At 73.7% G+C, this 57671-nt stretch carries 46 protein-coding genes, 1 tRNA gene and 1 pseudogene (1 of these 48 running past the window's edge); 16 read left to right on the top strand and 32 right to left on the bottom strand.

Features of this window, described 5'->3' with window-relative positions; translation table 11 throughout:
- The 3 genes in view from ACFV1L_RS06755 to ACFV1L_RS06745 are tightly spaced (at most 3 nt apart) and all read left to right on the top strand, a layout consistent with a single transcriptional unit that may run on beyond the window.
- Window positions 1–732: the 3' portion of a helix-turn-helix domain-containing protein gene (locus ACFV1L_RS06755; protein WP_380363737.1), read on the top strand. Its footprint begins 543 nt before the window's first position; 732 of the gene's 1275 nt are visible here — the last part of the coding sequence; its start codon lies off the left edge, out of view; its stop codon occupies window positions 730–732.
- On the top strand, window positions 729–1280 hold the full coding sequence (locus ACFV1L_RS06750) for a flavoprotein (protein WP_380363538.1): 552 nt from the start codon (window positions 729–731) through the stop codon (window positions 1278–1280). The genes ACFV1L_RS06755 and ACFV1L_RS06750 overlap by 4 nt, the downstream gene beginning before the upstream one ends.
- Before the next feature lie 3 nt (window positions 1281–1283).
- Complete coding sequence (locus ACFV1L_RS06745; protein WP_380363537.1) at window positions 1284–1694, top strand: NUDIX hydrolase; 411 nt, start codon at window positions 1284–1286, stop codon at window positions 1692–1694.
- A 70-nt stretch (window positions 1695–1764) separates the two neighbouring features.
- Here ACFV1L_RS06745 and ACFV1L_RS06740 read toward each other — a convergent pair whose 3' ends face one another.
- The 5 genes from ACFV1L_RS06740 to ACFV1L_RS06720 all read right to left on the bottom strand — a co-directional run bounded on the left by ACFV1L_RS06740 (window position 1765) and on the right by ACFV1L_RS06720 (window position 7635).
- A complete protein-coding gene (locus tag ACFV1L_RS06740; protein ID WP_380363536.1) occupies window positions 1765–3489 on the bottom strand; it encodes a relaxase/mobilization nuclease domain-containing protein in 1725 nt (574 codons plus the stop codon).
- An 8-nt stretch (window positions 3490–3497) separates the two neighbouring features.
- Window positions 3498–4232, bottom strand: coding sequence for a MobC family plasmid mobilization relaxosome protein (locus ACFV1L_RS06735; RefSeq protein WP_380363534.1), 735 nt, complete (start codon window positions 4230–4232; stop codon window positions 3498–3500).
- Between the two features lie 227 nt (window positions 4233–4459).
- Window positions 4460–5275 carry a DUF2637 domain-containing protein gene (locus ACFV1L_RS06730; protein WP_380363532.1) on the bottom strand — a complete coding sequence of 272 codons (816 nt, stop codon included), beginning with the start codon at window positions 5273–5275 and terminating at the stop codon, window positions 4460–4462.
- Window positions 5276–5751: 476 nt separating this feature from the next.
- Window positions 5752–7104, bottom strand: a complete 1353-nt coding sequence (locus ACFV1L_RS06725; protein WP_380363530.1) for a DUF3631 domain-containing protein — start codon at window positions 7102–7104, stop codon at window positions 5752–5754.
- Between the two features lie 303 nt (window positions 7105–7407).
- Window positions 7408–7635 carry a hypothetical protein gene (locus ACFV1L_RS06720; RefSeq protein WP_380363736.1) on the bottom strand — a complete coding sequence of 76 codons (228 nt, stop codon included), beginning with the start codon at window positions 7633–7635 and terminating at the stop codon, window positions 7408–7410.
- 125 nt (window positions 7636–7760) lie between these two features.
- Here ACFV1L_RS06720 and ACFV1L_RS06715 point away from each other — a divergent pair, with 125 nt between their 5' ends.
- Entirely contained in the window at window positions 7761–8429 is a 669-nt protein-coding gene (locus ACFV1L_RS06715; RefSeq protein ID WP_380363528.1) for a helix-turn-helix domain-containing protein, read from the top strand.
- The gene (locus ACFV1L_RS06710) at window positions 8426–10021 is read left to right on the top strand and encodes a tyrosine-type recombinase/integrase (protein ID WP_380363526.1); all 1596 of its coding nucleotides are present in this window, start codon (window positions 8426–8428) and stop codon (window positions 10019–10021) included. Before ACFV1L_RS06715 ends, ACFV1L_RS06710 begins: the two co-directional genes overlap by 4 nt.
- 130 nt (window positions 10022–10151) lie before the next feature.
- Here ACFV1L_RS06710 and ACFV1L_RS06705 read toward each other — a convergent pair.
- The 12 genes from ACFV1L_RS06705 to bldG all read right to left on the bottom strand — a co-directional run bounded on the left by ACFV1L_RS06705 (window position 10152) and on the right by bldG (window position 26310).
- Window positions 10152–10225, bottom strand: a tRNA-Thr gene (locus tag ACFV1L_RS06705).
- A gap of 108 nt (window positions 10226–10333) precedes the next feature.
- Window positions 10334–10981, bottom strand: a complete 648-nt coding sequence (gene leuE / locus ACFV1L_RS06700) for a leucine efflux protein LeuE (RefSeq protein WP_380363524.1) — start codon at window positions 10979–10981, stop codon at window positions 10334–10336.
- 127 nt (window positions 10982–11108) lie between these two features.
- On the bottom strand, window positions 11109–12707 hold the full coding sequence (locus ACFV1L_RS06695; RefSeq protein WP_380363522.1) for an alpha/beta hydrolase: 1599 nt from the start codon (window positions 12705–12707) through the stop codon (window positions 11109–11111).
- A 208-nt stretch (window positions 12708–12915) separates the two neighbouring features.
- A complete protein-coding gene (locus ACFV1L_RS06690) occupies window positions 12916–13986 on the bottom strand; it encodes a hypothetical protein (protein ID WP_380363520.1) in 1071 nt (356 codons plus the stop codon).
- A gap of 182 nt (window positions 13987–14168) precedes the next feature.
- Window positions 14169–15374, bottom strand: a complete 1206-nt coding sequence (locus ACFV1L_RS06685) for a DNA polymerase III subunit delta' (protein ID WP_380363518.1) — start codon at window positions 15372–15374, stop codon at window positions 14169–14171.
- A 161-nt stretch (window positions 15375–15535) separates the two neighbouring features.
- Window positions 15536–18718 (bottom strand): dTMP kinase, encoded by a 3183-nt coding sequence (gene tmk, locus ACFV1L_RS06680; RefSeq protein ID WP_380363516.1) that lies wholly within the window; start codon window positions 18716–18718, stop codon window positions 15536–15538.
- Window positions 18719–18796: 78 nt separating this feature from the next.
- The gene (gene topA, locus ACFV1L_RS06675; protein WP_380363514.1) at window positions 18797–21673 is read right to left on the bottom strand and encodes a type I DNA topoisomerase; all 2877 of its coding nucleotides are present in this window, start codon (window positions 21671–21673) and stop codon (window positions 18797–18799) included.
- A gap of 459 nt (window positions 21674–22132) precedes the next feature.
- Window positions 22133–22621, bottom strand: coding sequence for a DUF3592 domain-containing protein (locus ACFV1L_RS06670; protein WP_380363512.1), 489 nt, complete (start codon window positions 22619–22621; stop codon window positions 22133–22135).
- 268 nt (window positions 22622–22889) lie between these two features.
- Window positions 22890–24416, bottom strand: a complete 1527-nt coding sequence (locus ACFV1L_RS06665; RefSeq protein WP_380363510.1) for a methyltransferase — start codon at window positions 24414–24416, stop codon at window positions 22890–22892.
- Between the two features lie 66 nt (window positions 24417–24482).
- Complete coding sequence (locus ACFV1L_RS06660) at window positions 24483–25166, bottom strand: small secreted protein (RefSeq protein WP_380363508.1); 684 nt, start codon at window positions 25164–25166, stop codon at window positions 24483–24485.
- 236 nt (window positions 25167–25402) lie between these two features.
- Window positions 25403–25813 (bottom strand): ATP-binding protein, encoded by a 411-nt coding sequence (locus ACFV1L_RS06655; RefSeq protein ID WP_380363506.1) that lies wholly within the window; start codon window positions 25811–25813, stop codon window positions 25403–25405.
- Window positions 25814–25968: 155 nt separating this feature from the next.
- Complete coding sequence (bldG, locus tag ACFV1L_RS06650) at window positions 25969–26310, bottom strand: anti-sigma factor antagonist BldG (protein ID WP_014136695.1); 342 nt, start codon at window positions 26308–26310, stop codon at window positions 25969–25971.
- Window positions 26311–26532: 222 nt separating this feature from the next.
- Here bldG and ACFV1L_RS06645 point away from each other — a divergent pair, with 222 nt between their 5' ends.
- Window positions 26533–28899: a DEAD/DEAH box helicase gene (locus ACFV1L_RS06645; RefSeq protein WP_380363504.1), complete on the top strand. Its 2367-nt coding sequence runs from the start codon at window positions 26533–26535 to the stop codon at window positions 28897–28899.
- A gap of 60 nt (window positions 28900–28959) precedes the next feature.
- Here ACFV1L_RS06645 and ACFV1L_RS06640 read toward each other — a convergent pair.
- The 7 genes and pseudogenes from ACFV1L_RS06640 to ssd all read right to left on the bottom strand — a co-directional run.
- Window positions 28960–29334: pseudogene (locus ACFV1L_RS06640) on the bottom strand (Rv3654c family TadE-like protein); the annotation flags it as partial.
- Window positions 29335–29382: 48 nt separating this feature from the next.
- Window positions 29383–29721 carry a TadE family type IV pilus minor pilin gene (locus ACFV1L_RS06635; protein ID WP_380363502.1) on the bottom strand — a complete coding sequence of 113 codons (339 nt, stop codon included), beginning with the start codon at window positions 29719–29721 and terminating at the stop codon, window positions 29383–29385.
- Between the two features lie 37 nt (window positions 29722–29758).
- A complete protein-coding gene (locus tag ACFV1L_RS06630) occupies window positions 29759–30010 on the bottom strand; it encodes a DUF4244 domain-containing protein (protein WP_380363500.1) in 252 nt (83 codons plus the stop codon).
- Window positions 30011–30156: 146 nt separating this feature from the next.
- Window positions 30157–30954, bottom strand: a complete 798-nt coding sequence (locus ACFV1L_RS06625) for a type II secretion system F family protein (RefSeq protein ID WP_380363498.1) — start codon at window positions 30952–30954, stop codon at window positions 30157–30159.
- A 137-nt stretch (window positions 30955–31091) separates the two neighbouring features.
- Window positions 31092–32210: a type II secretion system F family protein gene (locus ACFV1L_RS06620; protein WP_380363497.1), complete on the bottom strand. Its 1119-nt coding sequence runs from the start codon at window positions 32208–32210 to the stop codon at window positions 31092–31094.
- Between the two features lie 118 nt (window positions 32211–32328).
- The gene (locus tag ACFV1L_RS06615) at window positions 32329–33861 is read right to left on the bottom strand and encodes a TadA family conjugal transfer-associated ATPase (RefSeq protein ID WP_380363495.1); all 1533 of its coding nucleotides are present in this window, start codon (window positions 33859–33861) and stop codon (window positions 32329–32331) included.
- A 9-nt stretch (window positions 33862–33870) separates the two neighbouring features.
- Complete coding sequence (gene ssd / locus ACFV1L_RS06610; RefSeq protein WP_380363493.1) at window positions 33871–34971, bottom strand: septum site-determining protein Ssd; 1101 nt, start codon at window positions 34969–34971, stop codon at window positions 33871–33873.
- Window positions 34972–35609: 638 nt separating this feature from the next.
- On the opposite strand from ssd, the gene ACFV1L_RS06605 reads away from it, so the two are divergent.
- Complete coding sequence (locus ACFV1L_RS06605; protein ID WP_380363734.1) at window positions 35610–36449, top strand: HAD family hydrolase; 840 nt, start codon at window positions 35610–35612, stop codon at window positions 36447–36449.
- 466 nt (window positions 36450–36915) lie between these two features.
- Here the strand turns inward: ACFV1L_RS06605 and ACFV1L_RS06600 are convergent, their stop codons facing one another.
- Window positions 36916–37797: an oxidoreductase gene (locus ACFV1L_RS06600; protein ID WP_380363491.1), complete on the bottom strand. Its 882-nt coding sequence runs from the start codon at window positions 37795–37797 to the stop codon at window positions 36916–36918.
- Window positions 37798–38039: 242 nt separating this feature from the next.
- On the opposite strand from ACFV1L_RS06600, the gene ACFV1L_RS06595 reads away from it, so the two are divergent.
- Both ACFV1L_RS06595 and ACFV1L_RS06590 read left to right on the top strand, forming a co-directional pair.
- Entirely contained in the window at window positions 38040–39026 is a 987-nt protein-coding gene (locus tag ACFV1L_RS06595; protein WP_380363489.1) for an ATP-binding protein, read from the top strand.
- Between the two features lie 341 nt (window positions 39027–39367).
- Complete coding sequence (locus tag ACFV1L_RS06590) at window positions 39368–41728, top strand: SulP family inorganic anion transporter (protein ID WP_380363487.1); 2361 nt, start codon at window positions 39368–39370, stop codon at window positions 41726–41728.
- Between the two features lie 75 nt (window positions 41729–41803).
- Here ACFV1L_RS06590 and ACFV1L_RS06585 read toward each other — a convergent pair whose 3' ends face one another.
- Window positions 41804–42325: a hypothetical protein gene (locus tag ACFV1L_RS06585; RefSeq protein ID WP_380363485.1), complete on the bottom strand. Its 522-nt coding sequence runs from the start codon at window positions 42323–42325 to the stop codon at window positions 41804–41806.
- Window positions 42326–42635: 310 nt separating this feature from the next.
- Between ACFV1L_RS06585 and acs the strand changes: the two genes are divergently transcribed.
- From acs to ACFV1L_RS06565, 4 genes are all read left to right on the top strand, one after another.
- Window positions 42636–44588 (top strand): acetate--CoA ligase, encoded by a 1953-nt coding sequence (acs, locus tag ACFV1L_RS06580; RefSeq protein WP_380363484.1) that lies wholly within the window; start codon window positions 42636–42638, stop codon window positions 44586–44588.
- A gap of 227 nt (window positions 44589–44815) precedes the next feature.
- A complete protein-coding gene (nhaA, locus tag ACFV1L_RS06575; RefSeq protein ID WP_380363482.1) occupies window positions 44816–46105 on the top strand; it encodes a Na+/H+ antiporter NhaA in 1290 nt (429 codons plus the stop codon).
- Between the two features lie 126 nt (window positions 46106–46231).
- Complete coding sequence (locus ACFV1L_RS06570) at window positions 46232–46705, top strand: phage holin family protein (RefSeq protein WP_035863976.1); 474 nt, start codon at window positions 46232–46234, stop codon at window positions 46703–46705.
- 99 nt (window positions 46706–46804) lie between these two features.
- The gene (locus tag ACFV1L_RS06565) at window positions 46805–47752 is read left to right on the top strand and encodes an alpha/beta fold hydrolase (RefSeq protein WP_380363732.1); all 948 of its coding nucleotides are present in this window, start codon (window positions 46805–46807) and stop codon (window positions 47750–47752) included.
- 390 nt (window positions 47753–48142) lie between these two features.
- Here the strand turns inward: ACFV1L_RS06565 and ACFV1L_RS06560 are convergent, their stop codons facing one another.
- Window positions 48143–48844, bottom strand: coding sequence for a metal-dependent hydrolase (locus ACFV1L_RS06560; RefSeq protein ID WP_380363481.1), 702 nt, complete (start codon window positions 48842–48844; stop codon window positions 48143–48145).
- A gap of 123 nt (window positions 48845–48967) precedes the next feature.
- A complete protein-coding gene (locus tag ACFV1L_RS06555; RefSeq protein ID WP_380363480.1) occupies window positions 48968–50152 on the bottom strand; it encodes a MarP family serine protease in 1185 nt (394 codons plus the stop codon).
- 144 nt (window positions 50153–50296) lie between these two features.
- Here ACFV1L_RS06555 and ACFV1L_RS06550 point away from each other — a divergent pair, with 144 nt between their 5' ends.
- A complete protein-coding gene (locus tag ACFV1L_RS06550) occupies window positions 50297–51103 on the top strand; it encodes a DUF4389 domain-containing protein (RefSeq protein WP_380363479.1) in 807 nt (268 codons plus the stop codon).
- A gap of 4 nt (window positions 51104–51107) precedes the next feature.
- On the opposite strand, the gene ACFV1L_RS06545 is transcribed toward ACFV1L_RS06550, so the two are convergent.
- From ACFV1L_RS06545 to ACFV1L_RS06530, 4 genes are all read right to left on the bottom strand, one after another.
- Window positions 51108–51803 (bottom strand): NUDIX hydrolase, encoded by a 696-nt coding sequence (locus ACFV1L_RS06545; protein WP_380363477.1) that lies wholly within the window; start codon window positions 51801–51803, stop codon window positions 51108–51110.
- Window positions 51800–52675, bottom strand: coding sequence for an endonuclease III (gene nth / locus ACFV1L_RS06540; RefSeq protein ID WP_380363476.1), 876 nt, complete (start codon window positions 52673–52675; stop codon window positions 51800–51802). The genes ACFV1L_RS06545 and nth overlap by 4 nt, the downstream gene beginning before the upstream one ends.
- A 115-nt stretch (window positions 52676–52790) precedes the next feature.
- Window positions 52791–54218, bottom strand: a complete 1428-nt coding sequence (locus tag ACFV1L_RS06535) for an MFS transporter (RefSeq protein ID WP_380363474.1) — start codon at window positions 54216–54218, stop codon at window positions 52791–52793.
- A gap of 94 nt (window positions 54219–54312) precedes the next feature.
- Complete coding sequence (locus ACFV1L_RS06530; RefSeq protein WP_380363473.1) at window positions 54313–55257, bottom strand: hypothetical protein; 945 nt, start codon at window positions 55255–55257, stop codon at window positions 54313–54315.
- A 351-nt stretch (window positions 55258–55608) separates the two neighbouring features.
- On the opposite strand from ACFV1L_RS06530, the gene ACFV1L_RS06525 reads away from it, so the two are divergent.
- Window positions 55609–55881 carry a heavy-metal-associated domain-containing protein gene (locus tag ACFV1L_RS06525; RefSeq protein WP_380363471.1) on the top strand — a complete coding sequence of 91 codons (273 nt, stop codon included), beginning with the start codon at window positions 55609–55611 and terminating at the stop codon, window positions 55879–55881.
- 54 nt (window positions 55882–55935) lie between these two features.
- The coding region (locus ACFV1L_RS06520; protein ID WP_380363469.1) for a heavy metal translocating P-type ATPase at window positions 55936–57671 on the top strand (1736 nt) is incomplete at its 3' end.

Raw genomic sequence — 57671 nt, 5'->3', positions numbered from 1 at the left:
CTCGCGACGGCGTACCAGACTGCGGTCAGCCTGCTGCTCAAGCTCGGGGACCACGGCAACGCCTGGCTGGCGGTCGGCCGTGCCATGGCCGAGGCCGAACGGAGCGCCGACCCCGTCGTAATGGCCTCCAGCGTCCGCGTCCAGGCGCACGTCCTCGCGCGCGACCGGCACACCGGGCCCGCCGTCACCCTCATCCGGCACACCGCCGACCAGCTCTCCGGCAGCTACGACCGGCGCCCACCCGAGTACCTCGCTGCACTGGGGCTCATGCTCCTTCGCGGGGTGACGGCCGCAAGCGCCGGCGGCGACCGCGCCACAACCGCCGAGTTCCTCGCCGAGGCCCAGGAGGTCGCGCGCTACGTCGACCTCGACAGCCCCGAAGCCTGGGCGAACTTCAGTCCGACCAACGTCGCGCTCCACTCGGTGAGCGCCTCGGTCGTCCTGGGCGACGCCGGAGCGGCGCTGGAAGCCGCCCAGCCGCTGATGCGCAGGCGCATCCCGGTCCCCGAGCGCCGGGCGGCACTGTGGGTGGAGGCTGCACGGGCCTACAGCCAGCAGGGCAGACTGGCCGAGGGATACAAAGCGCTCAGGATCGCGGAGAGCTGTGCCTCGGAGGACATCCGCCGACGGCCCAGCGTGCTCGAGCTGGCCGGTGACATGGCCGCTCGCGACCGGCGCGGCGCCGTCCCGGAGCTTCGCCGTTTCTGCCAGGAGTTGGGAGTCCAGGTTTGACCGAGCACCGCGAGCCGTTCCTCTACGTCGTCGTCTGCGCTTCGGGCATCGCCGACGGAGTGGGCGAACTGATCACCGCAGCCCATGCCGAGGGCTGGGGAGTCGGCGTGATCGCGACCCCGAACGGACTCGGATTCATAGACCAGGAGGCCATCGAAGCCCAGACTGGCTACCCGATCCGCTCAGCCTGGCGCACGCCGAGCATCCCCCAGCCGCTGCCCCCGGCCGACGCCATCGCGGTCACCCCGGCCACCTTCAACACCATCAACAAGTGGGCCGCCGGCATCTCCGACACCCTCGCCCTCGGCATCCTCTGCGAGGCGTACGGCCTCGGCATCCCCGTCGCCGTCCAGCCCTACGTCAACTCCGCCCAGGCCGCGCACCCCGCGTACGGGGAGAGCCTGGCCCGGCTCCGGTCGATGGGCGTCCTGATCGGCGACTACGTCCCCCACAAGCCCAAGGCCGGCGGGGGCCGCGACAAGTACAACTGGACTCACGTCCTCGACCTGCTCCGCCCCGTGGCAGCCTCAGCGACGGAGAGGGAGTAGCCGATGCTCCCGGCTTCAGACGGCCGGGCAGGTATCGCTGCCGCGATCGTGATCCGAGAGGGTCGGGTGCTGATGGTCCGGCGCCGGGTCAGCGAGGGCCAGCTCTCGTGGCAGTTCCCGGCAGGCAAGATCGAGCCCGGCGAGTCTCCCGAGGAAGCGGCTGTCCGCGAGACCGCGGAGGAGACGGGGCTGAACGTGGCCGCCATCAAGATCCTCGGCGAACGCGTCCACCCAGCGACTGGCCGGTGGATGTCGTACACGGTCTGCGAGATCGTCAGCGGCACCGCTGCTGTCGGTGACCCACGAGAGCTGGACGCACTGGCGTGGGTGGCGCTTGCAGAGATCCCTGAATACGTGCCGTACGGGATCTTCGAGCCAGTGCAGGCATACCTGGATACCGCGCTCAAGGACTGAGTGAACACGCTGCGGGCGACCACCAACTGGTGGCCACCCGCAGCGGCAGCCGAATTTCGGTCGCTTGTAGTCAACGGTGTCGGGGCTGGGTGCCGGGACGCTGCGGAGCAGTCCTGGTGGGTGGCGAGTTGGTGATGTGGTGGCGGACAGTCGGGGCGGCGGACGAGCGCAGGAGTGCCGCCTCGACGGTGCGATTGGGTGCGGGGTTGTAGCTGGTGTGCTGAATGCGGGCGATGAGGACCTTGGCAGGCGAGCGGGCGCTGCCGAGTTCGCGGCGGGCGGCGGCCTCGGTGAGGAGCTGGTGCGGTATGTAGCCGCCGGCCTCGGCGTCGGCGAGCACGGTGGCGAGGGCGGGCCAGTTGGGGTCGTCGAGGATCCGCGTCGCGTGGTCGGGAATGGCGGCGCGGACGTCGCTGGCGAGGGTGTTGCGGGTCTGCTCCTTGGGCTGGCGTTGGGCGAGGAAGGCAAGCTGGTCGGCGGCGGCCTGGTCATAGGCGGCCTGGAGGTGCTGGACGGTTCGGCGCGCGGCTTCGGCCTGCTGGGCGTGGCCCTTGGCGGTGTGCCAGCGCTGGGAGAGGATCGCGCCCCAGACGAGGGCAGCGACGAGGACGGCGAGGGTGCTGCCGTCCTTGCCACTGCCGGCGTGCACGAGGTCGCGGGCCGCCTGTCGCAGACCGGCTGCCGCCGTGTGGTCGGCGCGGATCTGGGAGCGCTGGGCGCGGGCGAAGGTCTTTGCTGCAGCTCGGAGTTCGGCGCGCAGGTCCTGGGGCGCGGTCTGGGCGGTGGCCTCGATCAGTTCTCCGAGGGCGGTGATGTGCGCCTGCGCACGCGCGTCACCGCTGTCGCCGGTGGTGTCGTGGTCGGTGGTGAAGGTGTCGAGGGCGTTGGTGGCGTGCTGCCAGCGGGTAGCGGGCTTGTTGCGGCGGGCGGTGGGGTGCTCCTCCGGCTTGCCGGCCGCGAGGAGCGCCTGGAGCTTGGGAAGGGACAGGTCGGGGGCGATCTTCCCGCCGGGGATGTAGTTCGGCTGCCCGTTGGCCTTCAGGTCGCCAGGGCGTGCGACGGAGTAGCCCTGAAGGTCGCCGGACGGGAAGCGGCGGATCTTGACCTCGACGCCATCGGCCTGGAGGTAGGCGAGAAGTTCCTCGGCGTTGCTCGCGTGGGGGATGGCGGCGCGGATGCGGTCCTGGAGCCACTCGCGGCTGGTCTGGTCCCAGCCGAGGCGCTTGGCCTTGTGCATCTCGGCCTGGGTGGGTCGGCGTTCGGCGGTCCGGTCGCCGGTGCCGAGCTGGCGCAGGCCGTAGTCCTTCTCGACCTCGCGGCACTCGGCGCCGACGCGCTGGCCGCTGTTGTGGAGCTTGGGGCGGCGGCCGTCCTCGCGGACGGTGGTGGCGAGGATGTGGATGTGGTCGTCCGCGTGGCGCACAGCGATCCACCGACACGCCAGGTCGTCGTCCTTGGGAGCGATGCCGGCGGCCCGGACGATGCGCTCGGCGATCTCGGACCACTCGGCGTCGGAAAGGTAGCGGTCCTCGGGTGCGGCGCGCACGGGGCAGTGCCAGACGTGATCGGTGAGCTTCGTGCCGGGCTCGCTGTTGCGCAGGCGGACGGGCTCGTCGAGGTAGCGGGCGAGCTGGGTGAGGGTGGCGTTCTCGTCGCGGCCGGGGTCGGGCATGGCGAGCATGGCGAAACCGGCGACGATGTGCGGGTCGCGGTGCTCGTCGTGGCGGCCGGGTCCGTAGAGGTAGGCGAGCAGGCCGCGGGTGTTGGAGCCGGGGTTCTTGATGGGTGCGATCACGGCGGTGTTCAGCCTTCCTGGCTGGCGGGCTGGCGAAGGGCCTCGGCGATCTCAGCGAGCAGGCCGTGCAGCTCGTCGAGGGTGCGGCGGATGTCGACCGGGGGCTCGTATCCGCCGTTGAGGGCTCGGGCGATCTGATTGACGTTGCTTGCGATACCGCTGATCTGGCGCAGGACGCGGGTGCGGAACTCGTGGATGAGTCGGCGTTCTTCCGCCAGGGGCAGGTCGATGAAGAACCGGCCGGCTATGAAGGCCAGGACGACGTCGGCGGCGAACCCGGACAGGCCGCGGTAGCCGTTGGCGGTGGCAGCAGCACGCAGCCGAGGCTCTTCCTCGGGTTCGAACCGCAGAGGGCCGACGCGCTCTTCGCGCTTGGCGCCGGTGTAGCGGCGGTTCTTCGGCGCGGCATCATCGGCGGTGCTGTGGTCGGAGGACTCGTTGTCGGTCTCGGTCGGGCGCACGTCGGCGAGGATCTGTTGCTGGACGGCAAGGAGCTTGTCCGGGACGAGGCCGCCCTCGGCCCCGACCTCCTGGCCCGGCGCGCCCTCGCGCTGGGCCGTCTCCGCCACCCCTGGGGCGGAGATCCCGCGAGTCCGGCCACGAGTCGGACACGCGGTACTACTGGCTCCGCCAGGAGCTCGGTTGCCGAACGCCCACTGCCAAAGACTCTTCACGGTATGGGACTTCTTCCTCTCCTTCGCGCTCTCGCTGGCGGCGCCGCGGGGGTACTGGGTGTCGGTCACGGGCTGATCTCCTGTCGCGGGGTCGTCGAGGTGCTGTGGTGCGAGCGGGATGCGAACGCGGCGCACGGACCGGATCGGGCGGCGACCGGTTCGGCGGAAGGGTGATCCGGTGCTTTGGCGGATCTCGCTGACCACGAGGTGGACATCCGCCAGACCACTTGGCGGTGAAGGGGCCGCCCGCCAGGCGCCGTACGGGTCGTTGGCGGGCGGCCACCCATGGAGGGGTGTCAGGCCGGCACCGGGTGCTCACGCGCCTGCTCGAGCTCGCGGGCGGCGTGGTCGGGCTGAGGGTCGGCCTGCTCATCCCGCAGGAGCGTCATCAGCTCCGTCCGCCGCTTGCTGCTGATCGGAATGCCGGCGTCGCTGAGGGCCTTCTCGACCACTGCAACGCTAACACCGTGCTCGGCGACGACCGGCCGCATCATCTCCACGAGCTGGTCCATGGTCTTCGCCGGTGGGCGTCCGGTGCGCTTGCGAGGCGCGACCGGTTCTTCGTCGGAGGCCGGGACGTCGTCCCTGCGCTCAGCCACCGGCGCGGGGCTGGACGGGCCGTCCTGCTCCGCGTTTGGTACGGGCTGGGCTGCCGGGGAAGGCTCGGGGTTTTCGGGGAGCGGGAGTTCGTCCTTGGCGGGTTTGGGTTCGGCGGGGGCCTTGGTCGTGGTGGTGTTGTGGGCGAGGAGGGTGCCGCCGAAGAAGGCGAGGGCGGGCCATCCGGCGACGAGGATCCGCAGCCAGGCGGGGACGTGGGCGAGGTCGAGGAGTCCGGCGGTGGCGACGTTGGCGCCGAGGGAGGCGGTCAGGGCGATGGCGAACCAGGTCCAGGCGGTGCCGGCCGGGTGTCCGGTGGTGCGCAGGGTTCGCATGCGGTGCCAGGCGGCGACGAGCAGCAGGTCGACCGAGACGGGGTAGGCCCAGGCTTTCCAGCCATGCTGTCCGGCGGCTTCGGCGATGTCGTGGAGGTGGGCGAAGGACAGGGCGCCTGCGATGGCGGCCTGTACGAGGACGGCGTCCAGGCGGGGGCGTATGGGGTTGGTGGCGGTCATGCGGAAGGTGGTCCTCGCGGATCGGGTGGTGGTTTGCGGGATTGCCGTCTTTGCCGTCTTGCCGTCTTGGCGCTGTCGGACGGGCTCTGGGCTGGGGCGGGCGCGGCTGGCCGGTAGCACCGTGGGCGCGGCGCTGTTCAGGTTCGGGACACGGCGCGTATCCGTCTTGGGTCTCGTATCCGTCCCAGCGGAAGGGCCTTTGACCTGCGGTTTTACGGCAGGGACGGCTGGGACGGCACAAGACGGTTGTGGTTCCCGTCCCGGGGCGGGCCCGCCGCTCGCGCCGTGGTTCGGGCGGCGGCGGGCCGGTGGCGGCGTGGGACGGTTGCCGTCCCGCGCGCCGTCTTGCAGGCGGGGTGCTGCCGTCCCGGGGTGGGGGCGTTTCCGTCTTGGGCGGCCGTTGCGTCCCGATAGCAGGTGCTGTGACCTGCGCTGTTACGGCAGGGACGGCAGGGACGGCAGTTCGGGGATGGTGGTCAGCCTCTGCCGCCCGCGCCCGTGCCGGCGCTCTCGTCCGTGGCCGTGGCCGTGGCCGTGAGGGCGGGGCTGGTGGGGTGGACGGTGGGGCAGTAGCGGCGCCAGGCGTCGAGGAACTTGTGGCGCGTGTAGCCCTTGCGCTGGGTTCCGTCGCCGAGGCGCACGTTGCCGGAGGTGATGCCGAACTCGCGGAGCATCGCGCCGAGTGCGCGCGGAGTCAGCCCGCCCCGGGCCGACTCCGCCCACGGCGCCTCGTCGTTGCCGTTGAGCGCGAACAGCAGCTGGCCGGTGGTCATGCTGTCCGGCTCCGGCTCGCTGGCGGCGTGGAAGATCCGGCGGATGTCCGCGAGGATCCGCGCGCCGCCCGGGTTGTCCTCCTCCGCCTGGACCTCGGCGTCGACCATGCGCCTGCACGCCTGCCGTGCCAGACGGGGCCATGGTCCGCCGGCGAGGTCGGCGACGATCACCAAGGGTTCCCAGGTGTCGGCCGCGCGGTCCTCGACCGGCATAGCGGGCTCCAGGCACAGGGCCCGGTCGGCGAGCGGTGCCGTCCAGCGGGCGATCCGGTCCCGGATCTCGTGGAACCCGGGCTTGTCGCGCTCAGACCGGTACGGCGAGACCGTCTCGCCCTCGGCACGCCGCCGCATCCGGATCACGATCGACCGGTCCATGATCGTGTCCGGGAGATCGCCGATCCCGGCGATAGCCGCCATGGCGAAGGTGGGGAACTTGCGCGGGGTGTGGTCGTTGCCGACCACCCGCAGCACGTACCGGTCGCGCTGGTGCCCGGCGTTCAGCAGGCCGCGCATCTCCTCGTTCTTCTCCGCCATCTTCGGGCTGCCGAAGATCGTGTCCGCCTCGTCCACCAGCAGGGTGGGCGGCTCCTCGGTGATCGAGCGGAATACAGCGGCCGGAGACGAGTTCACCGTCAGGAGCGCCTGATGGACGGTCTCGGTGAGCACGTCCAGCAGGCGGGACTTGCCGCACCGCTTCGCCGGGCCGACCACGGCCAGGCGCGGGGCGTGCTGCCACGAGCGCTGCAGGTGGGTCGCCGCGACCCACAGCGTGGCGGCATCCAGGGCTTCCTCGGAGGGCAGGATCACGAACTTCGCGATCCGGGCCTTCAGCTGCGCGAGCAGGTCGGCGCCCTCTGTCGCCTCGGTGTCGGGCATCAGGTCGGTCCTGTCCGGGACGGCGGGCTCGGCAGGCGCCGCCTCGGCGTCGTGTCCACAGGCTGTGGACACGAGGGCCTGCTGGGCGGGCAGGTAGGTGCCGGGCTTGCCGGCCTTGGCGACCGGCGGCCAACTCACGGTGGAAGCTGCCGGATCGGGCTGGTGGGACGTAGACTCCATGCTGAAGCTCCAGACTGGGGCGCGGGACCTGATCCGTCGCGCGCCGCCGATGAAGGTCGCGGGTAAGGACTTCGCCTGGCCCTCGGTGTTCGCAGCACCGGGGGCCTTCGTGCGTCCTGGGGCGGTCGGGCCGGGGATCCTGGCCCTCTCAACTCACAGGGACTGCTTGCACCTTGGCGGTGCTCCCTCGGCGGCCGAGGCCGCCGAGGGAGCACGAACGTACGGTCATGCCGCTGGAAGATCCACTCCAATCGGGCAAGTACGCCCACGGCAGACAGGCTTTTGGATCGGGCTCTCACCACGTCAAGCTGCATCAGCCGCCGAACCTTCGCCGAACGCCGCGTCGATGCCGAGCAGGCGCAGAAGGTCCGCTGTGATCACGCGGTACTTCTTGCCCAGTCGCAGAACCCGGCAGGGGTAGGCACCGAGGCGGGCCAGCTCGTAGCCCTTGCTCCGCCCGAGGCCGATGGCCCGGTTGGCGGTGTCGAGGTCGATGGCCGCCGGCAGCCTGAGAAGTTCGGCCCGACCCATCCCCTGCGCCGTCGCCGATATGTCACCAGTTCGCACATGAACTCCAAATCCGAGCTTCCCCCGGACGGGGGGCTGCGGCGGAGTGCCGCAACGGAGAAGAGCTTTCCAGTGGGTACTGTGTCGATATGACACAACGCCGCGAGGAACACTGGTCCACCGACGACGAAGACGCGCCCGACTGGCCCGAACGGATCACCAAGGATGTCATCCGAGCAATCACCCGAAGGAGGCAAGACCTTGGACTGTCCGCGCAGGATGTGGCCGACGAAACAGGGGACTTGGGCTACGAAGTCCCCCGGAACGTCATCGCCAACTGGGAGTCCGGCAGGCGCAAGACGATCACGATTCCCGAGCTGATCGTCGTGGCCGAGGCCCTGGACATCGCACCGGTCGAGCTGCTCTTCTCCCCAGCCCTCGGCGGCTGGGTCGACTACCTGCCAGAGATGCCCAGCGACCGCTGGTCGGCGCTCACCCACTTCACAGGAGAGGCCCGCCACTCGCTCGGGATGTACCGGCTCCGCCTCTACCGGAAGCACGAACGGATCTGGCAAGAGCTCCAGGAGGAACATCACGACGCGTTCCAGCTGGAATTCAAATTGTTCCGGGAGGAATGGCCTCCCGGCTCGCAGGACAAACTCGACGCTTTCGTCGCAGCCGTCCGCGAGCGGCTTCAACCCATCAGGGCACACCTGCGCGAGATCGGCCTGGAAGTCCCGCACCTCGCACCGAGTCTCGACTTTCTCGACGCCGAGCTTCCCCCACTGAACACCGATACCGATCTGGAGGACGAATGAAGGGTTCCACCTACCACCGCTGCTACTGCCGCGACGCCGAGACCGGAAAGCCGCTCGGCAAGGCGTGCCCGAAGGCCGGCAGCCGTAAGCACGGCTCCTACTCCATACGCCAGGAGCTGCCCAACTCCGAGGACGGCACCCGCCGTTCGTTCAACCGCGCCGGCTACGAGACTCTCAAGGAGGCGCAGGCTGACCTCGACCACGTCCGTGGCCTGCTCGCCCTCGGCAAGGAGGATCCCGACGACCTGGCCCTGGTCGCCGAGCTCCTGGTGAAGGTCGCCGACGAGAAGGCCCAGCTGCCCGATATCGAGGAGACCCGCAACCGCCTGAAGGCCGGTCAGGATCTGTCCAGCCGCGTCACCGTGGGCGAGTGGCTCGATACCTGGCTGGCCGGCAAGAAGATCCGCAAGTCCGGGATCACTCGCTATGAGTGTGACGTGCGGGTCCACCTCAAGCCCCGCATCGGGCACATCCGCGTCGACCGGCTGCGGGTGAGCACGCTCGCCGAGATGTTCACGGCCATCGCCGACGCCAATGAGGAGATCCTGGAGAACAACGCCCTGCGGCACGCGCTGAAGGCCGAGCTCGCCACGGTGCCGATCAAGGGCGTGGAGAACCGCGCCCGCCGCAAGGCTCTGCGCGCCGAACTTGCCGAGATGCCGCCGTTCCGGCGGACGACCGGCGCGGCCACCCGCCAGCGCATCCGGGCCACGCTCCGGACCGCCCTGAACGCCGCGATCCCCGAGGGCCTGATCACCCTCAACCCGGCCGCCCACGTCAAGCTCGACCCGGCGACCAAGCCGAAGGGCCTGGTGTGGACACCCGAGCGGGTCGCGCAGTGGCGGGAGACCGGCGTGAAGCCCTCCCCCGTGATGGTCTGGACGCCGCAACAGACTGGCGCGTTCCTCGATTTCGTCGCTGACGACCGCCTGTACGCGATGTGGCACGTGATCGCCTTCCGCGGTCTTCGCCGAGGCGAGGCGTGCGGGCAGCTGTGGTCCGAGACCAACCTCGACGACAGCTCGCTGACCGTGACGACCCAGCTCGTGCAGGACGGCTGGGAGGTCGAGGAGTCCGACCCCAAGACCGACGGGAGCTTCCGGACCGTGGCGCTGGACGACGACACGGTGGCCGTCCTGCGGCGCCACCGCGAGCGGCAGCGGAAGGAGCGAAACGACTGGGGGCCTGCCTGGAAGAACACCGGCCGGGTCTTCACCAACGAGGACGGGTCTTGGCTCCACCCTGGCAAGGTCACCGAGATGTTCGCGCGACTGATCGCCGCATCCGGACTGCCGCCGATCCGCCTGCACGACCTCCGCCACGGCGCGGCCACGCTCGCCCTCGCCGGCGGGGTCGACATGAAGGTGGTGTCCGAGATGCTCGGCCACTCCTCCATCAAGATCACGTCGGACACCTACACCAGCGTCCTGCCCGAGATCGCCAAGGGCGCGGCCGAGGCCGCCGCGAGGCTCGTTCCCCTCCAGCGGAAGACCGAGGCCGAGACTCGCGCCAAGGCCGCGGCCGAAGCGGAGAAGGCCAAGCGGAAGGCCGCGAAGAAGGCGAAGTCGAAGGCCAAGAAGGCCAAGGCCTAGCCCAAGATCAACATCGGCGCTCACGCATCGCTCACGCAAGCGATCTTGTGGCGCGTCGCCGACGCCTGCCCATAGGTCAAGGAACGGCAAAAGGCCCAGGTCATGGGCTATATGACCTGGGCCTTCTCTGAGCCGCCTGCGGGATTCGAACCCGCGACCTACGCATTACGAGTGCGTTGCTCTGGCCAACTGAGCTAAGGCGGCACCGCTGCCGGGTGCAACCGGGCTGGTGGGACCAGGATCGCATTGGCAACGCGGGTCAGTCTACACAGTTTCCGGGGGTGGTCCGTACGCGGTGGCGGGGCGGGCGGGTCAGGCGGAGGAGACGGCGAGTTTCGCGGCGAAGCCGGCGAAGAGGACGGCGACGGAGGAGGTGAGGCCGGCCGAGAGGCGCTTGCGACGGCGGAAGGCGTTGGCGAGGGAGGTGCCGGCGAAGATCAGGAGGGAGAGGTAGAGGAAGGAGAAGGTCTGCAGGACGCCGCCGAGGAGGGCGAAGGAGAGGGCGGGGGCGCCGTAGGAGGTGTCGACGAACTGGGTGAAGAAGGAGAGCAGGAAGAGGATCGCCTTGGGGTTGAGCAGGCTGATGACCAGCGCGCGTCGGAACGGCCGCTCGGTGTCCTCGACGTCGGCGGGGTCGGCGGCGACGGCGGCCGCCCGCTCGCGCCACATCTGCCGGGCGGCCCGCAGCATGCCGAGGCCGATCCAGAGCAGGTAGGCCGCGCCGCCGAACTTGACGACGGCGAAGACGGCGGGGTTGGCCCGCAGCAGGGAGGCCGCGCCGAGCGAGGTGAGGCTGATCAGGGTGAGGTCGCCGAGGAAGACGCCGCAGGCGGCGCGGTAGCCGGTGCGGACGCCTTTGCGGGCGGCGACGGAGAGCACGTAGAGGGAGTTGGGGCCGGGCAGCAGGACGATGACCAGCGCGCCGAGGACGTACGTGGTCAGGTCGTGGACTCCGAGCACAGCGGTCTCCAAGGGGTCCGGGGTCCGGGAGGCGGGAACGCCGAAGGGGCTGCGCCATGCTAGCGCCAGCCCCTTCACGCACAAACACTCCTGACAGCCCCGTCCGCCATCCGGACAGCGGGCGAGGTCAGTCCTTGCAGACCTTCCCGTTCTCGGGCGCCGCCCCGCCGAGCAGGTAGCGGTTCACCGCGTCGTCGACGCAGGCGTTGTGCCGCCCGTACGCGGTGTGCCCGTCGCCCTCGTAGGTGAGCAGCCGCCCGGCCTCCAGCTGCCCGGCCAGGGACTTGGCCCAGGCGTAGGGGGTGGCGGGGTCGCGGGTGGTCCCGACCACGACGATCGGCGCGGAGCCGGCCGCGCGAACGGTGTGCGGGGCACCGGTGGCCTTGACCGGCCAGTACGCGCAGCCGAGCGCCATCCAGGCCATGTCGCGGCCGAAGTGCGGCGCGGCCTTCTCGAACGCCGGGACGGCCGCGGCGACCGCCGCCGGGTCGGCGAACGAGGCGGGCAGGTCGACGCAGTTGACGGCCATGTTGGCGTACATCAGGTTGTCGTAGCTGCCGTCCTCGGAGCGGCTGTAGTACTCGTCGGCGAGCTGCAGCAGCCCGGTGCCGTTGCCCGCCTGGGCGGTCGCGAGGGCCGTGCGCAGGGTCGGCCACAGCGCCTCGGCGTACATCGCCTCGGCGACGCCGGTGAGCGCCTGGGCCTCGGTGAGCGGGCGGTCGGCGCCGGTGGGCAGCGGCTGCGCGTCGATCTTCCTGAACAGTGCGGCGAGCTGGTCGCCGGCCTCCTGCTCGGTGCGGCCGACCGGGCAGTCCGCGCGCTTGACACAGTCCTTGGCGAACGCCGTCCACGCCGTCTCGAAGCCGCCGGCCTGGGTCAGGTTGCCGGTGACGGAGTCCAGTGAGGGGTCCATCGCGCCGTCCAGCACCATCTTCCCGACCTTGCTCGGGAAGAGTCCGGCATAGGTGGCGCCGAGGAAGGTGCCGTACGACTTGCCGACGTAGTTGAGCTTCTGGTCGCCGACCAGGGCCCGCAGCACGTCCATGTCCCGGGCCGCCTCGACGGTGGAGACGTGGCCGAGCAGCTCGCCGGCCCGGGCCGAGCAGCCCGCCGCGAACTCCTTGTCGACGGCCACCAGGGCGTCGATCTCGGACTGGTCGTCGGGGGTGATGTCGGTGGCGGTGTAGGCGTCCATCCGGTCGCCGGGCAGGCAGGTGATCGGCGCGGACTTGCCGACGCCGCGCGGGTCGAAGCCGACCAGGTCGTAGCCGGCCCGCACGTTGGCGTCGTAGCGGGACGCGACGCTCTGCACGTAGTCGACCGCCGAGCCGCCGGGGCCGCCCGGGTTGAGCAGCAGCGAACCCAGCCGGTGCGCGTTGTCGGTCGCGGGCTTGCGGACCGCGGACAGCTCGATGTCGTGGCCGTCCCCGGGCCGGGCGTAGTCCAGCGGCACCTTGAAGGCGGTGCACTCGTAGTCCACGCCGCACGGCTTCCAGCTGAGCTGCTGGGCGTAGTAGGGGGCGAGCCCGGCCGGCAGGTCGGTGGGCAGGGGCTCCAGCGGGGTGACGCCGCCGGCCGGCGCCGGGGCCTGGCCGGCCGCCTGGCCGCCGGGCGTGCCGCTCGCCGCGGGCGCCGGACCGCCCGAGGTGCAGCCCGCCAGCAGCAGGGACGCGGCGGCGGCCAGCGCGGCGGCGGGCAGGAGCCGGCGGGGCCGGGCGAAGCTCATGAACGTGGTTCCTCTCCCCTGGAAGCGGGCCGACGGACCGGCCCTCCCGGACGTCGCCGGAAGGCCGAGCCTAGCGGCCGGCACCGCCGCTCCCCGGGCTGTGCCCACCCGCCACTCCGCCCGGCCGATCATCACACCGCAGCCGGCTTCGGCCGTCCGCACGACGGTCGCCCGGCCGCCCCGGTCGTGCACCACCGGCCTCCCGGACTCAGGGCTTCGGCAGCTGCTCCGCCAGGTACTGCACCGCGACCCGGACCAGCCGCAGCCGCTCCCGGTCCGCCGAGTAGTCCTGCACGATGTCGGAGATCCGCACCTCGGCCCGCGCCCCGGCGTCCCGCAGCGCCGACTGCACCGCCCGGGCCGAGGCCAGCCCGTCGCCGTCCCGTTTCGCGGCCGCCAGCAGCAACCGCGCCGACGGACCGGCCGGCAGCTCGCCCGCGGCCGTCGCCAGCGCCCGCCCGTCGTACTGGCCGGACACCGCGGCGGCCGCGCCGTACAGGTCGGGGCGGGTCAGGCCGGCCGCGGCCGCGCACGGGGCACCGCCGTCGACGCCGAGCACCGCCCAGCTGTCGGGGCCGGGCGGGAGGGTGCGGAAGGCGGTGCCGACGGCCGCGCGCAGCGCCGCGTCGTCGGCGACCGCCTGCGGGGCGGCGGCCAGCAGCTCGCAGGGGTGGCCGGTGCCGGTCGGGGCCTCGGGGGCGACCAGCACGAACGGGCGGGCCTTTCCGGTCCGCACGGCGGAGGCCACGCCGTCGAACACGTCCGGCAGGTCCTCGTCGGCGGTGCGCCCGGCCGTTCCGGAGTGCAGCACGATCACCGGGAAACGGGCCGCCCCGTCCTGGCCGTACTCGGCGGGCAGCCAGACCCGCACCGCGCGCGGCCGCCCGTCCGGGCCGGGCACCTGGCCCTGCAGCAGCTCGCCGCCCGCCGGACGCGCCACGCTGCCGAACAGCACCGCCGGCGGCGGCGCCGACGACGCGGGCACGGGCTCGGGCGGCGCGGCGAGGACGGGCTGCTCCGCGCCGACGGCCGCCACCGCCTGCCGGGCCGCGCCGCGCCCGGGCCGATCGCCCAGCAGCACGGCCACGCCGAGCGCGCTCACGCAGGTGAGGCAGAGCGCCGCCGCCCCCGCCCGGACCAGCACCGGACGCACCTCCGCCGCCAGCTCGTACGTCTGCGCGGACCGCAGGTCCCGCCAGCGCAGCATCGCCGCCCGGGCCGACCAGCTGCCCGCCACCGCGGCCACCAGCAACAACAGGACGAGGAGCGATCGGGGCATGGGGACGCACCACCTCGGGGAAGGACGGCCGGACGCGAGCGCGTGACCAGTGCACAGGGTGCAAGACCGCGCGCCCCGAGGCCGCCGGGCGGTACGGGCGTCTCCCCACGTTCACTCGAACGAGCGAACGGCGACCGTGCTCGGGGCGCTCGGCCCCGACCGGCCCGGGCGGGGCCGGCGGTTCAGCCCGCCCGCAGCGCCACGGTCATCGCCTCGACCGCCAGCAGCGGGTCCACGTTCCGGTCCAGGGCCCGCCGGCAGGCCAGCACCGCCTCCATTCGGCGCAGCGTGTTCTCCGCGCCGCCCTCGCCGGCCACCCGCTGCACGGCCGGCCGCTGGTCCTCGTTGGCCAGCGCCCCGCCCGCGCCCAGCTGCACGGCCAGCACGTCCCGGTAGAAGCCCAGCAGGTCACCGAGGGCCACGTTCAGCGTCTCCCGGCGGGTCCGGGTGGCCCGGCTCTTCTGCCGCTTCTCCAGTTCCTTCACCGCGCCGGCCATGCCGCGCGGCGCCCGGCTGCCCTCGGCCGCGCCGTACGCGGCCCGCAGGTCGTCGGTCTCCTTGGCGTCCTGGGTCTCGGCGAGCGCCTCGGCGTCGGCCTTCGCGGTGTCGACCAGGCGCTGTGCGGCGGCGAGGCAGCCGCCCAGGTCGGCGACCTCGAGCGGGATCCGGAGCACCTCGGCGCGGCGCGCCCGGGCCTGCTCGTCGACGGCGAGCCGCCGGGAGCGGTCGATGTCGCCCTGCCCGGCCAGTGCGGCGACCCGGGCGGCCTCCGGCTCCACGCCGTCCCGCCGGATCAGCATGTCGGCGACCGCCTCGGCGGGCGGTGTGCGCAGCACCAGCAGCCGGCAGCGGGAGCGGATGGTCGGCAGCACGTCCTGCACGGACGGGGCGCAGAGCAGCCACACGGTGCGCGGCGACGGCTCTTCGACGCCCTTCAGCAGAGCGTTGGCGGCGGCTTCGGTGAGCCGGTGGGCGGCGTCCACCAGGATCACCGACCAGCGGCCGCCGGTCGGGTAGCTGGAGGCCCGCAGCACCAGGTCGCGCATGTCGCCGACGCCGATGGACAGGCCGTCGGTGCGGACCTGCTTCACGTCGGCGTGGCTGCCGGACAGCACGGTGTGGCAGCCGTCGCAGAAGCCGCAGCCGGGTGTGCCGCCCAGTTCGAGGTCGGGGCTGGTGCACTGCAGCGCCGCCGCGAACGCCCGCGCCGCCGTCACCTGCCCGGCACCGGGCGGGCCGGTGAACAGCCAGGCGTGCGTCATCAGCGAGGCGTTGCCCCCGGGGGCCTCCCCGCGGCCCGCCTGCACGGCCGCCCGGGCCGCCCGCGCGGCCGCCTGCAACTGTTCGACCACCCGGTCCTGGCCGACCAGGTCGTCCCACACACTCACGCCGCGCTCCTCCTCGTCACCGACCCGTCGAGCCTAACGCCGTACGGGGACAGCCCGGCGTCGCCGCCGGAAGCGGCCAGGGGCGCGGGGAGCGGTGCGGCCGGTCCTGCGCCGCGCGGCTCCCCGCGCCCCTGCTCGATCCGTCCCGCGGCGGCGGGCGGTCAGTCCTTGCGGCGCCGCCAGCCGCGCTTCGGCTGCTCGTCCTGGGCGGTCGGCTCCGGGCCCTCGGCCTCCCAGCGGGCCCACTCCTCCCGGGAGCCGAGCAGGCTGTCGGTCAGGCTGGGCAGGTCGTCGAGCGGAGTCTCCTCCGCCCAGTCCGGCCGGGGGCGCAGTTCGCGGGTGCGGGACGAGTCGTCCTCGTCGCGGAACAGCCCGGGCGGCACCTGCCCGGCCGCCGGCCCGGCTTCCGGCGCAGCGGCCTCGGGCGCGGCGGGCTTGGGTGCAGCCGGCTCGGGCGCGGCGGGCTCGGGGGCCGCAGGTTCGGCCCTGGGCAGCACCGCGGTCTCGGCGTCCTCGATCTTCGGCAGCACGGCGGTCCGGTCGACCACGGGCTTCGGCAGCTCGCGGGTGGTCTCGCCGTCGGACTCGGCGGCGGGCTCCTCGATCCGGGGAAGCACCGCGGTCTCGTCGGCGGCGGGCTCCTCGATCCGGGGAAGCACCGCGGTCTCGTCGGCGGCGTCCTTGCGGGCCGTCTCGGCGGCGGCCTTGCGGGCCGTCTCGGCGGCGGCGGCCTCCGCGGCCGTCCGGGCGGCCTCGGCGCGCTGGAGCGCCTCCTCGGCGCGGCGCCGCTGCTCCTCGCGCTGCAGGTCGCGCTGGCGCTGGAGTTCGGCGCGGGCGGCCTCCTCGGCGGCGGCCTTGCGGGCGGCCTCCGCCTCGGCGGCGAGGCGGGCCTGCTCGGCGGCCCGTCGCTCGGCCTCCTCCTCGGCCCTGCGGGCGGCTTCGGCCTCGGCGGCGAGGCGGGCTTCCTCGGCGGCCTTGCGGGCGGCCTCGGCCTCGGCGCGGGCGGCCTCCTCGGCGGCGAGGCGGTCCTTCTCGGCCTGCTCGGCGCGCAGTTCCTCCAGCAGGGCGAGGCGCTTGCGCTCGGCCTCCTCGGCGGCCTTGCGGGCGGCTTCCGCCTCGGCGGCCTTCCGGGCGGCCTCTTCGCGGGCCTTGCGTTCCTGGTCGGCCTTGGCGGCCTTCTCCTGGTCGGAGAGCGGCAGCTCGCGGTCGAGCCGGTGGCGGATGGCGGTGGTGACGGCGGCGGGCGCCTGGCTGCCGTCGACGACCAGGTAGCGGGCGGGGTCGGCGGCGGCCAGCGCGAGGAACCCGGAGCGGACCCGCTGGTGGAACTCGGTGGGCTCGGCCTCCAGCCGGTCGAGCGCCTCGGTGAAGCGGTCGCGGGCGGCGTTCGGGTCGACGTCGAGGACGACGGTCAGGTCGGGCACCAGTCCGCCGGTGGCCCAGCGGGAGATCCGGGCGACCTCGGTGGCGGCGAGGTCGCGGCCGGCGCCCTGGTAGGCGATGGATGAGTCCATGTACCGGTCGGTGATGACGACGGCCCCGCGCTCCAGCGCCGGCCGGATGACGTTCTCGACGTGCTCGGCCCGGTCGGCGGCGTAGATCAGCGCCTCGGCGCGGTGCGACAGGCCGGTGTTGCCGACGTCCAGGACGAGGGCGCGCAGCCGCTGTCCGATCGGGGAGCCGCCGGGCTCGCGGGTGACGACGACCTCGTGGCCCTTGGCGCGGATCCACTCGGCGAGGGCCTGGGCCTGGGTGGACTTGCCGGCGCCGTCGCCGCCCTCCAGCGCGATGAAGTAGCCCTTGCCGGCGACCCGGTGCGGCGCGACCTCGGCGCCGCCACGGACGGCCTGGGCGAGCTCGCGGCCGAACGGGACCACGCCGCGCTGGTCGTCGGTCTTCAGCAGGACGACGGCGGCGAGCACCAGGGTGAGCAGTCCGGCGGTGGAGACGGCGAGCGCGGCGCCGCCGTGGATGAAGGTGAAGCCGCCGGTGCGGACCTCGCCGAGCGAGACCTCGCCGTAGGCGGCGGCCAGCAGCGGCATGCCGACCAGGGCGACGGCGACGACGACCCGCAGCACGGCGTACAGGTGCTCGGTGACCTTGCCGAGGCGGATCTCCTCGATCTCCTGGGCGAGCAGTCCGCGTCCGGTGGCGATGACCACGCCGGCGGCGAGGCCGGCCAGCACGGTGAACAGCAGCACCAGGACGAAGTCGAGGACCAGTCCGGCGAGGATCAGCGCGACGCCCGCGGTGACCAGGCCGAGGGCGAGCAGCCGGCGGCGGGACAGGCCGGGGAGGGTGGCGCGGCTGAGCCGGATGCCGACGGCGGGCGCGCCGGCGGCGGCCAGCACCAGCAGGCCGTAGCCGATCGGGCCGGCCAGGTGCTCGGCGGCGGTGAGCAGTCCGAGCGCGGCGACGCCGGCCATCGAGGCGTAGGCGGCGGCGATCGAGAAGGTGAAGTAGGGGGCGGAGCCGGTGCGGCCCTTCTTCAGGGACGGCCCGGGGGTCGCGTCGGTGGGCGCGCGCAGGCCCTGCAGCGGGGAGCGCGGCGCGGCGTTCGCGCCGGCGGGCAGCTCCTGGAAGTACAGCAGCGCGGCGTTGACGACGAACAGGGCGGCGGTGCCGAGCGCGGCGGCGGTGACCTGGTGGTCGCGCAGCCAGTGCAGGCCGACCGCGGCGAGCACGTTGTTGAGCAGGGTGAGCGCGACCAGTCCGGTGGCGGCCAGCGGCAGCGCGGCCCAGCCGGTGCGCAGGTCGAGGGTGCGGACGGCGTCGAGCGAGGCGGCGGAGGGCGGGCCCGGCTGCTCGGGGACGGCCAGCAGGGCGGGTACGGCGGCGGCCTTGCCGATCGTCCAGACGCGTTCGGCGGCGCCGGCCAGGAACACCGAGCCGAGCAGCAGCCAGGTCGCGGAGCCGGGCGACCAGACCACCCACCAGGGGGCGAGGCCGATCAGCAGGGCGCGGGCCAGGTCGGCGCCGAGCAGGCTCCAGCGGCGGTCGATCCGGCCGCCGACCAGGGCGTGCACGGGGCCGAGCAGGGCGGCGCCGAACAGGCCGGAGGCGATCAGCCGGGCCGCGAACAGGGCGGCGACGGCGAGTGCGAGCGAGCGGTAGCCGTGCCCGAACTGCCCGCCGAGGGCGGCGGCGACCACGGTGAGCGGTACCAGCACCAGCAGCGACAGCCGGTCGGCGGTGCCGCCGAGCAGCTGGGTGGTCCACAGTTTGCGGTAGGGCCGCAGCCGGAGCAGCGCACGGGCCCGTTCACCGGGTGTCCCGGCGGGGGCGACCTCGGGGAGGCCGCGGGCGTCGGTGCGTGCGGTGGGGGGCAGCTCCTCGCTCGTCATACGGTCAGCGTAGCGAGTGCGCGGCCCCGACCTTAACGGGCCCGCCCGGATTCGAACAGGCCCGTTACGGAGTGTCCGTCAGCTCTCCTCGGATGCGCTCTCGGCGGTCGCGGTCTTCTTCGCGGCGGCGGTCTTGGCGGTGGTCTTCTTGGCCGCCGTCTTCTTCGCCGCGGCGGTGGTCTTGGCCGCCGCGGTCTTCTTCGCCGCCGTCTTCTTGGCCGCGGTGGTCTTCTTGGCGGCCGTGGCGGTCTTCTTCGCCGGGGCCTTCTTGGCCGCCTTCTTCACCGGTCCGCGGGCGCGCTTCTCGGCGAGCAGCTCGAACGCCCGCTCCGGGGTGATGGTCTCCACGTCGTCGTCCTTGCGGAGCGTCGCGTTGGTCTCCCCGTCGGTGACGTACGGGCCGAACCGGCCGTCCTTGACCACCACCGGCTTCTCGCTGACCGGGTCGTTGCCGAGCTCCTTCAGCGGGGCCGCGGCGGCGGCCCGGCCGCGCTGCTTGGGCTGGGCGTAGATCGCCAGCGCCTCGTCCAGGGTGATGCTGAGCAGCTGGTCCTCGCTGGTCAGCGACCGGGAGTCGGTGCCGCGCTTGAGGTACGGGCCGTAGCGGCCGTTCTGCGCGGTGATCTCGTTGCCCTCGGGGTCGGTGCCGACCACCCGGGGCAGCGAGAGCAGGCGCAGCGCGTCCTCCAGCGTCACGGTGTCCAGGTCCATGGACTTGAACAGCGAGGCGGTGCGCGGCTTGACGGCGTTCTTGCCGGTCTTCGGCGTGCCCTCGGGCAGCACCTCGGTGACGTACGGGCCGTACCGGCCGGCCTTGGCGACCAGCGGGTTGCCGCTGACCGGGTCGGTGCCGAGCTCGCGCTCGCCGCTGGGCTTGGCGAGCAGTTCCTCGGCGAGTTCGACGGTCAGCTCGTCCGGCGGCAGCTCGTCGGGGACGTCGGCGCGCTGGCCGGTCTCGCCCTCGACGGCGGCGGGGCGCTCCACGTACGGGCCGTAGCGGCCGACCCGGAGCACGATGCCGTCGCCGACCGGGAAGGAGCTGATCTCGCGGGCGTCGATCGCGCCGAGGTCGGTGACGAGCTCCTTCAGGCCGCCGAGGTGGTCGCCGTCGCCGTTGCCCGCGTCGGCGGCGCCGACGGCGGCTCCGGTGGCCTCGCCCTCGCCGAAGTAGAAGCGCTTGAGCCACGGCACGGACTCGGCCTGGCCGGCGGCGATCCGGTCGAGGTCGTCCTCCATCCGCGCGGTGAAGTCGTAGTCGACGAGCCGGCCGAAGTGCTTCTCCAGCAGGTTGACCACGGCGAACGAGAGGAAGGACGGCACCAGGGCGGTGCCCTTCTTGAACACGTACTTGCGGTTGATGATCGTGTCGATGATCGACGCGTACGTGGACGGGCGGCCGATCTCGCGGTCTTCCAGCTCCTTGACCAGCGAGGCCTCGGTGTAGCGGGCCGGCGGCTTGGTGGCGTGGCCCTCCGGGGTGAGCCGCTCGGCGGCCAGCGGGTCGCCCTCGGCGACCTGGGGCAGCCGGCGCTCGCGGTCGTCGAGCTCGGCGTTCGGGTCGTCGGCGCCCTCGACGTAGGCCTTCAGGAAGCCGTGGAAGGTGATGATCTTGCCGGACGCGGAGAACTCGGCGTCGCGGCCGTCCGCGGAGCGGCCGCCGACCTTGACGGTGACGGACTGGCCGACCGCGTCCTTCATCTGGGAGGCGACGGTGCGCATCCAGATCAGCTCGTACAGGCGGAAGTCGTCGCCGCTCAGCCCGGTCTCGGCGGGCGTGCGGAACCGGTCGCCGGACGGGCGGATCGCCTCGTGCGCCTCCTGCGCGTTCTTCACCTTGGAGGCGTAGGTGCGCGGCGCGTCCGGCAGGTAGTCGGCCCCGTAGAGCTGGGTCACCTGGGCGCGCGCGGCGGCCACCGCGGTCTCCGACAGCGTGGTCGAGTCGGTGCGCATGTAGGTGATGAAGCCGTTCTCGTACAGCTTCTGCGCGACCTGCATGGTCCGCTTGGCGCCGAAGCCCAGCTTGCGGCTGGCCTCCTGCTGCAGCGTGGTGGTGCGGAACGGCGCGTACGGCGAGCGGCGGTACGGCTTGGACTCGACGCTGCGGACGCTGAACGCGGTCTGCTCCAGCGCGGCGGCCAGCGCGCGGGCGGCCTGCTCGTCCAGGTGCAGCGTGTTCGCGGCGGACTTCAGCCGGCCGTCGGGGCCGAAGTCGCGGCCGGTGGCGACGCGCTTGCCGTCGACGGTGACCAGGCGGGCACCGAAGGACTCCGGGTTGGCCGCGTCGGCGGCGGTGCGGCCGGTGCCGAAGGTGCCGACCAGGTCCCAGTAGGAGGCGGAGGTGAAGGCGATCCGCTCGCGCTCGCGCTCGACCACCAGACGGGTGGCGACCGACTGGACGCGGCCCGCCGAAAGCTTCGGCATGACCTTCTTCCACAGCACCGGGGAGACCTCGTAGCCGTAGAGGCGGTCCAGGATGCGGCGGGTCTCCTGCGCGTCGACCAGGCGCTTGTTCAGGTGGCGCGGGTTGCGCACGGCCTCCTGGATGGCGTCCTTGGTGATCTCGTGGAAGACCATCCGGTGCACCGGCACCTTGGGCTTCAGCACTTCCTGCAGGTGCCACGCGATGGCCTCGCCCTCGCGGTCCTCATCGGTGGCGAGGAAGAGCTCGTCGGACTCCTTGAGCAGCGACTTCAGCTTGGTGACCTGGGACTTCTTGTCCGGGTTGACCACGTAGATCGGGGCGAAGTCGTGATCGACGTCGACCCCGAGCCGGCGCACCTCGCCGGTGTACTCGTCCGGGACCTCGGCGGCCGTACCGGGCAGGTCGCGGATGTGACCGACACTGGCCTCGACGATGTAGCCGGGCCCGAGGTAGCCCTTGATCGTCTTGGCCTTGGCCGGCGACTCGACGATGACGAGTCGCTTGCCGTGCGCGGTCTCGCTGCTCGGGGACACCTTCGCTCTTCTCTCCCGGTCGTTTACCAAAGCTCCTGGGCAGTCGCACGCGACGGTCCCACCAGCGGAGTGTGACCGTACCCTGGCCACCCTTGTCAAACGGACGGATGCCGCTTTTTCACCGGCAAGGCCGACCGACGCCACTCGAACGGTAACCCGATGGCCGCTGTTCGGGCATGTCTTTCCCGGGCAGCGGGCCTCCGCCGACGGCACCGGAGAAGAACGGAGCGGTGCCGTCCGCCCCGCTCCGGGGCGACTGCCCCCGGCGAACGCGGACGGACCCGAGCGGATGCGGCCGCGCCGGCGGTCCGTCCCACCGGCCGGTCCTGTCGGGCTTCCTGCGGGGCTTTCCTGCCGGGTTGTGCGGCGGACGGCTCCGGCTGCCGCGGACGGTCGGGATCGGGAGCCCCTGCGGACGGCCGGGCGTCGAGAGCCCCGGCGGACGGCCGGGCGTCGGGGTCAGCGCAGGGCGAGGGCGAGCAGGGTCAGGCCGCCCGCCAGGGCCGAGGTGCCGAGCAGGGCCCAGAACAGGTCGGCGGGCAGCGAGGGCATCTCCTCGTGCGCGGCCAGCACCACCCGGTCGGGCCGCCGCGGGTCGTAGGCGACCTGGACGGCCGCGCCGGGGGCCAGCCGGAGCGGGCGGCGCAGCGGGGTGTGCCCGCGCGGGCGGGACAGCACCAGCCGGCCCACCGGGTCGGGGCGGAGTTCGTGGACGGTGCCGAGTCCGGCGTCGACCGGCCCGCCGACGGTGTCCACGGGGTAGGAGAGCAGCGGGCTGCTGTCCATCGCGTCGGTGCGGTCGCGGTCCGCGACGACCTGGGCGGTGGCGGCCACGCCGTACCGGCGCAGATGGTGGCGAAGGCGCAGTTCGACGGCGCACCACAGCAGCAGCGCGCTCCCGAAGGCCGTCAGCACCGCCCCGCCCGCCAGTGTCGTCGGCGTCTCCACCCGGTCCTCCCCGCACTGCCCACAGCCTGTGGACAGCACCCTGGCAGCCGGTGGACAACCCGCGGCGGCCACCCGGCGTCCGGCGGGCCACGCCCGGGGAACGGCCCGGTGAACGGGGCCGCGGGATCGCCGGACCGGCGGGCGGTGCGAGGTCACGCCGCCCGCCGTGTCCAACGCCGCCGGGCCGCCCGGGTCACCGGGTCCGGCGGACGGGCCGGCGGCGGGCAGGGGCCCTGGTGACCAATGTCACCGCCGCGCGGGGCACCGGTCAGCGGACCGGTTCGACGAACCCCTGCTCGGTGAGCAGCCGCAGCGACTCGGGCACCCGGGCCCGCAGCTGCGCCGCGTCCTCGCCGAGCAACTGGGCGATCGCGTCGACGATCTCCCCGGCGGCCAGCGTGCCGTCGCAGACGCCGACGAAGCCCGCACCGACGGTGTCGACCTTGGTGGCGCGCCGCATGCCCCGGTTGTGGCGGAGCACCACGTGCTCGGGGTCCTCGGAGCCGGGCGCGCCGATCTGCTCCTGCACCACCTCGTCGGCGAGCAGGTAGCGGGCGGCCAGCAGGCCCGCGTCGTCGTGGGCGCGCAGGAAGTCCTGGCGGGCGAACCACTCCTCGATGTGCGGGCCGAGCGGCTGCTCGACCGGGTGCGGCCACTCCTCGATCCGCACCAACGGGTCGGCGGCGCCGGAGGCCCGCAGGGTGATCCAGCCGAAGCCGACGGCCTCCACACCGGCCGCCTCGAAGCTGTCCAGCCACTCCTCGTACCGGGCCCGGTAGTCGTCGCCGCGGTGGTCGCCGCCGTCGCGCAGCCACAGCTCCGCGTACTGGGCGACGTCCTGCACCTCGCGCTGCACCACCCAGGCGTCCAGGCCGGTACCGGCGACCCAGCCGGCCAGCCGGTCGCGCCAGTCCTCGCCCTTGACGTGCTGCCAGTTCGCCAGCAGGTGGCAGTAGCCGCCGGGCTCCAGGTGCTCGGCGGCGCCGCGGACCACCCTGCGGCACAGCTCGTCGCCGGCCAGGCCGCCGTCCCGGTAGGTGAACCGGCCCGCCGGGGAGATCACGAACGGCGGGTTGGAGACGATCAGGTCGAAACGGCGCTCGCCGATCGGCTCGTACAGGCTGCCCTCGGCAGTGGTCACGTTGTCGAAGCCGGACAGCGCGGCGGTCAGCCGGGTGAAGTGCAGGGCGCGCGGGTTGAGGTCGGTGGCGGTGACCCGCTGGGCGTGCCGGGCCGCGTGCAGCGCCTGCACGCCGGAGCCGGATCCCAGGTCGAGCACCTCGCGCACCGGGCGACGCACCGTCAGGTTGGCCAGCGTGGTGGACGCGCCGCCCACCCCGAGTACCAGGTCGCGCCGCTCGACGCCCGCGTCGGTGCGGCCGGAGCCGATGCCGCCCGCGCCGCCGACGGCGCAGCCGAGGTCGGACACCACCCAGGCGTCCGCGCTGGGCAGGCCGGCCACCTCGTCGGCGTACGGCCGCACGTCCACGGTGGCGCGCAGCTCGGCGCCGTCCCGCACCAGCCAGCCGTCCGCCAGCAGGCCCTCGACGGGCAGCGCGGCCGCGGCGGCGCCCTCCGGGACGGGCTGCTGCAGCAGGAACAGCCGCACCAGGGTCTCCAGCGGCGAGTCGCCGCGGGTCGCCCGCAGCGCCGGGACGGCCTCGCTGCGGGCCAGCGCCGCGTACGCGGTCGGGCCGAGCAGGTCGAGCAATCCGTCGGCGGTGAAGGAGGCCTTCAGCAGCGCCTCCCGCAGTTCCGCCGTGCGGCCGGAATCAAGAACGGGGCTGTTCGTCACCCCGCCATTCTCCCCCGTCCGTCGGTGCGGCCCGTCCACCGCACCGGTGGACGGGCCGACGGGGCATCAGCTCTTGGCCGGGGAGGGCGATCCGGCGCCCTGGTCGGGAGTGCCGGCCGACGGGGCGCCCGACGGGGCCGGGTTCGCGCCCGGGGAGGCGGCACCGGACGGGGTGCCGCCGGACGGGTCGGCGGCGGGCGCGCCGGCGGCGGCCGCCTTGCAGCCGGGCTGCTTCTTGATCGCGTCGCCGAGGTTGCCGCTCTGCAGCGTGGCGAGCGCGCCGGTTGACACCTGGGACAGGCGCTGCACCTGGTCGCCGACGCTGCGCAGGCCGTCCGCGAACTTGGCCTGATCGGCGTTGGTCAGGCCGTCGAGCTTCTTCTGCGCGTCCAGGTAGCCCTGCGCGACCTGCTTCAGTTCGTTGACGGCGTCCTGCTGGACCTTCGCCCCGTCGTCGATCTTCGGCGCGCCGGCCTGCTGCACCGCGTCCGCCAGCTGCTGGTTGGTGGTGGCCAGCGCCGCCAGGTCGGCGGACAGCCGCTTCTGCAGGTCGACGGGGGACTCGCCGTCCTTGACGTTCCCGGTGTCGGCGAGCGCGGCCCGGGACTGCGCGATCGGGTCCCGCGCGGCGTCGCAGACGTTCTTCGCCCAGCCGTCGAGCTGCTTCGCCGAGTCGTCGGCGGAGCAGCCGACGGCGGCCAGCGCGAGCAGCGCGCCGAGCGCGGAGACGGTCACCAGTCGCTTCTTCACCGGGGCCCTTTCGGTCGCTGACACCCGGTCCGGGCATCGACCAGCGAACCTACACGGCCGACCGCCGCCGCCCGGCGGGAAGGCCGCGACCGACGGCATCCGCGCAGCTCAGTCCGGGTACGCCAGCACGGGTACGCGGGAGCGGGGCGCGGCCGGCCGCTGCCGGGGCAGTCGCGGGCGGGCGCACCGGGGCGCGCGCGGGCGGCGGGGCGGAAGTGGCTGGGCGGGAGCGGGCCTCAGACGGTGAGGGAGGCCGGGGACACCGGCCAGCTCATCCGGATCACGCCGCCATCGGCGCCGTTGCCCACCTCGACGTCCTCGACCAGGCCGGTGATGACCGCGAGGCCGAGCGCGTCGTCGTCCTCGGCACCGCTGCCCGGGGCCCCGGTGTGGACCGGGCCGGCTTCGTCGGCGACCTCGATGAGGAAGCGCTTCTCCTGCTCGGTCAGCGCGACCCGGACGGCGCCGTCCACGCCGTTGCGCTGGTGCAGCGCCACCGCGCGGGAGCAGGCCTCGCCCACGGCGAGCCGCAACTCGTCGAGCACCGACTCGTCCACCCCGGCGCGTCTGGCCACCGCGGCGGCCACCAGTCGGGCGGTGCGCACGTGCTCGGGAAGTGCGCTGAATCGAAGTTCGACGGTTGCCATGTCTCCCCTCCGGGGTTGCTCCCCACCGCCGGGCGCGGCGGCCCGTACGGCGGAGGCGGGAACACCGACCACGCCGGCCGGGCAGGGCTCATCGCCCGTCCGACCGGCGGCGGTCGATCGAGAAGATTCGGTTGGAACGGCGGACCGACGAGACGTCAGTCGGTCGCGGCGACGGCCTCGTCCACCGAGTTGTGGATCGGGAACACCTTGGTCAGGCCGGTGATCCGGAAGATCTTCAGGATGCGCTCCTGGTTGCACACCAGGCGCAGCGAACCCTCGTGCGCACGCACCCGCTTCAGGCCGCCGACCAGCACACCGAGGCCGGTGGAGTCGAGGAAGTCCACGCCCTCCATGTCCACGACCAAGTGGTAGTTGCCGTCGTTGACGAGCTCGACAAGCTGCTCGCGCAGCTTGGGGGCGGTGTACACATCGATCTCGCCGCCAACCTCGACGACCGTGCGATCGCCGACAGTACGGGTCGACAGGGACAGGTCCACGGAACCTCCAGCACCTTGCCTTGCTACGTCATTGCGATCTTCAGCCCGGCGGCTGCGACCGCTTGGTCACACACCCAGGGCGCGGCAAACCGGCAGGTCGGAGCCTCGGCGTTGCGGCCCTCGGCCATGCGGCCGTCACGGACTTCATTCAACCACTTGCGACCATGGACGCACGATGGTTAACAGCGATTCTCCGTCACGCTGGTGACACACTGGGTCCTCATGCCGCCCCGTCACCACCAGCCCGAGGCCCTGCTCGCGACCCTTTCCACCGAGCGCGGCAGGTCGGACCGCCTCACCCATACGGAGCACTTGCCCGCCCGTGAGGCACGCTACGCCCCTTGGCCGGAGGGAATCCGTCAGGAGGTGGTGGCGGCCGCCGCCGGGCTCGGCGTGGTGCTGCCCTGGGCGCACCAGGCGGAGGCCATGGACCTGGCCGCGGCCGGGCGGACCACGGTGATCGCGACCGGTACCGCCTCGGGCAAGTCGTTGGGCTATCTGGCCCCCGTGCTGAGCGACCTGCTCACCGGCACCGAGGCCCGCAACGGACGCGGCGCCACCGCGCTGTACCTCGCCCCGACCAAGGCGCTGGCCGCCGACCAGCGCAGGCGGGCCGCCGAACTCGTCCCCGACCGGGTCCGGGTGGCCCTGTACGACGGCGACACGCCGCCGCAGGAGCGCGAGTGGGTGCGGCAGTACGCGTCGTACGTGCTGACCAACCCGGACATGCTGCACCGGGGCATACTCCCGGCCCACCCGCGCTGGTCGTCGTTCCTGAAGGCGCTGAAGTACGTGGTGATCGACGAGTGCCACACCTACCGCGGTGTGTTCGGCTCGCACGTCGCCCAGGTGCTGCGCCGGCTGCGGCGGCTGTGCGCGCGGTACGGCGCTTCGCCGACCTTCCTGCTGGCCTCGGCCACCACCGCCGAGCCGGCCGTCACGGCGCAGCGCCTCACCGGCCTGCCGGCCACGGCCGTCACCGAGGACTGCTCGCCGCGCGGCCCGCTGGTGTTCGCGCTGTGGGAGCCGCCGTTGACCGAGAACGTCGGCGAGCACGGCGCGCCCGTCCGCCGGTCGGCCACCGCCGAGGCCGGCTACCTGCTCACCGACCTGGTCCACGACGGCACCCGGACCGTGGTCTTCGTCCGTTCCCGCCGGGCCGCCGAGCTGGTCGCCCTGCAGGCCCAGGAGCAGCTCGGCCAACCGCTCGCCGCCCGGGTCGCCGCCTACCGCGGCGGCTACCTGGCCGAGGAGCGTCGCGCCCTGGAGCGCGACCTTCACACCGGCCGGCTGCTCGGTCTCGCCTCCACCTCCGCCCTCGAACTCGGCGTGGACGTCTCCGGCCTGGACGCCGTGCTGCTGGCCGGCTACCCCGGCACCCGGGCCTCCCTCTGGCAGCAGGCCGGGCGGGCCGGGCGTGAGGGGCAGGGCGCGCTGTCGGTGCTGATCGCCCGGGACGACCCGCTGGACACGTATCTGGTGCACCACCCCGACGCGCTGTTCGCCACCCCGGTGGAGGCGACCGTCCTCGATCCGGACAACCCGCACGTGCTGGCCCCGCACCTGTGCGCGGCCGCGGCCGAACTCCCGCTCACCGACTCGGACCTGGAGCTCTTCGGACCGTCCAGCGAGCCGCTGCTCCCGGTGCTGGAGCAGCGCGGGCTGCTGCGCCGCCGGGCGGACGGCTCCTGGTACTGGACCCGCCGGGAGCGCGCCGTGGACGGCGTCGACCTGCGCGGCAGCGGCGGCAGCCCCGTGCAGATCGTCGAGGCCGACACCGGGCGGCTGCTCGGCACCGTGGACGCCGAGGCCGCGCACACCACCGTGCACACCGGCGCCGTCCACCTGCACCAGGGGCGCACGTACCTGGTTCGCGAGTTCGACCTGGAGTCGTCGGTGGCGCTGGTCTCCCCCGCCAATCCGCCGTACACCACCTCCGCGCGGGACGTCACGTCGATCTCGATCCTGTCCACCGACACCACCGAGGACTGGGGCGAGGCGCGGCTCAGCTTCGGCTCGGTGGAGGTGGTGAACCAGGTCGTCGGGTATCTGCGCAAGCGGATCTCCACCGGTGAGATCCTCGGCGAGAGCAAGCTCGACCTGCCGCCCCGCACCCTGCGCACCCGGGCCGTCTGGTGGTCCGTCACCGAGGACCAGCTCCTCGACGCGACCATCCCGTTCGACCAGCTCCCCGGCGCGGCCCACGCCGCCGAGCACGCCTCGATCGGCCTCCTTCCGCTGTTCGCCACCTGCGACCGCTGGGACATCGGCGGCGTCTCCGTCCCGCTGCACCCCGACACCGGCCTGCCGACCGTCTTCGTCTACGACGGCCACTCCGGCGGCGCGGGCTTCGCCGAACGCGGCTTCCGCCGCGCCGTCGAGTGGCTGACCGCGACCCGCGACGCCATCGCCGCCTGCGAGTGCGACCGCGGGTGCCCGTCCTGCGTCCAGTCCCCGAAGTGCGGCAACGGGAACGAACCCCTGGACAAGGCCGCCGCGATCCGCCTGCTCACGGTCCTCCTCGCCAACGCGCCCGGACGGCCCGACCCCGGGGACGCCGCGAAGAGCGGCACGGAAGCGGACGCTTGACGGGCCGTCGGCGGCGACCTCGGAGGCGCTGTCGCCCCAGGACCACAGGGGGCCGGCCCGGGAGCGGGCCCGGGCCGGGCCGAGCGGGAGGGACAGGCCGTGGACGGGGACCTGGACCACCACCTCCACCGCGTCCTGGTCCGGCAGGGCCCGGCAGGAGAGGAGTTCGGCACCGCCTCCCTGAGCCCGCGTCAACTCGGCGGCCCGGCCGCACCCGCCGTCCGGGTCGAGCAGCAGCCGGTCGGCGGCGGCCAGCGCTGCCAAGTCCGCCGCCGACTCTGCGCGGTGGCGGGCAGCCACTGCCCCGCCCACCGTCAGGCAGGCGGAGAACACCACCACTCCCAGCAGGCCCAGGGCGACCAGCCACACCGTCGCCGACCCGCGGTCGGGTGCCGCGGCCGTGGCCGCGGCGGGCCGGTGGTCTCGCTCGTGCACGGTGTTCCTCCTCTCGGGTTCCTCCTCTCCGGTTCCGGCTCTCGGATCTCAGCCGTCGGCAGTCAGCACGTCCTCCCGGGCGCTCACCGCGGTGGCGGTGAGGCGGACGGACAGGAGGGCGGCGAGGCGGCCGGGGCCCGGACAGGGGGCCTCGACCGTGACGCGGGCGGTGGCGGCGTCCAGCGCGACCGCGACCTTCGCGCCGTGCGGGGCGGCCGCCGCGGCGACGGCCGCGGCATCGGCGTCGCCGCGGGCGGCGGCCCGGGCACCGGCCCGGGCCGCGTCCACGCAGCGGATCTGGGCCCCGGCGGCGACCACTCCCCAGATCAGCATGGCCGCGAGCAGCACCAGGGCGGGCAGGGCCACCGCCGTCTCGGCGGTGACCATCCCCGAGTCCGGCGCCCTGGCGCGAGCCGGCCGGCGCTCAGACCGCATGCAGGGCCCGGTCCAGGACGTCCGACAGCGCGCCGGAGACCGTGCCGCTGGTCACCACCTTGTAGAGCACCGCGGCGAAGGCGCAGGCCGCGACCGTGCCGATCGCGTACTCGGCGGTGCTCATTCCGGCGTCCGGCGGCCCCGCCGCCATCGTCCGGTACCGGTGACGCAGCCAGTCGCCGAACCTGCGGACGGCACGCGTCGCGGGCCTCGGCCGGACGGGCAGGGAGGGGGTTGTCATCGTGGTCATCCTCGTGAATTCCCTTCGTAGGGGCGGAAGCTGCTTGTGAGTGGAGCTTCCGCAGGACTGGACGTTCCGTGGGAACCGCCGTTCGACGGAGCCACCCTGCGGCGGGACGTCGCCGTTCGGCGGAACGGGACGGCGGTTCAGAGTCGTTGGGAGAAGGTGCTGGTCAGGCCCATCACCACCGGCACGACGCCGATCAGTACGAACGCGGGCAGGAAGCACAGCCCGAGCGGTGCGGTCGCCATGACACCCGCCCGGCGGACTCTCGCGTGCGCCGCGCGGGCGGCTGCCGCCCGTTGGGAGTGGGCGAGGCCGACGAGCGCGGTGGCCGGTGGGGCGCCGCTGAGGGTGGTGCGGGCCAGGCAGCGGGCGAGCGGAGCCATCGGCGGGCAGTCGGCGGCCAGTTGGTCCCAGCAGCGCTCCGGGGAGGCCCCGAGGGAGAGCTGGGCAGCGACACCGGCGAGGCGGTCCCGGATCGGCGACGGCACACTGTCCGCCACGGCGGCGGCCGCCGTGGCCGGGGAACCGCTCGATCCGAGGCAGGCCGCCAGCAGGTCGGCAGCCAAGGGCAGTTGACGGACCAGCCAGTCCTGTTCCGCCGCCCGCCGGCGCTCTCCGGGTGACCGGACCCTGGGCAGCAGCCGCCACCCGCCCCAACCGACCGCAAGCCCAACCGCCAGGCCCGCCCAGCCACCGACCAGGACGGCGGCGGACACCCCGAGCAGCACGGCCACCGGCCGGTCACCTGCCGCCCACCGGGCCACCCGCCGCACGGCCTCCCCGACCCGGTCGCCCCGGCTCCTCCGCGCACCCCGCACGGGAGCGGCCGTCACCGCCGGCACGCAGCGCCCGGCCCGGCGCCGGACCGTCCGCCCCCGCATCGCCGCCAGCGCCTCGCCGGCCAGGCCCGCAGCGGCCACCGGCAGCAGGATCGCCATCGCGTCCACCTCGCCTCCATCGCATCGAACTCGGATCAGAAGTCGGTTCAGAAATCGGCCCGTTCACCGCGCAGCGGCGCGGCGTCCCGCGCCGTCGGGTGGGTCGCCGCGAACCCGGACCGGCCCGGAGCATCCGTTCAGCCCCACCGGTCCGCCCGGGCAGCGAGTTGATCTCCCGTCAGGGACGGCACGGGCGCAAGCCACCCGTCCCGACGGGAGCGGGAGATCCCACACCCCGCCGGAGCCTCAGCCCCGACCTCACGGGGCCGAACATGCCCGGGTCGCGCCGGCCCGGCCCGGGCCGGGGCGTCCTCGGCGGCCCGGACGATCCGGGCGGTCCAGAGGATGCCGGCGGTCTCCAGCGCCGCCCCGGCGAGCAGGGCGAGCAGGCCCGCAGGGGTGTGCAGCAGGACCTGCACCGGGTGGGCGCCGAGGGCGCTTCCCAGTCCCATGCCGACAGCCGGCAGGGCGGCCAGCACGATCACGGTGGTGCGCGGGCCCGCGAGTTCGCCCGCGATCTCCTCGGCGAGGGCCCGCTCGGCGCGCAGCGCGTCCGCAACCTGTTCCAGGCCGAACGCCAGCCCCGTGCCGCTCTCGGTGCTGACCCGCCAGCAGGCCGCGACCGCCGCCGCGCCCTCCCCGCCGGGCAGTTCGGCCACCTGCCGGAGCGCCGCGGGCAGGTCCGCCCCGTAGCGGCCCGCCGCCAACCGGGCCGTCGGCTCGGGACCGAGGCGGTGGGCCCAGTCGGGGGCGGCCCGGGAGACCACGGAGTGCATGGCCTGCTCGGGGGTGGCGCCGCTGCGCAGTTCGGCCGCCAGGCCGGCGCACAGGTCGATCACTGCCGCGGCCCGCCGTCGGGCCGCCCGTCCCGCCGCGCACCGGGCGCGCCAGCGGCGGAGCGGGAGCACCGCGCAGGCCGCGCCGATCAGCGGGAGCACCGAGGCGGTGCTCCGCCCGGCCGCCATGCCGGCCGGGAGCAGCAGCAGTTCGGGCACCAGCCAGCGCGGTCGCCGTCGCCGCCATCCGGCCCGCAGCCGGGCGAGCCGGTCGTCCGGTGCCCGGGGCCCGCTCAGCACCCGCCGCAATCGGCCGCCGCCACGCCGCCTGCGCCGGGCGCCGGCCAGCCAGGCCGCCGCGCACAGCGCGCCGCCGAGGCCGGCCAACGCGCCGAGCAGGGTCGCCGCGCAGGCGACGCCGGCCGACGGCACGGCCGCCGCGACGCCGGACTCCCCTGCCGTCACGAGCGCTGCCGTCATGGGCGCTGTCACGAGCCCGGCCATCACGACCTCCTCGTGCCGGAGCGCAGCAGCCGCCAGGCGGCTGCCCCGATCACGCAGAGGGCGATCACCCATCCGAACTCGATCTGACGGAGCGTCATGACGCTGCCGCCGGGTGGTCGCAGGCCGGAGCGTCGACCGAACCCGCGTCCTGTTCGGGCGGGTTGAGCCGTTCGACCGCCTCCGGGTGAGGGGGCAGCTCGACCCCTCGTTCGGCGCAGAGCTCCCGCAGCCGGCCCCAGCCGGGACCGGGCCGGCTGCGGCCTTCGCGGTCGAAGCGGACGGCTTCGGTGGTGGCGGTCAGTCCGTCCGGGTCGCCGACCAGCAGGTGCAGGCCGGTGACCCGGCGGCGGCCGTCGGCGCGGTCCCGGCCGAGGTGGACCACGGCGTCGAGTCCGGCCCGGAGCTGGCTGTGCAGTGACTGCCGGTCGAGTCCGGCGAGCGAACCGAGGGCTTCCAGCCGGGCGGGCACGTCGGCCGCGGTGTTGGCGTGGACGGTGCCGCATCCGCCTTCGTGGCCGGTGTTGAGGGCGGCCAGCAGATCGACCACTTCGGCGCCGCGGACCTCGCCGACCACCAGCCGGTCGGGCCGCATCCGCAGCGCCTGCCGCACCAGGTCGCGCAGGGTCAGTTCGCCCAGCGACTCCTGGTTGGGCGGGCGGGACTGGAGCCGGACGACGTGCGGATGGTCCGGCCGGAGTTCGGCGGAGTCCTCGGCCAGCACGATGCGTTCGTTGACCGGGACGAGCCCGAGCAGGGCGGCGAGCAGGGTGGTCTTGCCGCTGCCGGTTCCGCCGGAGATCAGCAGCGAGAGCCTGGCCCGGAGCGCGGCGGCGAGGAGGTCGGCGCCGGACGGGGGCAGCGCCCCGGCGGCCACCAGTTCGGCGAGGGTGAAGGGCGTGCTGCGGCAGGTCCGCAGCGAGATGTGGGTGCAGTCGGCGGCGATCGGCGGCAGGACGGCGTGCAGCCGGGTGCCGTCGGGCAGTCGGGCGTCCACCCAGGGGCGGGCGTCGTCCAGACGGCGTCCGGCGACGGTGGCCAGCCGGTGGGCGAGCCGACGGACGGCGTCGGCGTTCGGGAAGCGCACCTGCGGGGCGCGTTCGAGGCCCTTGCCGCGGTCGATCCAGACCTGGTCGGGGCCGTTGACCAGGACGTCGGTGACGCCGTTCTCCGCCAGTAGCGGGTCGAGCGGCCCGGCGCCGACGATCTCGGCGCGCAGGCTGCGGACGGTGTCGAGCACGTCGGCCCCGCCGAGCGGTGGCCGGGTGGCGCGCAGCGCGGCGGCGACCGAGCCGGGGGTGGGCGCGGCGCCCGCTTCGGCGAGCCGGATGCGGACGGCGTCGACGAGTTCGGCGGCCCCGTCCTCCGGCGGGGCGGGCGGCGGACCGTCGCGTTCGGGGGCCGTCGGGGTCTGCCGGTGGACCAGGTAGCGCACCGGCGGCCCGGTGCGCGGGCCCGGTTCGTCCGGTGCGATCTCCTCGGCGGGGCCGGGCGGAGCGCCGCGCAGGGCTCGGGCCCTGGGTACGGCGATGCGGCGGTGGGTCCGGGCGACGGGTCGCCGGGCGAGCCCCGGTTCGGCGGGGCGCCCGCAGGTCTGATGGGTGTCGACGGCGTGCAGGCGGTGGGTCATGGCTTCTCCTCAGGCCGCCACGACGGGCGGCATCGCTTCGGTCAGGAATCGCCCGCAGAAGCGGGCGAGGGGTCCGCCGTCCCGCAGGCCGGGCGGGGCACCGCGTTCGGCGTCCAGTGCGAGGCCGGGTTCAGGGGCGAGCTCCCCGGCCAGGCGCAGGTGCAGCCCGCGGGCGACGTCGGCGGCGGTGAGGCCGGACGGGCCGGGGGTGCGGACGACGGCTCTCAGGTCGGCGAGCCGTATCCGGACGGCCGCGGCGACCCGGTCGGCCGCGGCCAGGGCGCGCAGTTCGGCGGGGATCACGAGCAGCCCGGTGTCGGCCTGTTCGAGGGCCTGGGCGGCGGCCGCGTCGAGGTGGCGGGGCAGGTCGAGGACGACCAGCCCGCCGCGTCTGCGGGCGGCGGCCAGGACGCTGTGCATGGCTTCGGCGGGGATGGTCAGGGTGTCGGAGCGGTCCCAGGACAGGGCGCTGAGCCGGTGCGGCTCGGGCAGTGCCTTGGCGAGTTCGTGGCCGCTGATCCGGCCGCGCGAGGCGGCCAGGTCCGGCCAGCGCAGGCCGCCGGACTGTTCGGCGCCGAGCAGGACGTCGAGTCCGCCGCCCAGCGGGTCGCCGTCGATCAGCATGGTGCGGTGCCCGGCCCGGGCGGCGCGGACCGCGAGCGCGCAGGCCAGCGTGGAGGCGCCCGCGCCGCCGCGTCCGCCGAGCACGGCGACGGTGAGCGCGGGCGGCCCGACGCCCTCGGTGGCGTCGGCGATCCGGTCGAGCAGCCAGGGCTGTGCGTCCGGCAGGAACAGCACGTGCTCGGCGCCGAGCCGGACGGCGCGGACCCAGATCTCGCCGTCGTCGAGGTCGAGCCCGAGCAGCAGCACGCCGGGCCGGCGGGGCAGGCCCGCGCACCGTTCGGCGAGGTCGTCGCCGACCAGCACCAGTGGGGCGCTCTCCCACAGCCGGACGGGCGGTGGGGCGCCGCCGAGCAGCCGTGGTTCGGCTCCGGCGGCGGCGCACAGGCGGGTGAGCTGTTCGGCGAGGTTCTGGTCGCCGGTGAGGATCAGCGGCCCGGGCGGGGGTTCGGGCGCCCCGGCGGGCGGGTCGGTGAGGGGGACGGACAAGGCGGCCTCCGCGTGGTGCGGGATCGGTCTGACGGCGCGTCCGACGCGACGGCCCGGTCGGGTCGGCGCGGCGACGCGGACACCACGGTGAGGGACGGCGAGGAATGCGTCAGCCGAGTAAGCAAAGCCTGTGGATAACCCGAGCCTGTGGATAACCGGGCTCACTCGGACGGGGGCTGAAACAGTTCGGAATTGACGGATCGGGTATACCGATATGACACTCGATCCACTACGGAGAGTGACAGAAATCAGGGGGCGAAGAACCCTCGACGGCGGCCGGAAAACCGCCGGAGCACCCCCCTCGAACCGCCCGTCACGCCACTCCCCGGAGGCTCAATTGCCAAGGAAAATGGGCCCGGACATGCGACGACCCCCGCCGGGGGGGAGAGCGGGGGTCGTCTATCCACGGCCAGGCTCGGGGGGGAGGAGCCGGGCCGGGTTAGCACGGTCGCGCGAACGATCCGTGACTTCCATGGTGTACCCGACCGCCCAGAAACACAAACCCGCACGCCCGCGGGTCCACCGAATGGCCGCCTGTTTTGCCGGCCCCTCTATCCTCGGTTCCCGTGGACACCACCGAGAACGCCGACTTCGCCGACCGCGGTGCCGACTCCGACGCGCCGGACTCCGCCGAGCCCGTGACGGCCCCCACAGCGCCCGCCCGACCGGGGTACGGCGTGCCGCGGACGGCCGCCTTCTTCGACCTCGACAAGACGATCATCGCCAAGTCCAGTGCGCTCGCCTTCAGCCGCCCGTTCTACCAAGGCGGCCTGATCAACCGCCGTTCGGTGGTGAAGAGCGCCTACGCCCAGTTCGTCTTCCTGGTCGGCGGCGCGGACCACGACCAGATGGAGAAGATGCGGGCCTACCTGTCGGCGCTCACCCGGGGCTGGAACGTCCAGCAGGTGCGGGAGATCGTCGCGGAGACGCTGCACGGGATGATCGACCCGATCATCTACGACGAGGCCGCCTCGCTGATCGAGCAGCACCACGCGGCCGGCCGGGACGTGGTGATCGTCAGCAGCTCCGGGTCCGAGGTGGTCGAGCCGATCGGCCAACTGCTGGGCGCGGACCACGTGATCGCCACCCGGCTGCACGTCGAGGACGGCCGCTACACCGGCGAGATCGAGTACTACGCGTACGCCGAGAACAAGGCCGCCGCGATCCGCGAGCTGGCCGAGCGGGAGGGCTACGACCTCGCCAACTGCTATGCCTACAGCGACTCCTCGACCGATCTGCCGATGCTGGAGGCGGTCGGCCACCCGGCTGCGGTGAACCCGGACCGGGCGCTGCGCAAGGAGGCCGTGGCCCGCGAGTGGCCGGTGCTGGTGTTCAGCCGGCCGGTCGAACTGACCCGCAGGCTCCCGGAGTTCCACGCGCCGAGCCGTCCGGTGCTGGCCGCGGTGGCGGTCGGCGCGGCGGCGCTGACGGCGGGGGTGCTCTGGTACAGCGCGCGGCGGCGGCGCCCGGTCGCCTGAGGCTGCGACCGCCCGCCGTGCGGGGCGGAACGGTCCTGCGCGGAACGGCGGTTCGCCCCGTCGGACAGACCCCGGCGAGACCGGCGAATCAGCCTTTTCCGGGTTCCCCTTTTGTCCGATCTGAGGTAGAAATGGGTTAGGCCCGCGAGACCCGGTCAGGACCCCACGGGGTCGATCCGACAACGCAGTTCAGGCCCCACGGACCTCGTACGGACAATCGGGCACCCACATGCAGCCGACCCGCTGACGGGCCGCCGCACCAGGCGAAGGGCAACAGGACCCCGCCTGATCGGCATTGCACGGTGCATGCACTGGTAACCCGGTCTCCGTACCAGCGGCGACGCCCGGAAGTCTCGGGCGTCGCCGCAACCGCGTTCGCACCACCTCTGCGCCTCCTCGCGGCCGCGACACAACTGCGGCGCGGGGCCCGCCCCTTCGGGCCGGGGGCGGGCCGGGCGCGTCGGGGTCAGACCATGCCGCGCTGCATCGCCTCGCACACCGCGGTGCTCTCACGGACGCCGAGGCCGAGCCCGGCGGCACAGTGGGTCAGCCAGCGGGCCATGCCCTCGGGGGTGCCCTCCAGGTAGCCCAGCAGCGCCCGCCGGTAGGCGGCGGTGCCGAGTTCGGCGAGGCCGACCTCGGCGGGGCAGATCGCCTTCGGGTCGAGGCCCTCGGCGGTCAGCACGATCCGCTGGGCGGCCCGGGCGACCAGCCCGTTGTAGCTGCCGAAGGGGCGCAGCGCGAGCAGTTCGCCGTGCACGACGGCGGCGACCACCAGGGCAGGCGCCCCGCCGGTGGGGCGCCCGGCGCGGGCGACCAGCAGGCCGGCGAGCTGGTCGAGGCGGGCGGCCGCCTCGTCGGCGGAGGGCGGCGGCGGGAGCTCGCCGACCGGGCCCTCGGGCGCCGTGCCTTCGGTGGCGGCGAGTTCGGTCGGGAACAGCGGTGCGGCGCTCTCGCCGGCCCGGCGCGGGCGGCCGGCGGTCGGGTCGGCGTCGCCGACGGCGAGCAGGTGCAGGCGGGCCAGCACCTGGAGCGGGGAGGTGCGCCAGATACTGAGCAGCTGGCCGGCCTCGGCGGACAGGCGCAGCGCCGCGCCGATCGTCCGGGCCTCGGGGTCGGCGCCGAAGTCGGTGCGGCGGCGGACCTCTTCGAGCGGCCAGTCGGCGCCTTCGAGGGCGGCGGAGGCGCGGGCGCCGCGCAGTGCGGACTCGGACGTCACCTCGCCCGCCCGGCGCCGCATCACGCGGTGGCCGTAGAGCCGGTCGACGTTCCTGCGCACCTCGGCGACGGCCTCGGGGACCCCGGCCAGCTGGGCCAGCGGGGCGAGCGGGTCTGTTCCTGTGGTCACCTACCCGAGAGTAATGAATCCGCGCGGCGACCGGGCGGCAACCCCCGGGTCACCCTTTCGTGGCAATCCGCCTTTCCCCCGTGTTCGACACCCCAAACCACCGCTAGCATGAGCCCTAATCGGTGACGATAACGGTTTCCAACAAGCGCACCGCAGCAGCGGCACACCCCACCCGTGACCGCCGGCAGCGCGCCGCGCACCGGACCACAGCACTACAGAGCCATAGAGCCGGAGACTCAGAGATGAAGATCGCCTTCGTCGGCAAGGGCGGCAGCGGAAAGACCACGCTGTCCGCACTGTTCATCCGCCACCTGGCCGCCGGCGGCTGTCCGGTGGTCGCCGTGGACGCGGACATCAACCAGCACCTCGGCCCGGCACTGGGCCTGACGGACGCTCAGGCCGCCGCGCTGCCCTCGCTCGGCGCGCACCTGCCGGAGATCAAGGAGTACCTGCGCGGCACCAACCCGCTGATCCGCTCCGCCGAGGAGATGATCAAGACCACCCCGCCCGGCCCGGGCTCCAGGCTGCTGCGGATCGTCGAGGAGAACCCGGTGTACGCGGCCTGCGCCCGGCCGATCGCCCTGGACGAGGGCTCGGTGCGGCTGATGGCGACCGGCGCGTTCACCGAGGAGGACCTCGGGGTGGCCTGCTACCACTCCAAGGTCGGCGCGGTGGAACTGCTGCTCAACCACTTGCTGGACGGCCCGGACGAGTACCTGGTCACCGACATGACGGCCGGCTCGGACTCGTTCGCCTCCGGCCTGTTCACCCGCTTCGACCTGACCTTCCTGGTCGCCGAGCCGACCCGCAAGGGCGTCTCGGTGTACCGCCAGTACAAGGAGTACGCCCAGGACTTCGACGTCCACCTGCGGGTGGTCGGCAACAAGGTGCAGAGTGCGGACGACCTGGCCTTCCTGCGCCGCGAGGTCGGCGACGACCTGTACGCCGCGTTCGGGCACTCCGACTGGGTGCGCCGGCTGGAGCGCGGGGACGAGCCGCCGCTGCGCGAGCTGGAGCCCGCCAACCGGGAGGTGCTGGGCCGGCTGCGGACCGCCGCGGACGCCGCCCACCAGCTGCGCGACCCGGGCCGCTACAGCGCCCAGGCGGCCCGCTTCCACCAGCGCAACGCGGAGAGCTGGGGCAACGCCAAGGTCGGCACGGACCTGTCCGCCCAGGTGGATCCGGACTACGTGCTGGGCGCCGGGCAGGCCCGGACCGCCGGCGTCTGACCACCCGCCCGCCCGGAGGGGCCGGCCCGTCCTGCTGGACGGACCGGCCCCTCCGGCATTCCGGCGCGTTTCACACCTGATGCGGACACCACACGATGTGGTGAAAAGCCCCTTTTGTGCTTCCGCCGGACGAACACGCCGTGCAAAGGTTTCATTACTCTCGGTTTGCCAACTCTTGAACCCGGGTCGCCACTGGCCATCGCCGCGCGCCCCGGGCCCGCGCGGCCACCCCTCGTTCGGCCGCCCCGCCACACCCGCTGCGACCCACGACAGCCGATCCGACCGAGACCCCACCGCCGGACCTGACTGCGTTCGTTCCCCCGGAAGAAGACGGGAAAGACATGACTCTCGACATCTCCAGCGCCCCCATCGCCTCCGACACCACTGACCACGCGCCGCCGGGCGGCGCGGCCGCTCCCGCCGGGCAGCGGGTGCGCGCGCTGCTCGCGCACGACCTGCCGGCCTCCCTGGCGGTGTTCCTGATCGCGGTGCCGTTCGCGCTCGGCATCGCCCTGGCCACCGGCGCGCCGCTGACGGCCGGTCTGGTCGCCGCCGCCGTGGGCGGGCTGGTGGCCGGCCTCCTCGGCGGGACGCATCTGCAGGTCAGCGGCCCCTCCGCGGCGCTCACCGTGGTCACCGCCGGGGTGATCGCCCAGTTCGGCTGGCAGACGGCCTGCCTGGTGACGGTCGCGGCCGGGCTGCTGCAGCTGCTGCTCGGCTCGCTGCGGGTGGCCCGCGCCGCGCTGGCCGTCTCCCCCGCCGTGGTGCACGGCCTGCTGGCCGGCGTCGGCATCACCATCGCGATCGCCCAACTGCACGTCATCCTCGGCGGCACGCCGCACAGTTCGGCCCTCGCCGACCTGCGCGCGCTGCCCGGGGAGCTGGCCGGGCCGCACCCACCCGCGCTGGCGGTCGGCCTGCTCGCGCTCGCGGTGCTCTTCGGCTGGCCGAAGCTCGGTCGGCTCCCCGGCGCGGCCGGCCGGTTCGGCGCCCGGCTGGCCCGGCTGCCCGCCGCGCTGGTCGCGGTCGCCGCCACCACCACGCTGTCGCTGCTCGCCGAACTGAGCCTGGCCCGGGTCGAGCTCCCGGTGTGGGAGCACCACCAGTTCTTCGCGCTGCCACCCGCCGGCGTGCTGGCCGGCCACTGGGCGGCGCTGCTCGGCCTGGTGCTCACGGTCGCCGCGGTGGCCGGCGTCGAGTCGCTGCTCTCCTCCGTCGCCGTCGACCGGATGACCCGCCGGACGGGCGACCTCGATCGCGAGCTGCGCGCCCAGGGCGCGTCCAACCTGCTGTCCGGGCTGCTCGGCGGGCTCCCGGTGGCCGGCGGCGCGGTGCGGTCCACCGCCAATGTGCAGGCCGGCGCGGCCACCCGGATGTCCGCGGTGCTGCACGGCTGCTGGGTGCTGGTCGCGGCGCTGGTGCTGGCGGCCGGGCTGCGCCGGATCCCGCTGGCCGCGCTCGCCGCGCTGGTGCTGGTGGTCGGCGTGCAGATGGTGAGCTTCGCGCACATCCGGCGGGTGCACCGGCACCGCGAGTTCCCGGTCTACCTGGCCACCGTGCTGGGCGTGGTGCTGCTCGGCGTCCCGCTCGGGGTGGTGCTCGGCGGTTCGGTCGCCGTGCTGCTCGCCCTCTACCGGCTGACGCGGGCCCATGTCGACGTGGTCGCCGAGCCGGACGGCTCCTGCACCGTCCGCACGCACGGGCCACTGACGTTCGTGGCCGTGCCCAAGCTGAGCCGGGCGCTGTCCCGGATCCCGGCCGGCACCCGGGTGACGGTCCGGCACGACGGCTCGTTCCTCGACCACGCCGCGTTCGAGGCGCTGCACGCCTGGCGCGCGGACCACCAGGCCGCGGGCGGCCCGGTCTCGATGTCGACGGACAGCCGGGCGCAGGAGGTGCTCGATCCCGACGGCACCGTGCTGGCCGACGACGCACCTGGCGGCCACCGCTGCAACCCGTGGACGCCGTGGGTCGGCCACCACTGCATCGAGCAGAGCGCGGACGACCCGCACGTGCGCCTGCTGCACGGCGTGCGCGGCTTCCAGCAGCACACCGCCCCGCTGGTCCGCCGGGAGCTGGCCCGGCTGGCCCGGGACGGCCAGACCCCCTCGCAGCTCTTCCTCACCTGCGCGGACTCCCGGATGGTCACCAGCATGATCACCAGTTCCGGCCCGGGCGACCTCTTCACCGTCCGCAACGTCGGCAACCTGGTGCCCGCCCCGTACGAGCCGGGCGCGGCGGACGATTCGGTGGCCGCGGCCGTCCAGTACGCGGTGGAGGTGCTGGAGGTCGCCTCGATCACGGTCTGCGGGCACTCGGGCTGCGGGGCGATGAAGGCCCTGCTCGACGGGGTGACGGAGCAACAGGGGCCGCCGACGCCGCTGGCCCGGTGGCTGCGCAACGGGCGCGGGTCGCTGGCCCGGCTGCGGCGGGCCCCCGCCGAGTTCGAGGGCCGCGCGGCGGTGGACGTGACCGAGCAGCTGTGCATCACCAACGTGGTGCAGCAGCTCGACCAGCTGATGGCCAATCCGGCGGTGGAGCGCCGGGTCTCTGCGGGATCGCTGCGACTGGTCGGGATGTACTTCGACTTCGCCACCGCCCAGGCCTACGTGTTGGACGGCGGGACCGGCCGGTTCGCGCCGGTGCACGCGGAGGCCGGGCACGGCCACGAACCCGAGCCCGAACCGGAGCTGGCCGCCTGACGGTTCGGCCGATCGCCGACGGCGGAGAGGGGTACAGGGGCGCGTGGAGGATTCTCCAGCGCCCCTGATTGTGCGTCAGCCGCCGGTCCGGCGGTTGATCAGGTTGGCCAGGTCCGCCGGGGTGACGTAGCCGGGCCAGCGGTGGTCGTCGAACAGGTGGACACCGGCGTCCTGGTAGCACTGGTCGACGAGTTGCGAGCAGATCATGTGCTTGGTGGAGGCGACGTAGCGCCGCAGCAGCGGGCCCGCGGGGAGGCGCAGGCGGGCGGCGCCGAGGGCGAGGTAGTCGGCGAAGCTGTAGGGGGTGCCGAGGTAGGAGCGGGCAGCGGTGGTGATGGCGGCGCGCTGGTCGTCGGTGAGCGGTATGCGGCCGCTGGACCAGAGCACGGGGTGGCCGTCGTAGGAGCTGAGCGGGCTGAGCGCCGCCCCGCCGGGCTGGGCCTCGACCAGGAGGCCGTCGCCGACGAGGACGAAGGCGTGTTCGTAGTCGGAGAATCCGTCGCCGTTGAGGAATTGGCCGATCCGGATCAGGCGGCCGGTGCGGCCGTCCATGCGGACGACCGCGAAGTCGCCGGGCCGGGGTGAGGTGTCGGTCATGCGGAACCCCCGTCACTGTCGCGTACGGTGATGGGTTGCGTACCGTCAGTGGAGTACCGGGGCCGGGGGTCGTCAAGGTGCTGGGCGGGATTGACCGGAGCCGGGGGCGGGAAGGCGTCGGGAGGGCCGGCCGAGCGACGGCGGGAGGCGTCCACCAGGGGCGCAGCCTGCTGCCGGTCAAAGGTCTACACCAATTTTCCGGAGCCTCTTGTCAACACGGCTCTTGGCCTGGTGAGCTGTGCGCTGGGACACACGGGACCATCCCTCCGCACGGGGTTCCCGGTATTTGAGACTCGATGAGGAGTGCGCGTTGAGCAACGAGAGCCTGGCCAACCTGCTCAAGGAGGAGCGGCGCTTCGCCCCGCCCGCGGAGCTCGCCGCCTCCGCCAACGTCACCGCCGACGCCTACGCGCAGGCCTCCGAGGACCGGCTGGCCTTCTGGGCCGCGCAGGCCCGGCGACTGACCTGGGCGGTCGAGCCCACCGAGACCCTGGACTGGTCGAACCCGCCGTTCGCCAAGTGGTTCGCGGACGGCAAGCTCAACGTGGCGTACAACTGCGTCGACCGGCACGTGGAGGCCGGCAACGGCGACCGGGTCGCGATCCACTTCGAGGGCGAGCCGGGCGACAGCCGGGCCATCACCTACGCGGAGCTGAAGGACGAGGTCTCCCGGGCCGCCAACGCGCTGCTGGAACTGGGCGTGACCAAGGGCGACCGGGTGGCCGTCTACCTGCCGATGATCCCCGAGGCGGTGGTCTCGATGCTCGCCTGCGCCCGCATCGGCGCCGCCCACTCGGTGGTCTTCGGCGGCTTCTCGGCCGACGCGGTGGCCTCCCGCATCCAGGACGCCGACGCCAAGGTGGTGATCACCGCCGACGGCGGCTACCGCCGCGGCAAGCCGTCCGCGCTGAAGCCGGCCATCGACGAGGCGCTGACCAAGGTCGACGGCGTGCAGAAGGTCCTGGTGGTGCGCCGCACCGGCGAGGAGGTGGCCTGGACCGAGGGCCGCGACGTCTGGTGGCACGACGCGGTCGACGGCCAGTCCGCCGAGCACACCCCCGAGGCGCACGACGCCGAGCAGCCGCTGTTCATCCTGTACACCTCGGGCACCACGGGTAAGCCGAAGGGCATCCTGCACACCTCGGGCGGCTACCTGACCCAGGCGAGCTACACCCACCACGCGGTGTTCGACCTGAAGCCGGAGACCGACGTCTACTGGTGCACCGCCGACATCGGCTGGGTCACCGGCCACTCGTACATCGTCTACGGCCCGCTCTCCAACGGCGCCACCCAGGTGATCTACGAGGGCACCCCGGACACGCCGCACCAGGGCCGGTTCTGGGAGATCGTGCAGAAGTACGGCGTCACCATCCTCTACACCGCGCCGACCGCGATCCGCACCTTCATGAAGTGGGGCGACGACATCCCGGCCCGCTTCGACCTGTCGAGCCTGCGGGTGCTGGGCTCGGTCGGCGAGCCGATCAACCCCGAGGCGTGGGTCTGGTACCGCGAGCACATCGGGGCGGGCAAGACCCCGATCGTCGACACCTGGTGGCAGACGGAGACCGGCGCGATCATGATCAGCCCGCTGCCGGGCGTCACCGAGACCAAGCCGGGCTCGGCCCAGCGCGCCCTGCCGGGCATCGCGGCGACCGTGGTGGACGACGAGGCCCGCGAGGTGCCGAACGGCTCCGGCGGCTACCTGGTGCTGACCGAGCCGTGGCCGTCCATGCTGCGCACCATCTGGGGCGACGACCAGCGCTACATCGACACCTACTGGTCGCGGTTCGAGGGCCGCTACTTCGCCGGCGACGGCGCCAAAAAGGACGAGGACGGCGACATCTGGCTGCTCGGCCGGGTGGACGACGTGATGCTGGTGTCGGGCCACAACATCTCCACCACCGAGGTCGAGTCGGCGCTGGTCGGCCACCCGGCGGTCGCCGAGTCCGCCGTGGTCGGCGCCACCGACGCCACCACCGGCCAGGCGATCGTGGCGTTCGTGATCCTGCGCGGCAGCGCCAGCGACAGCGAGGAGCTGGTCGCCGAGCTGCGCAACCACGTCGGCCGGACGCTCGGCCCGATCGCCAAGCCGAAGCAGATCAAGGTGGTCTCCGAGCTGCCGAAGACCCGCTCCGGCAAGATCATGCGCCGTCTGCTGCGCGACATCGCGGAGGGCCGCGAGGTCGGCGACACCACCACGCTGGCCGACTCCACGGTGATGAACCTGATCCAGTCCCAGCTGCCGGGCGGCACCGAGGGCTGATCCGACGTCAGGCACCGGGCCGGGACCGCTCCGTGGGACAGGAGCGGCCCCGGCCCGTCGCCGTTCCTGGGGAGCCGAACACTCATAAAGTAGGACAGAACGACATACCTCTTGCCGCGCCACGTAGGATGTCAAGGAATCATCAAGGTTCTGAGGCGCGCCGGGAAGTCTGGTCGGCACTGCACCACCCGTGTATCCGCTGCCGCCCGCCTCAGGAGGTTCCCCCCGTGGCCAGCCCGTCCAACGAGCGCCGCCAGTTCCTCGGCCTGCTCCCGCTGCCCGAACGCCGCTTCATCGCCGACGCCCTGCGCACCGAGACAGTCGGCGGGGTGCTGCTGCTGGGCGCCGCGGTGGTCGCGCTGATCTGGGCGAACGTCTGGCCGCACGCCTACGAGACGGTGCGGGAGCTGAGTTTCGGCCCGTCGCAGCCGCTGCACCTGAACCTGCCTCTGGAGGCCTGGGCGCAGGACGGGCTGCTGACGATCTTCTTCTTCGTGGCCGGGATCGAGCTGAAGCGCGAGTTCGTGGCGGGCGAGCTGCGCACGCCGAGCGCGGCGCTGCTGCCGGTGGTGGCGGCGGTGTGCGGGGTGGCGCTGCCGGCGCTGCTGTACACGGTGGTGAACGTGGCCGGCGACGGGCACCCGGCGGGCTGGGCGATCCCGACCGCCACCGACATCGCGTTCGCGCTGGGCGTGCTGGCCGTGGTGGGCAGTCACCTGCCGTCGGCGCTGCGGGCGTTCCTGCTGACCCTGGCGGTGGTGGACGACCTGATCGCGATCCTGATCATCGCGGCCTTCTACTCGACCGGCATCACGTTCTGGGCGCTCGGCGCGGCGCTGGCGGGGCTGGTGCTGTTCTGGTTCCTGCACCGGCGCGGGGCGGGCCGCTGGTGGCTGATGGTGCCGCTGGGCGTGGTGATCTGGGCGCTGATGCACGAGAGCGGGGTCCACGCGACGGTGGCCGGTGTGGCGATGGGCCTGATCCTGCGCTGCCACCGCCAGGAGGGCGAGGAGCACTCCCCCGGCGAACGGATCGAGCACCTGGTGCGGCCGCTGTCGGCGGGCTTCGCGGTGCCGATGTTCGCGCTGCTCGCCGCGGGGGTGCCGGTGTCGGGGAAGGTGCTGGGCGAGGTGTTCACCGAGGCGGCGCCGCTGGGCATCGTCATCGGCCTGCTGGTCGGCAAGTCGGTGGGCATCTTCGGCGGCACCTGGCTGGCGGCCCGCTACACCCGCGCCACCCTGAACCCGCAGCTGACCTGGTCCGACATGTTCGCGCTGGCCACCGTGGCGGGCATCGGCTTCACGGTGTCGCTGCTGATCAGCGACCTGGCGTTCGTCGACGACCCGCACCTGGCGGAGCTGTGCAAGGAGGCCGTGCTGGTCGGCTCGCTGACCTGTGCGGTGGTCGGCACCCTGCTGCTCAAGCGCCGCAACCGGTACTACCGGCAGCTGTGCGAGGAGGAGGACCGGGACTCGGACGGCGACGGCATCCCCGATGTGTACCAACGGCAGGGGTGACACGCCGTTCAGCGGGCACCCGGAGTGGTGCCCGACTCGCCAGTAGGGGCATGATGCTGAGCTGACACACACGTGCGTGACACACCCTCAGCACGCCTCGTCCAGCCCGCGAAATGGAGACCGCCGATGGCCGCAGGAGCCACCAACCCGAACGGCGCCCGCGTCCCGCACGAGGGCGAGCGCACCGTCGGCGAGCTGTTCGCCGCCGCCTCCGCCGAGCTGTCCAGCCTGGTGCACGACGAGATCGCCCTGGCCAAGGCCGAGATCAAGGCGGACGTGGTGCGCGGCGGCATCGGCACCGCGGCCGGGGTGGTGGCGGGCGTGGTGGCGCTGGCGTCGATCCCGATGTTCTCGTTCGCCTTCGCCTGGGGCCTGCAGGCGCTGGGCATCACCACCGGCTGGTCGTTCGCCATCGTCGGCGGCGCGTACGTGCTGATCGCCGCGTTCCTGGCGTTCATGATGATCCGTTACTTCAAGAAGGTCCGGAAGCCGGAGCGCACCATCGCCGGTGCGCAGGCCACCGCGCAGGTGCTGAAGAACGCCAAGCCGCGGCCGGCCACCAAGGAGGAGATCGACCGGGCGCTGGGCCGGATCCAGTGACCGGCGGCCGGTAACGGTTTGCGCCCCGGTGCGAGTGCCGGGCAGGTACGGAGGACGCGGGTATGACAGGCTGCGGGTATGTCGTTGGACCAGAAGCCCGTGGATGAGCCCGCCCCCGTTCCCGCCCGGCCGGGTGCCGTGGAGCCGTGGAGCGTCCGCTCGGCCGGCCCGTGGACGCACCGCGATCTGGCCGCGAACGGCGCCCGCTTCCACATCGCCGAGCTGGGCGAGGGCCCGCTGGTGCTGCTGGTGCACGGCTGGCCGGAGTACTGGTGGGCGTGGCGGCACCAGCTGACGGCGCTCGCCGAGGCGGGCTTCCGGGCGGTGGCGCTGGACCTGCGCGGGATGGGCGGCTCGGACCGCACCCCGCGCGGCTACGACCCCGGCAACCTGGCGCTGGACGTCACCGGCGTGATCCGCTCGCTGGGCGAGCGGCAGGCGCACCTGGTGGGCCACGCCACCGGCGGCACGCTGGCCTGGGTGGCGGCGGTGATGCGCCCCTCGGTGATCCGCAGCCTGACGGTGGTGTCGGCCGCACACCCGCGGCACCTGCGGCGGGCGCTGCTGACGGACCGGCGGCAGATCGCCGCGTTCGAGCACGTGCTGGGCTTCCAGCGGCCGTGGATCCCGGAGCGCCGGCTGGTCGCGGACGACGGCGCGCTGGTCGGCGACTACCTGCGCGCCTGGACCGGGCCGAACATGCTGCCCGTCGAGGCGGTGACGGCCTATCGGCAGGCGATCCAGGTACCGAGCACCGCGCACTGCTCGATCGAGCCGTACCGCTGGCTGATGCGCTCGATGGCGCGGCCGGACGGCATCCAGTTCGCGCGCCGGATGAAGAAGCAGATCACCGCGCCGGTGCTGCACGTGCAGGGCGCCTCGGACCCGGTGCTGCTGCCGCGCACCGCGCTGGGGGCGGGCGAGTTCGTCTCCGCGCCGTACCGGTGGCGACTGCTTCCGGGCGTGGGGCACTTCCCGCACGAGGAGGTGCCGGAGGAGTTCACGGCGGAGCTGATCGGGTGGGTCCGGCAGCACAAGGACGGTTGAGGCTCCGGCGTCAACAGCGGTGTGTCGGGCTGGACTTGACGGAATTCATATGACAAGCGCATAAGCCAGCCGCATGGCGTCGGGGCGGTTACTCCGGGCGGCCCCAGGGAATCCCTCCGGTATGACCTGGATGCCCGATCGAGAAGCCCAGCCGCGCCGACGCCGCCGTGGCAGCAGCAGCTCGCAGCAGTACGTCCCGCAGCCGGACTGGCCCTACCAGCCGACCGAACGGACGCCACACGGCGCGGGTTACCGGCTCGGCATTCCAAAGATCATCGGACGGCGCGCCCGCTGGGTCGGCGCGAGGCTCCGCCGGGAGGGGTAGCGGCGGGAGCCGAACGCAGAGGGGCGCACAACCAGGGTTGTGCGCCCCTCTGTGGCCGGGCCCGCTCAGCTCAGCACGCCGGGCGAGATCGCCGTGGACCAGAGCAGCAGGCCGAAGGTCGCCACCGTCATCACCGGGACCAGGATCTTGGTCTCCACGTTGTTGCCGGTGCGCTTGATCAGCACGATCTCGTAGCGCTCCTTGTGCGGCCACAGCAGCGGCGAGCCCTGCTTGGTGAGGCAGTCGCCGAGCAGGTGGGCCAGGGTGCCGAGGGCCACCGCGTAGGGCAGCCAGCCCGGGGCGTTGGGCAGCCACTTGAGCATGCCGAAGGTGCCGAGCGCGGCCAGGCCGACCTGGACGATCCAGGCCGTCGGGCCGTCGCCCGGCGGGTGCAGGCGCAGCGCGCGGATCGCCATGGCGAGCAGGAAGAACGTCAGCCCGATGGTGAAGTTGCGGCCCACGAAGGTGATGCCGGCCCAGCTGCCGCCGCCCATCATGGCCACGAACAGCAGCGAGTGGGTGGCGTGCCGGTGCCCGCCGGAGACCCAGGAGACGAAGCGGCACAGCAGCTTGGAGATCGGGCCGAGGAAGTTGGCGATCGTCCCGTCATGGTGGTCGAGGTCCGGCAGCAGCGCCGCGCCGGCGCACAGCACGGTGCCCATCAGGACGTCGGCCGGCGTCAGGTGCATCCCCAGCAGCGGGGGGACGAACGGCGCGGTGGCCGCGAACAGCAGCGCGCCGCTGACCGCGTGCGAGTGACCCATCATGACGTCTGTCGAACCTCCCGTCGGCCCCGCCGGGGTCGGCCCGGCTGGGCCGTTCGGGTGAGCTCGGCCGACGCTACCAGGCGGGGCCGACGGATCGTCAGAGCTGCCGTGGAGGGCGGCCGGTCAGAGTGCGCAGCCCTCGGTGCTGACCTTGCCGACGGCGGTGGCGCCCCGGGCGACGTCGTCCTTCACCTCGGCGGCGGTCAGCACGTAGCCGGTGTCGGAGCTGTCCAGGGACTTGGCGAACACCACGCCGTACACCTGGCCGTCCGGGGTGAGCAGCGGGCCGCCGCTGTTGCCCTGGCGGACCAGGGAGCGGATCGAGTAGACGTCGCGGACCACCTGGCCGCGGTGGTAGATGTCGGGGCCGTTGGCCTGGATGCGGCCGCGGATGCGGGCGGGCTGGACGTTGAAGGAGCCGTTCTCGGGGAAGCCCGCGACGATCGCCGAGTCGTTGGTCCGCGCGTCGCCGGCGAAGGTCAGCGCCGGGGCGTTCAGCCGGGGGACGTCGAGCACCGCGATGTCGCGCTGCCAGTCGTAGCGGACCACGGTGGCGTCGTAGAGCTGTCCGACGCCGCCGATCTGCACGGTGGGCTCGTCGACGCCGCCGACCACGTGGGCGTTGGTCATCACCCGGTGCGGGGCGAACACGAACCCGGAGCCCTCCAGGGTCTTGCCGCAGGAGGGGGCGGTGCCGAGCACCTTCACCAGCGAGCCCCTGGCCTTCTGCACGCCGGCGCTGGCGGCCAGCGCCGGGTCGGGCGGCTCCACCTCGGTGATCGGCTCCTGCTCGAACGGGTTGAACACCTGCGGGAAGCCGTTGCGGGCGAGTTCCTTGCTGAAGTCGGAGAACCAGTTCGGGGCGTCGGACGGCAGCGCCGCCTGCACCGAGCCGAGCACCTTGGAGGTGCGCACCTGCTTGGAGACGGTGGGCAGCGAGGTGCCGGCCAGCGCCGAGCCGATCAGCCAGGCCACCAGCAGCATGGACAGCACGTTCACCAGCGAGCCGCCGACCGCGTCCAGGGTCTTGACCTTGCCGCCGCCGATCCGCCCGCGCAGCTTCCAGCCGAAGTGCGTGGTGATCGCCTGGCCGACCGCGGCGAGGACGATCACCACCACGACCGCGACCACCGAGGCGGTGGTGCCCGGGGACAGGTGGCGCAGGACCAGCGGGAGCAGCTGGACGGCGATCAGGCCGCCGCCGAGGAAGCCGAGCACGGAGAGCACGCCGACCACGAACCCCTGCCGATAGCCGGAGACGGCGAAGCCAAGTGCGGCGGCGATCAGCAGCAGATCCAGGACGTTCACCCGGATACCCTCCCACGACCCACCGGGCGGGGGACACCGGCCACCGGGTGTCGCCCGATCGGGTCAGCCGGCGGGCAACCCGCCCGGATTTGTTGAGACTGTCGGATCATCTGAACAGCTGACGATGGATCAGGGAGTCGTGCCATGGAACAGCCCAGGTGGGACGCGCCGGTCGTGGACCGCACCGAATTCCGGCCCGCCCTGGACATCCCGCCGCCCGACCGGCAGAACCGGCTCACCGTGCTGCTGCGCCTGCTGCTGCTGATCCCGCAGTTCGTCGTGCTGTGGCTGCTGTCGATCGTGGCGTTCGTGGTCGCGGTGATCGGCTGGTTCGGCGCCCTGGTCACCGGCCGGCTCCCCCGGTTCGCCGCCGAGTGGCTCGCCGGGTACGTCGGGTACGACACCCGGGTCTACGCCTCGATGCTGCTGGTGGTCGACCGCTACCCGCCGTTCCGCTTCGCGGCGCCCGACCACCCGGTGCGGGTCGAACTGCGGCCCGGTGAGCCGCTGAACCGGCTCGCGGTGTTCTTCCGGCTGCTGCTGGTGATCCCGGCCGCGATCGTCCAGGGGCTGCTGCAGGCCGGCTGGTGGACGCTCTCCCTCATCCACTGGCTGATCGTACTGGTCCTCGGCCGAATGCCGCAGGCGCTGTTCGAGGCCACCGCCGCCGTGCTGCGCTACCGGATGCGGTTCCAGGCGTACCTGCTGATGCTGACCTCCACCTATCCGAAGGGCGTGTTCGGCGACCCGCCGAACTCCGAGCCGCAGCGCTCCGCGACCCGGCCGCTGGTGCTGACCGGGGCCGCGAAGGCGCTGGTGGTGATCTACCTGGTGCTGGGCCTGTTCTCGTCGGCGGCCGGCTCGGCCAGCGACCAGTGGACCGACGAGGACGGCACCACCTACACCGGGGACGTGATCTCGACGCTCGCCCCGCTGCGGGCCGGGACCTGACCACTCAGGAGCCGTGGCGCAGCGACAGCGCCACGGCCTCCTCGGAGAGTTCGACGGTGCGCCGGCTGTCCCAGGGCCGTTCCAGGCCGCTGAAGTGCAGCACCCGGTCGATCACCCCCGCCGTGAAGCCCCACACCAGCCGGTCGGCCACCAGGAACGCCGGGCCGGTGAACCCCGACGGGTGGCGCAGCCGGGCCCGGTTCGCCGGGTCGGTGAGCTCCGCCAGCGGCACCCGGAACACCGCGCCGGTCTCCGCCGGGTCCACCACCGCGACCGGCGACTCGCGCCGCCACCAGCCGAGCACCGGCGTCACCACGAAGCCGCTCACCGGGATGTACAGGGCGGGCAGCCGGGCGAACAGCTGCACGCCGGCCGGGTCGAGCCCGGTCTCCTCGGCGGCTTCGCGCAGCGCCGCCGCCAGCGGGCCGGAGGTGGCCGGGTCGCCGTCCTCCGGGTCCAGCGCGCCGCCGGGGAAGGACGGCTGGCCGGCGTGCGAGCGCAGGCTGCGGGCGCGTTCGATCAGCAGCAGGTCCGGGCCGGCCGGGCCCTCGCCGAACAGCATCAGCACCGCCGACGGGCGGCCGCCCTCGGCGGGCGGCAGGAACCGGCTGAGCTGCTCCGGCACCGCCCGCTCGGCGGCGTCGCGCACCGGCAGCAACCAGGCGGGCAGGCCGTCCCGGAGGACCGCGGGCGCCGTCATGCCGCGCCCTCCGCGTTCTTCCGGGCGGCGCGCACCGCGGCCGGGGCGGTGTCGGGCAGCGGGTGGCCGGCGGCGAGCTCGGCGCGGGCGGCCGCCTCGCCGGGGAAGTCGGCCGGGGGGCGCAGGCGCTGGCCGGGCTGGCCGGCGAGCTCGTACTTGAGCAGTTTGCGGGCCTTCTCCGGCTCGGTCTCGCCGATGCCGTAGGAGGGGCAGAGCGGCGCGATCGCGCAGGCGCCGCAGGCGGGCTTGCGGGCGTGGCAGACCCGGCGGCCGTGGAACACGACCCGGTGCGAGAGCATCGTCCACTCCGACTTCGGGAAGATCGCCGCGACGTCGGCCTCGACCTGCTCCGGGTCCTCGGCGGTGGTCCAGCCGAAGCGGCGGGCGAGGCGTCCGAAGTGCGTGTCGACGGTGATTCCGGCGCCGCCGAACGCATTGCCGATCACCACGTTGGCGGTCTTGCGGCCGACGCCGGGCAGGGTGACCAGGTCCTCCAGCTTGCGCGGCACCTCGCCCTCGTAGCGGTCGCGGAGCGCGATCGCCAGGCCGATCAGGGACTTCGCCTTGGCCCGGAAGAAGCCGGTGGGCCGGATGATCTCCTCCAGCTCCTCGGGGACGGCCGCCGCGAGGTCCTCCGGCGCCGGGTACTTCGCGAACAGCGCCGGGGTGGTCTGATTGACCCTCAGATCGGTGGTCTGCGCCGACAGCACGGTCGCCACCAGCAGTTGGAACGGCCCGTCGAAGTCCAACTCGGGGTGCGCGTACGGGTACAGCTCCGCCAGTTCACGGTTGATCCTCCGGGCCCGGCGCACCATCCCGAGGTGCGTCTCGGGCTTCTTCCGCCCGGCCTTCGCGACCTTGCTCTCTGCCATGCACGAAGGCTACGCCGATCCGTCCGGCCGGCGGTCGGGTTTGCGCCGCGTCCGTCGACGACGGCGGACCGCCCGGCGCTCCGCGGGGAGCGCCGGGCGGTGACGGGGCGGCAGGTCAGGCGGCGGCCTCGGCGGGGGCGGCGGCCGGGGCCGGGGTGCGGAGGGTGAGGAGGGAGGCGACGGCGCCGAGCAGGGCCAGGGCGGCGGCGCCGACGAAGGCGGCGGAGAAGCCGTGGGTGAGGGCGACCGGGTCGCCGAGCTCGCGGGAGCCGTTGGCGGCGGCGACGGCGGTCATCGCGGCCAGGCCGAGGGCCGAACCCACCTGGTAGGAGGTGTTGACGATGCCGGAGGCGAGACCGCCCTCGGCGGGGTTCGGGACGGCCAGCGCGGTGCCCAGCGAGGGGATGAAGGCCAGCGACATGCCGACCGCGGCGAGCAGCGAGGCGGGCAGGACGTCGACCGTGAAGCTGCCGTCCGGGCGGGCCAGCGACAGCCAGTACATGCCGCCGGCGAGCGCGGCCAGGCCGGTGACGATCAGCGGCTTCGGGCCGAAGCGGGCGATCAGGCGGGGTGCCAGGACGATCATCATCAGCATGATCGCGGCGGTCATCGGCAGCAGCGCGGCGCCCGAGGCGAACGCCTTCAGGCCGAGCACCTGCTGCAGGTAGAGGTTGAGGAAGAACCACATCGGGATCCACGCGGCGGCCATCAGCAGCTGGGCCAGGTTGGCGCCCGCCAGGTTGGGGCTCCGCCAGATGCCGAGGCGCATCAGCGGCTCGCGGCGGCGGGACTGGATCAGCAGGAAGGCGGCGATCAGCAGCAGGCCGCCGGCCAGCACCAGCCAGGTCTGCGCCGAGCCCCAGCCGATCTCCGGGGCGCGGACGACGGCGAACACGGTGACCGCGAGGCCGGCGGTGACGGTGACCGCGCCCAGCCAGTCGATCGAGCCGCGGCGGGCCGCGGCGGCGGGCATCACCGACGGGGTGACGGCGAGCACGGCCAGCGCCACCGGGACGTTGACCCAGAACACCCACTCCCAGCTGGCGTACTGGGTGATCAGGCCGCCGAGGAACACGCCCGCGGTGCCGCCGGCCGGGGCGGCCGCGCCGTACAGGGCGAAGGCCCTGGGGAGTTCGGTGGGGCGGCCGCCGAACAGGGTCATCAGCAGGGTGAGCGCGGCGGGGGCGATCAGCGCGGAGCCGGCGCCCTGGGCGGCGCGGCCGACCAGTTCGACCCAGGCGGTGCCGGCCAGTCCGGCCACCAGCGAGCCGAGGGCGAGGACGGTCCAGCCGGCGGCGAACACGCGCTTCGCACCGAGCAGGTCGGACAGGCGTCCGCCGAGCAGCAGCAGGCCGCCGAACGCGATCACGTAGGCGTTGAACACCCAGGACAGGTTCTCCTGCGAGAACCCGAGCGCGACCTGCATCTTCGGCAGGGCCACCCCGATGATCGAGGTGTCCATGATGACCATGAACTGGGCGAGGGCGATGAGGGCGAGCGCCGTCCAGCGGCGCGGTGCGGGTGGTGCGCTGAGGTCGGACATGGCCGGGAACTCCTCTGGAGATATACCGGGAGGGGGTATGCAGCGGACGTGGGGGTGCGCCGTTTCCGGGCGCACCGGGGGCCGGGAAGGCCGGTCAGTGCCGGTGGGCCGTCTCGGCGGGCGCGGGGGCGGCGGGGCCGGCGGCGGTCGTGGCGCCGGCGGTGAGGGTGAACGCCGCGGTGTGGACGGCGCCCGCGTGCCGGAAGTCCAGGAACAGGCGGTAGTCGCCCGCACTGGGCGCGGTGGCGGTGAAGCCGACCTCCGGCCCGGGGGCGGTGACGCCGTCGCCGGGCTCGCCGTCCGGGTGGACGTGCAGGTAGCCGAGGTCGCCGGCGCGCAGCACCACGAGGTGGCCGTAGGCGGCGAGGTAGGGGTCGAGGTCGGCGACCGGCCGGCCGTCCTTGGTGACGGTGAAGGCGAGGCGGCCGGCCCGTCCGGGCGTCAGGTCGCCGGCGAGGGTGACGGTGTAGCCGTCCACGGTCACCGTGCGGCCGGTCTGCGGGAGGGCGGCCGGCCGGTAGTCGCCGGTGGCGTGCAGGTCCGCGCCGAGGGTGAGCGGCCCGGTTCCGGCGGCCGGGGTGAAGTCGGCGAACACCCGGTAGTCGCCGGCCTTGGCGATGGTGGCCGGGACGGTCCAGGTGCCGTCCGCCGCGCGGACCGGGTGGACGTGCTGGAAGTCCGTCAGGTCGCGGCTGGCGACGATCAGGTGGAGCTCCTTCTCGTGCGCCGGCGTGTACGCGGTGAGCGGCTTGCCGTCCGGGGCCAGCACGCGGAAGCTCAGTTCGGTCGGGCCGGCGGCCGGGACCACGGTGCGGTCGAGGCTGAGGGTGTAGCCGCGGTCGGAGATCTGCAGGCCGCCGACCGGGTGCTCCTCGTGGCCGCCGTGGTCGTCCTGCGGGGCGGGCGTGCCGGCGTGGCCGCCATGGGCGGCGGGCGGCGCGGCCGGGGTGGTGCCGACGGCGTGGCCGACTCCGTAGGCGGCCCCGAAGGCGAGGGCGAGGCCCGAGGCGAAGACGGCGACCTTGAGTGCGGTGTTCATGGCGGGCTCCGTTGCGGTTGGCGTGCCTTGCGACACCGAGGAGTAGATACCCCCCAGGGGTATGTGTCAAGCGTGAGCGGGACGAGATTCGAAGGGGGGCGGACCGCCGAGGGGCGGCCCGTGCGGGAAACGGCGAGGTCAGCGGTGGCGCACCCCGGCAGTCGCGGTCGGCCCGGAATTTTTCGAGGTCAGGAGCGGTGCACGGGCGAGAACAGGAACCGCGCGCACGAGCGGGGCCGACTCGCGGACCCATGGCGAGCGACGCTTGCATTGCATACCCCCCAGGGGTATAAATGTTGCTACCGGAGGGGATACCCCCGCCAGGTATCGAGACCAGCTACGGAGGATCCCATGTCCTGCTGCTCCAGCGACGGCACCTGCTCGACCACCGCGACCGCCACCGCCCCGGCCGCCGTCACCACGGTGTTCGCCGTGTCCGGGATGACCTGCGGCCACTGCGAGCAGTCCGTCGGCAAGGCGCTCGGGGCGCTCGACGGCGTGCAGACGGTCCAGGTGGACCTGAAGAACGGGCTGGTCACCGTCGCTTCGGCGGCCGAGCTCGACGACGAGACGGTGCGCACGGCCGTCGACGAGGCCGGCTACGAGCTGACCGGCCGCGCCTGAGAAGTGCAGTGCCCGGCCGCCGGCCGGGATGTCCGAGACCACGAGGAGCCCCTGATGACCACCCAGGCAGCACCCGCCTCCACCGAGGTGGAACTCCGCATCGGCGGCATGACCTGCGCCTCCTGCGCCGCGCGGATCGAGAAGAAGCTCAACCGCATGGACGGCGTGCAGGCCAGCGTCAACTACGCCACCGAGAAGGCCAAGGTGGTCATCGACGGGCCCGTCGAGGTCTCCGACCTGATCGCCACCGTGGAGGCCACCGGCTACACGGCCGCCCTGCCGGAGCCCCCGGCCCAGGAGCAGGCCGGGCCGGCCGGGGAGCCGGCCGACGAACTCGCGCCGCTCCGCCAGCGGCTGATCACCGCGCTGGCGCTGGCCGTGCCGGTGATCGCCATGGCGATGGTGCCGGCCCTGCAGTTCGACAACTGGCAGTGGCTGTCGCTGACGCTGGCCGCGCCGGTGGTGACGTACGCGGCCTGGCCGTTCCACCGGGCCGCCTGGACCAACGCCAAGCACGGCGCGGCGACCATGGACACCCTGGTCTCGCTGGGCACCGGCGCCGCGTTCCTGTGGTCGCTGTGGGCGCTGTTCTTCGGCGACGCGGGCATGCCGGGCATGCGGCACGGCTTCGAGTTCACCATCGCCCGCTCCGACGGCGCGTCGAACATCTACCTGGAGGCGGCGGCCGGCGTCACCGCGTTCATCCTGGCCGGGCGGTACTTCGAGGCCCGGTCGAAGCGGACCGCGGGCGCGGCGCTGAAGGCGCTGCTGGAGCTGGGCGCGAAGGACGTGTCGGTGCTCCGGGACGGCCGCGAGGTGCGGCTGCCGATCGCCCAACTGGCGGTCGGGGACCGGTTCGTGGTCCGCCCGGGCGAGAAGATCGCCACCGACGGCACGGTGGTCGAGGGCAGCTCCGCGGTGGACGCCTCGATGCTGACCGGCGAGTCCGTGCCGGTCGAGGTCGGCCCCGGGGACGCGGTGACCGGCGCGACCGTGAACGCCGGTGGACGGCTGGTGGTCGAGGCCACCCGGGTCGGCGCGGACACCCAGCTGGCGCGGACGGCGAAGCTGGTCGAGGACGCGCAGAACGGCAAGGCCGCCGCCCAGCGCCTCGCCGACCGGATCTCCGGCGTGTTCGTGCCGGTCGTGATCACCCTGGCGCTGGCCACCCTCGGCTACTGGCTGGGCACCGGCGAGGGCTGGACCGCCGCCTTCACCGCGGCCGTCGCGGTGCTGATCATCGCCTGCCCCTGTGCCCTGGGCCTGGCCACCCCGACCGCCCTGCTGGTCGGCACCGGCCGCGGCGCCCAGCTCGGCATCCTGATCAAGGGCCCCGAGGTGCTGGAGAACACCCGCAAGGTCGACACCATCGTGCTGGACAAGACCGGCACCGTGACCACCGGCCGGATGGCGCTCGTCGCCGTGCACACCGCCGAGGGCGCCACCGAGGACGAGGCCCTGCGACTGGCCGGCGCCCTGGAGCACGCCTCCGAGCACCCGATCGCCCAGGCGGTGGCCGCCGCCGCACAGGAGAAGTTCGGCGAGCTGCAGCCGGTCGAGGGCTTCGAGAACGTCCCGGGCCTGGGCGTGCAGGGCGTCGTCGACGGCCACGCGGTGGTCGCCGGGCGCGAGGCGCTGCTCGCCGAGTGGGCGCAGCACCTGCCGGCGGAGCTGCTGGCCGCGAAGGCCGCGGCGGAGCGGGCCGGCCGCACCGCGATCGCGGTCGGCTGGGACGGTGCGGCGCGGGCCGTGCTGGAGGTGGCGGACGCGGTGAAGCCGACCAGTGCGGA

Source organism: Kitasatospora sp. NPDC059646, assembly GCF_042734615.1.
GTDB lineage: Bacteria > Actinomycetota > Actinomycetes > Streptomycetales > Streptomycetaceae > Kitasatospora.
Note: the sequence above shows the minus strand (reverse complement) of the source record. Positions and strands in the feature narration are given on the sequence as shown.

Bases quoted from the DNA above. Each gene is read 5' to 3' on its own strand.
- ACFV1L_RS06745 (WP_380363537.1), top strand. From the start codon at position 1,284: ATGCTCCCGGCTTCAGACGGCCGGGCAGGTATCGCTGCCGCGATCGTG.
- ACFV1L_RS06730 (WP_380363532.1), bottom strand. From the start codon at position 5,275: ATGACCGCCACCAACCCCATACGCCCCCGCCTGGACGCCGTCCTCGTA.
- ACFV1L_RS06725 (WP_380363530.1), bottom strand. From the start codon at position 7,104: ATGGAGTCTACGTCCCACCAGCCCGATCCGGCAGCTTCCACCGTGAGT.
- ACFV1L_RS06720 (WP_380363736.1), bottom strand. From the start codon at position 7,635: ATGGGTCGGGCCGAACTTCTCAGGCTGCCGGCGGCCATCGACCTCGAC.
- ACFV1L_RS06715 (WP_380363528.1), top strand. From the start codon at position 7,761: ATGACACAACGCCGCGAGGAACACTGGTCCACCGACGACGAAGACGCG.
- ACFV1L_RS06710 (WP_380363526.1), top strand. From the start codon at position 8,426: ATGAAGGGTTCCACCTACCACCGCTGCTACTGCCGCGACGCCGAGACC.
- ACFV1L_RS06695 (WP_380363522.1), bottom strand. From the start codon at position 12,707: ATGAGCTTCGCCCGGCCCCGCCGGCTCCTGCCCGCCGCCGCGCTGGCC.
- ACFV1L_RS06690 (WP_380363520.1), bottom strand. From the start codon at position 13,986: ATGCCCCGATCGCTCCTCGTCCTGTTGTTGCTGGTGGCCGCGGTGGCG.
- tmk (WP_380363516.1), bottom strand. From the start codon at position 18,718: ATGACGAGCGAGGAGCTGCCCCCCACCGCACGCACCGACGCCCGCGGC.
- ACFV1L_RS06655 (WP_380363506.1), bottom strand. From the start codon at position 25,813: ATGGCAACCGTCGAACTTCGATTCAGCGCACTTCCCGAGCACGTGCGC.
- ACFV1L_RS06645 (WP_380363504.1), top strand. From the start codon at position 26,533: ATGCCGCCCCGTCACCACCAGCCCGAGGCCCTGCTCGCGACCCTTTCC.
- ACFV1L_RS06635 (WP_380363502.1), bottom strand. From the start codon at position 29,721: ATGGTCACCGCCGAGACGGCGGTGGCCCTGCCCGCCCTGGTGCTGCTC.
- ACFV1L_RS06630 (WP_380363500.1), bottom strand. From the start codon at position 30,010: ATGACAACCCCCTCCCTGCCCGTCCGGCCGAGGCCCGCGACGCGTGCC.
- ACFV1L_RS06625 (WP_380363498.1), bottom strand. From the start codon at position 30,954: ATGGCGATCCTGCTGCCGGTGGCCGCTGCGGGCCTGGCCGGCGAGGCG.
- ACFV1L_RS06620 (WP_380363497.1), bottom strand. From the start codon at position 32,210: ATGACGGCAGCGCTCGTGACGGCAGGGGAGTCCGGCGTCGCGGCGGCC.
- ACFV1L_RS06615 (WP_380363495.1), bottom strand. From the start codon at position 33,861: ATGACCCACCGCCTGCACGCCGTCGACACCCATCAGACCTGCGGGCGC.
- ACFV1L_RS06595 (WP_380363489.1), top strand. From the start codon at position 38,040: ATGAAGATCGCCTTCGTCGGCAAGGGCGGCAGCGGAAAGACCACGCTG.
- ACFV1L_RS06590 (WP_380363487.1), top strand. From the start codon at position 39,368: ATGACTCTCGACATCTCCAGCGCCCCCATCGCCTCCGACACCACTGAC.
- ACFV1L_RS06585 (WP_380363485.1), bottom strand. From the start codon at position 42,325: ATGACCGACACCTCACCCCGGCCCGGCGACTTCGCGGTCGTCCGCATG.
- ACFV1L_RS06570 (WP_035863976.1), top strand. From the start codon at position 46,232: ATGGCCGCAGGAGCCACCAACCCGAACGGCGCCCGCGTCCCGCACGAG.
- ACFV1L_RS06560 (WP_380363481.1), bottom strand. From the start codon at position 48,844: ATGATGGGTCACTCGCACGCGGTCAGCGGCGCGCTGCTGTTCGCGGCC.
- ACFV1L_RS06550 (WP_380363479.1), top strand. From the start codon at position 50,297: ATGGAACAGCCCAGGTGGGACGCGCCGGTCGTGGACCGCACCGAATTC.
- ACFV1L_RS06545 (WP_380363477.1), bottom strand. From the start codon at position 51,803: ATGACGGCGCCCGCGGTCCTCCGGGACGGCCTGCCCGCCTGGTTGCTG.
- nth (WP_380363476.1), bottom strand. From the start codon at position 52,675: ATGGCAGAGAGCAAGGTCGCGAAGGCCGGGCGGAAGAAGCCCGAGACG.
- ACFV1L_RS06535 (WP_380363474.1), bottom strand. From the start codon at position 54,218: ATGTCCGACCTCAGCGCACCACCCGCACCGCGCCGCTGGACGGCGCTC.
- ACFV1L_RS06530 (WP_380363473.1), bottom strand. From the start codon at position 55,257: ATGAACACCGCACTCAAGGTCGCCGTCTTCGCCTCGGGCCTCGCCCTC.
- ACFV1L_RS06525 (WP_380363471.1), top strand. From the start codon at position 55,609: ATGTCCTGCTGCTCCAGCGACGGCACCTGCTCGACCACCGCGACCGCC.